The organism is Flavobacterium aquicola (assembly GCF_003385115.1).
GTDB lineage: Bacteria > Bacteroidota > Bacteroidia > Flavobacteriales > Flavobacteriaceae > Flavobacterium > Flavobacterium aquicola.
Map to the genome: position 1 here is coordinate 57,672 of NZ_QUNI01000014.1, position 47,838 is coordinate 105,509.

The window sequence follows — 47,838 nt, forward strand, 5'->3', positions numbered from 1 at the left end:
AGCCCTGATGGAAGCGAAAAGCCTTTTGAAATAAAATGCCATTTTTCTTGGACAAAAAGAGCGACCAGCGGAAGCTCCTTTTTGTCTTTAGAAAAATGGCAGTTTTATGAAAAAGCTTGCAGCGTACAGCAGGATTAAGCTCCTAACTATTACCTACAGCTTATTTTGGCAATGCTGTGAATCCCATGTTATAAAGGGTGAAGGCCTGAATGTCGCAGCTTTCCTGAATGGTTGCTGCCAGTGATTTTCCTGCTCCGTGGCCTGCGTTAATATCGATTCGGATTAAAACCGGGTTGGTTCCTGACTGTTTTTCCTGTAACTCAGCAGCGAATTTGAAACTGTGCGCCGGAACTACCCTGTCGTCGTGATCGCCCGTCGTAACCATAGTCGCGGGATACTGCACGCCCGATTTTACATTGGCAACCGGTGAATATCCTTTGATGTATTCGAACATTTCTTTGCTGTCTGCTGAGGTTCCGTAATCGAAAGCCCAGCCAGCGCCTGAGGTAAAGGTGTGGTAGCGCAGCATGTCCATCACGCCCACGGCCGGCAGGGCGACTTTCATCAAATCGGGACGCTGTGTCATGACAGCTCCTACCAATAATCCGCCGTTGGATCCGCCGCGAATGGCAAGGAAACTGGAAGAAGTATATTTTTTAGCAATCAGATATTCAGCTGCAGCGATAAAATCATCAAAGACATTTTGTTTCTGCATTTTGGTCCCTGCATCGTGCCATTTTTTGCCGTATTCCCCGCCACCGCGAAGATTGGCAACTGCATAAATTCCGCCGTTTTCCATCCAGACTGCATTGGAAACGCTAAAAGCAGGCGTCAAGCTAACGTTGAAACCGCCGTAACCATAAAGGATTGTTGGATTCTTTCCGTCAAGTTTCAGCCCTTTTTTGTGAGTGATGATCATTGGGATTTTTGTACCGTCCTTAGAAGTGTAAAAAACTTGGGATGAAACATAATTTTCGCTTTTGAAATCTACTTTTGGTTTATCATAAACTGCCGATTTTCCAGATTTTGGTTCGAATGAATAAATCGTTCCCGCTGTTACGTAATTGGTAAACGAATAATAAAGTGTTTTTTCTTCTTTTTTACTGCCAAATCCTGAAGCTGTTCCTAATCCTGGCAATTGAATTTCGCGTACTAATTTGCCCGTGTAATCGTATTGCTTGACAATCGAAACGGCATCTTTCATATAATTGGCAAAAATGTAGCCGGCACCCGTGGTTGGTGTCAAAACATTTTCGGTTTCGGGAATTACGTCTTTCCAGTTTTCGGGTTTTGGACTGCTGAAATCCACACTCACGATACGTTTGTTGGGCGCATTCCAATCGGTTTCTATGAACAATTTACTGCCTTCGGTTTCTATAATACTGCTGTCGCTATTGAAATTATCAACTATCGTTACAATAGGGCTGTCAGGCTTGGTCAAATCCTGAATGTAAAGTTCGTTTCCATAAGTCGCATTAGACGCCGTGATTACCAAATAATGATTGTCTTCGGTAACATAACCGCCTACATAACGGCGTTTTTGGTCTGCGCCAAAAATAACCTGATCGTCTTTTTGCGGCGTGCCTAATTTGTGGTAATATAATTTGTGCTGATCGGTTTTGGCCGACAGTTCGCTTCCTTTTGGCTTGTCATAACTGGAGTAATAAAATCCTTCATTTCCTTTCCAGGACACACCGCTAAATTTGATATCGACCAAAGTATCTTCCAGTTTTTTGAAACTGAAAACATCGATCAGAATTACTTTTCTCCAGTCGCTTCCGCCCTCAGAAATGGAGTAAGCTACTTTCGAACCGTCTTCGGAAAAATTTACGCCGCCCAATGAAGTGGTTCCTAATTTTGAAAAAGTATTTGGATCCAAGAAGATTTCTTCTTTGCCTTTGGCATCTTTGCGATATAAAACCGACTGGTTTTGTCTTCCGTTGTTTTTGTAATAATAGATGAAATTCCCTTCCTTGAATGGAGCGCTTATTTTTTCGTAGTTCCAAAGTTTCTCGAGCCTTGATTTCAAAGCTTCTCTAAAAGAGATTTTGGACAGATAATCATAAGTAACTTTGTTCTGTTCTTTTACCCAAGCAGCAGTTTCGGCTGATCTGTCGTCTTCGAGCCAGCGGTACGGATCACTTACTTTGGTATCAAAATACACATCGACTGTTTCGCCTTTTGCTGTTTTGGGATACGTTATTGGAGTTGATTTTTGGGTCTGCCCCAAAGAAGCCATTGAAGTTGATACAGCCATCAGAAATAGGATTTTTTTCATTTTAAAATTAGGTTAAGTACCTAACAAAATAAGGGAAGTTTTTTGAGAAATTAAAGCTAAAAATTCATTTTAACTTAATAAAAACTAAAATTTATAGACAACAGGAATGTTTTACTGAAGATATTACAGGCTTTTGTTTTTCAAGAAAGGGTATAAAAAAACCCAAACAATGTTTGGGTTAATGTGTGGAGAATACCGGATTCGAACCGGTCACCTTCCCGATTGTCATCGGGACACTCTAGCTCTTATTTGAAATCAAACTTTCAATATATTTTCTGCTCTTCATTTTTTTGATTTGTAATTCCCTTTGACAAGCCTCACTTCTGGTATCAAAAGTTTCAAAATATTTCAATTCCCAATCTTTAGCAACTTTTGTGTATTTACTTCTGCTATTCAAATGATCTTGAAGACGCTGAGTAACATCCTGACAAGAACCTATGTAATATTTATTAAGAATTGCGGAGTAAATAATATAAGTATAAAACATAGATGTTGGTTTAAATTTCTTTCAAAAAACAAACCAAAATACAAATAAAATTTAAGCAAAAAAAAGACCCAAATATTGTTTGAGTCTTTTGTGGAGAATACCGGATTCGAACCGGTCACCTCTTGCCTGCCAGGCAAGCGCTCTAGCCAAATGAGCTAATCCCCCAATATTTATTTTATTTCTGAACAGGTAACCTTCCCGATCCAATCGGGACACTCTAGCCAAATGAGCTAATCCCCCGATCGATGGCGCAAATATAACATATAAAAATAAGAATATGCAAATTTCAAAAAGACTATTATTCAAATCTAACTGTGCATTTGCAGTGAACGATTTAATTAGCCACAGATGACACGGATAAAACAGATTATCACAGATTTCGGTACAAATTTTTAATGCATCAAATAAATAAATCCGCCTTAATCTGTTTTATCTGTGTCATCCGTGTTCCATTTTACAATTTGGACATATTGCTGTGCAAATCCAAAAATAATACCATTTGCTTCGGTTACTTTTTTAACTTTACATCAAAATACACCTTATGCTGCCATCTGATAAAAACGGAACACTCTTAACAGTCATCGAAAACAAAATAGCTACAGTGCAGTTTGGACATCCCGCGAGTAACTCTTTTCCCAGAGTATTACTGGACCGATTGACAAATGAGCTTACTTATTTGAGCGATAACGAAGAAGTTTCGGTGATTATTTTGAAAAGCGAAGGAACAAGTACTTTTTGCGCGGGAGCCTCTTTTGACGAATTATTAGCAGTCAGCACGCTTGAAGAAGGAACCCGTTTTTTTTCTGGTTTTGCCAATTTGATTAATGCAATGCGTTCCTGCAAAAAAATAATTATAGGACGCATTCAAGGTAAGGCTGTTGGCGGAGGCGTTGGTATTATTGCTGCCTGCGATTATGCTTTGGCGAATCTGGAAAGCAGTATTAAATTATCCGAATTAGCAATTGGTATTGGGCCTTTTGTGATAGAACCTGCCGTAAGCAGAAAGATAGGAAAAACGGCAATGTCCGAAATGACTTTATCCGCACACGAATGGAAAACAGCTTCTTGGGCTTTACAAAAAGGATTATATTCTAAAGTTCTGGAAACAAAAGAAGAACTTGACTTGGAAGTTGACGTTTTCTCCAAAAAACTGGCGGGTTACAATCCAGAAGCTCTTTCTGAAATGAAAAAAATATTTTGGGAAGGAACAGCACATTGGGACAAATTATTAAAAGAAAGAGCCTCAATTTCCGGCAGATTAGTCCTCTCCGATTTTACAAAAAATGCTTTAATTAAATAAAAATGACAGCCGTAATTCTATTGCTTCAAAAGGTAAATGTTGAAGAAAAAATTAAAAATGCTCCAGATGCAGGCTATCAGATAGGCGTTCTTATTGGCTCGTACCTGCCATTTGTGATTTTGGTTTTATTGGCTTATTGGACGTATCATCGAGCCAAAAATAGAAAAGAGTAATTCATCCCAAACCGCTTCTCTTTTGAAAAAAACAATTCTTTTTGGCATCCTATTCTGTCTCTTTATTTCCTGTCAGCATCAGGAAGAGCCTGCAATTTCCTTTTATTATTGGAAAACCATTTTTAGGCTTTCGCCAAAAGAAAAAAATACACTGACCGACAATCAGGTCAAGCGGATTTACATTCGGTATTTTGATATTGATTTGATCGGGCAAAGCCAAAAACCATTTCCAAGAACTCCAATTCGTTTTGAGGATTCAGCTTCTAGCTTTGAAATTATTCCAGTGGTGTATATAAAAAACAAAGTGATGCTGGACAAAAATTTAAATGTGATTGATTTGGCTCAAAAAACAGACAGTTTCATAAAGCAGATTAATTCCAAAAACAATATTTCAGTTCAGGAAATCCAGATCGATTGTGACTGGACGCTGGAAAGCAAAGACAATTATTTACGATTTATTGACGCTTTCAAGAAAATTTCCAGCAAAAAACTCTCTGCTACTATACGATTACATCAGATAAAATATTTCGAAAAAACCAAAATCCCAAACGTAGAGCGAGGCGTTCTGATGTATTACAATATGGGTAAAATAGCTTCTGATTCCCTGAATTCAATCTACGACAGAAACATCGCAAAACGCTATTTATCGAGTCTGCAAAATTATCCATTGCCCATAAACATTGCCCTGCCTATTTATTCTTGGGGAGTTCACATTCGGGACGGAAAAATAATTGGTCTTAGAAACAAAATTGATGTCAATAAACTAAAAAATAACAATAGTTTTGTTTCTACAAAAGAGAATTGGTTTACCGTAAAAAAATCCATTTTTGCAGAAGGTGTTTTTTACAAGGAAAACGATCAATTGAAAATAGAATCCATATCCAAAGATGATTTGCTCGAAATGGCAGATGATCTGGAAGAAAATACAATTCAAAATCCGAAGGAAATAATCTTTTATGATTTAGACGAATTCAATTTAAAAAACTATGAAAAAGACCTTTTTAAAGAAGTTATTGATTGCTTTTAGTGCTCTGACACTTTTAGTTTACGGAACTATTTACGCCTGTTCGGATGGTGATTGGGGATGGTCATTCGACTCCAATTTTACTCCTGAAACTTTTGTAGACAAGTCTTATTCCCCTCTGTTTTTATCCTCCGATGTTTTTTACGGAATAGGTTTCGATACCGAACATCTTACCAGATTTAACAGCGAAAATATCAAAGACTGGTCAGTTTATCTGGAAGACCGAATCAGCGAAAAAGACTTAACATTTTTCCTGACCGATTCCAGCAGTGCGGATGTTTCCAATTTGTATATGTATTACAAAAAAGGAAAGCCAAATAAAACATCTGAAAAATGGAGCAAAAAAATAAAGTTAGATGATGCCAAAACCAAGGACTTTCTATTCTTTTTAAATGATGCCCAAACAGTTGAAACTTATTCTACACAGCGATTTGATTCTTGGAGTTATGACGAAACTATAAAAAACCAAGTCATCTCCGACCCAAAATGGATTAAAACATTGGAACAAAAATACAACGACACCAAAGATCCTTTCATAAAAAACAGATATTGGTTTTTGACTGTAAAAGCTGATTTTTACAGTGACAAACCTGCAAACGGAATTACTTTCTTTAATCAAACCGAGAAATCTGTTCCAAAAAACACTTTGTATTACAGAGCATTAGCCTATTTGGCTGGAATTGAATACAGGCAGAAAAATTATGCCAAATCTAATTATCTGTACAGCAAAGTATTCGATAAATGTCCTGCAATGCGTGTGGTTTCGGCCTATTGTTTTCATCCTAAGGAGGAAAAAGACTGGAAAGAATCTTTAAAAATGGCTAAAAACGATGAAGAAAAAGCTGCGCTTTGGGCATTACAAGGATATTATAATGACGAAGAAAAAGCCATTGCTGAAATCTATAAGGTAGAGCCAAAAAGCCCGCATATCGATTATTTATTAACCCGATTAATCAACAATCAGGAAAACAAAATTGATAAATCTTTCAAAGACAAAACTGTACTTCAAAACAAAAAAACAACCAAAGACAGCATTCGTAAATCAACTATTAATTTGGTTACCAAAATTGCACAGTCCAATAAAACTGCACAGCCGTATTTATGGAATATTGCAGCAGGTTATCTAGAAACTTTAAATGGAAATTTCAAACAAGCCGACAAAGATTTTGATGAAGCCGAAAACAAAATGCCAAAAACACCTTTAGCAGTTAGTCAGGTCCGCTTGCTAAAATTAGTCAACAACCTCAGCAAAATAGATCAGTTAACTCCCGAAAACGAAAAAACAATACTTAGCGATTTATCTTGGCTGTATCAGGAACTGCCTAAAAACCCGATTGATAATTTCCGTTACGAAAATGCTACGGCTTGGAGCCAAAACTATTTGGCAGCATTATACCGTTCACAAAAAAATACGGTAATGGCTGAGATTTTTAACCATGATTCTGGTTTTTATGACAATGAAAAACAGCTGCTCGACATGAAGGCTTTTTTATCAAAAACCAACAAAACCGAAATCGAAAAAATTGGTGCTTCTATCTATACTGTAAAACTGGCTGACATTAATTATTTTCAGGCGGTCAAAGCCACTTTCGAGAACAAAATTCCCGAGGCTATCGCTTTCATGAAACAATCGGATAAACTCCAAAACACTGTTTTTTATGGAAATCCATTCCTTGGAAATATCAAAGACTGCCACGACTGCGATCATCAAGCACCTCAGAAAAAGAAATACACCATGTTGGATTTTCTTACGATTATTCAGAAAATGCAGGATAATATTGCCAAACAAAGTGATGTCTACACAAACAGTGGAATACTCGGAAATGCTTTTTACAACATCACGCATTTTGGCAACGGCCGTGTATTTCATGAAGGAAATATTGCCGGATATGGCTCCAGTCCTGATTATTTTAGAGCCCCGATCAGCAATATGATTACCAACTGCTCTTTGGCGAAAACCTACTATCAAAAAGCATTTGCATCGGCCAAAAACAGCGAGCAAAAAGCCAAAACCCAATACATGATTGCCAAATGCGAGCGTAACGATTATTATAACAAAAAGTATTATTCGCTCAATTTATCAACTTGGGACATTCAGGACGACCAGACCAATTTTATTGCTTGGCAAGGCTTTAAAAACATAAAAGCAAATTACTCTAAGACCAAATATTATAAGGAAATCATCAACGAATGCGGGTATTTCAAGACCTATGTTCAAAAATAGATTTGAATTGAATAGTATTTGGGCGTGCCACCATCCCGATAAAAGGGCAAAACTTTCTTTACGGTTATACGCCCTTTCATCGGGATGCTGTCGGGCTATCCGCGCTACTTCGGTAGCTAGCTCCTATCCCTCACGAAATCTACAAGAACTTTATAATAAGTGAGAAATTCTGTTTTTCATAACATCTCCTAACAGGTTTCCAAAACCTGTTAGGTGTAATTGATAATTTAATAAGACTTTCTGAATTAATACCTAACAGGTCTTGGAGACCTTTTAGGATAAAAATCAAGAGTGCGCCATCGCCATACAGATTATGCTGATCTTCGTTCCTGGAATTTTCAGTAACGCTTTGGAGCAGGCTTCAAGAGTGGCTCCCGTGGTGAGTACATCATCAATTAACAGATAATGTTTATTGGCATCTTTTTCAGAAAAAGAAACATCAAAAACAGTTTCGATTCCTTCCATTCTTCCCAAAAGGTTTTTCTTCGATTGTGTTTTGGAATATACTTTTCGCTTTAAAATGGAATCATTCAGAGGAATTTTAAAATTCTCTGACAAAGCCACCCCGAAATTTGTAACCTGATTATAACCCCGTTCTTTCATTCTTTTTTTGTGCAATGGCACCGGAATAATTGCATCCACATTATTCATTATGGAATTGTCTTTCAAATCGGAGGCATACCATTCGCCCAAAAAACTGCCAATTTCTTCATGACCTTTGTATTTCAATCCATGAATCATTTCCTGTACCATTCCTTTTTTATGGAAATATAAAAATGCCGAAGCATGTTCAACCTCAACCCTGCCGTAAAACTTTTTGAAAGCTTCATTTTCGGGATTTAAATGATGTTTAGTCAAAGGCAGTTCATGTCGGCAGACCGTACAGATTATGTATTCGTTACCACTTATAAATGATTTACAGCCGGCACAGACCTTTGGAAAAAACAGGTTGATGAGAGAATTTAACATATCGAACAGAATTTGTATTAGTTTTTTACTACAAAAATGCAAAATAATATGTTTAAACACACTAGATTTACACATAAACATTTATTAAACAACACAATAAATTTAATTTCTCATCAGACAAAAATGGATTATAAAAAACTAATAACTTACTGCTTATTCTTTTTTTTGATTTTTTCAAAATCAATGATTGCACAGTCTAAAAATAACGGCCGTGTATTGAAAACATTTTTCAAGAATGGACTTATAGCTAAAGAAATTTATTCGGGCATTGATGAAAAGTATGACAGTATAAAAACCTATCATATTACTGGCGGATTAGATGAGCGATTTTATTTCACAATGAATAATAGGATAGATGGGCTCTGCGAAAAATTTTCCAGTGAAGGAAAATTACAAACTACTTGGATATTTAAAAACGGAGTTTTGATAAACAGAACCGATAATTTTAAAGAATTTAATGCTAAAAACAAAGAGACCGCAGAGTATAATTATGATAATATTGTTAAAACCAATTTGCAATTAAAAACCGATCCTAATAATTTAGGGCTGATTTGGAGCCGAGCGTCCAGCAGAATCTATCTAAAAGATAATATATTGGCCGAAATGGATTTTTTGATGCTTAAATCTCAACTGGAAATTATTAAATCCATTCCTAGTGAGGCAATAAAATACCCAAGAATAAATCAAGATTTAGCAGAAATATACAGTAGGCTCGCCTCACTTTATTCACGTTTTGAGAATGATAATTTAGCCGTTGATTATCAATTAAAAGCCGTACAAACTGACCCAGATGAAATCAGGCATGTCCTTAATTTAGGAGGTACGTTGGCTTCTGAAACTCATGAATACCGGTTAGCAATTTATTATTTGAACCAAGTAATCAGCAAAGTTCCCAATCATAATTTTGCCAACTGGGCTTTAGGAGCTGCGTACTTGGAAATGGAGCAGTATCAAAAAGCAGCAGACTGCATTAATCTGGCATTTGAGAATGAAGCTAATTTATACATTTATGGTTATGGAACAAGTGAAAATGACCTTCGGACTATTCGCGGATTAGCTTATCATAAATTAGGAAAAACCGCTTTGGGAATTAAAGATCTGAAAGAAGCTTTACGAATTAATGACAAAAATTCAGTGGCAAATAAATACTTTGGAATCGTTAATGATGATCTAGGCGATAGTCAAAAAGCCTGCGAATATTTCCAGAAATCAAGAGAATTGGGTTATGAAAAAAAATATTATAATAAAAGTTTAGAATCTTACATAAAAAAAGCCTGTAAAGAAAATGCTTCTAAAATTACAGATTCAAAATCAATTCTAAATATAAGCCCAAAAGACCTGCCTTATATTGGCCCTAATCCTGCGGAAAATTTTGTCGAAGTATTCAATTATCCATACAGTAATTTTAGCTATGACATTAATGACATGGGAGGCAAAAGCGTTGGACATGGAATAGCTAATAACAAAACTATACAAGTTTCAGGGATACCTTCGGGCTTGTATATTCTTACTATTGAGAAAGAAGGAAAGCAAGAGACATTTAAACTAATAAAAAAATAGTTCCTTGACTCTGTAAAAAAACTTAATTTGATTATGAAAATGATTGGGTGCAATTATGAAATTTTAAAAAATAACTTAATTTCATAAAAACCAACAAAATCATTGTGTCAAACTTCATTTTTTTTCTTTTTTTAATTTCACTTTTTATATTTTTGCACCACTATGGCAAAACAAGAAGATTTATTTAAGAATGTAGTTTCGCATGCAAAAGAATACGGATTTATTTTTCCGTCAAGCGAAGTGTACGATGGTTTAAGTGCGGTATATGATTACGCACAAAACGGAGTAGAATTAAAAAAGAACATACGCGAATATTGGTGGAAATCGATGGTTCAGATGAACGAGAACATCGTAGGATTGGACGCGGCTATACTGATGCACCCAACAACTTGGAAAGCATCTGGTCACGTTGACGCTTTCAACGATCCATTGATAGACAACAAAGATTCGAAAAAAAGATATAGAGCTGATACTTTAGTCGAAGATTATGCTGAAAAGTTAAATCAAAAGGCTCAAAAAGAAATTGAAAAAGCAAAAGCCCGTTTTGGAGATGCTTTTAATGAAGAAGAATTTATTACCACTAATGCCCGCGTTGTAGAATATCTTTCTAAGAAAAAAGAAATTTTGGAAAGACTTGCAAAAGGTATGAGTGAAGATCTTCAGGATGTAAAAGCTTTAATCGAAGAATTAGAAATCGCTGATCCTGAAACCGGTTCAAGAAACTGGACTGATGTAAAGCAATTCAACTTGATGTTCGGAACCAAATTAGGAGCTTCTGCAGATTCTGCAATGGATTTGTATTTACGTCCGGAAACAGCTCAGGGTATTTTTGTAAACTTCTTGAATGTTCAAAAATCTGGCCGTATGAAAGTTCCTTTTGGAATTGCACAGACTGGAAAAGCGTTCAGAAACGAAATTGTTGCTAGACAATTCATTTTTCGTATGCGTGAGTTTGAACAAATGGAAATGCAGTTTTTTGTACGTCCTGGTGAAGAAATGCAATGGTACGAGCATTGGAAAACAACTCGTTTGAACTGGCATTTATCTCTTGGTTTAGGAAAAGAAAACTATCGTTTTCACGATCACGAAAAATTAGCGCACTACGCAAACGCTGCTGCCGATATTGAATTTAATTTCCCTTTTGGTTTCAAAGAATTAGAAGGTATTCACTCTCGTACAGATTTTGATTTAAAAGCGCATGAACAATATTCAGGAAGAAAACTTCAGTATTTTGATCCTGAACTGAACGAAAACTATGTTCCTTATGTAGTAGAAACTTCAGTAGGACTAGACAGAATGTTCTTGGCGATTTTCTCTACTTCATTAAAAGAAGAAACTTTAGAAGACGGTTCAACCAGAACAGTCTTAAAATTACCAGCAGTTTTGGCACCAACAAAAGCAGCTGTTTTGCCATTGGTTAAAAAAGACGGACTACCTGATATTTCCAAAAAAATCATTGATGATTTAAAATGGGATTTCAATGTGTCTTATGATGAAAAAGACGCCGTAGGAAGACGTTACAGAAGACAAGATGCTTTAGGAACTCCTTTCTGTATCACTGTCGATCACCAAACTATCGAAGATCAAACGGTAACTATCCGACACAGAGATACGATGAAACAAGATCGTGTAGCGATCTCTGAATTAAAATCAATCATTGAAAATGAAGTTTCGATGAAAAACTGGTTAATGAAAATGTAATTTATCTCAATAATCATTTATAAATGCTTCTCAGATGAGAAGCATTTTTTATTAGCAACAATCTGAAAATATTATAATTATTTGTGTATGTATTTAATCTACAAACAAATACTGCTGTATTTTTATAAACCTTTTAATTTATTTGAAATAAAAAAATCATAACTTTGAGTGTTTTTTATTATGTTATTTGCTATTAAAATCATTTTTTAATCTGAATTATTCTTTTAAAATCTGCACTTTTTAAATAGAAACTATAAACATTTAAAACAAAAAAAGTAAAAATTTCAATAATTAAAATAAATTCGAAAAAATGAATTACACCTACATTATTATTGATGATAGTCCTGAAAGTGTTTTGAAAACAAAGGCAATTGCCAGCGAATTTTCAGAATTAAACTTTCTCGGCTCTGCTGATAATTATGCAGATGGTGTTAATCTAATTTTGGAACACATGCCAAGACTCATTTTTTTGGAAATAGATCCTGCAGACAAAAACAGTAATTTGTCCTTACAATTAATCAACGGACTATTAATGTATTTGAGAGAATTACCCAAAATTGTTATTACAACTAAGAAAAAAGATTTTGCTTTTGACTGTATTAAGTATGAAGTTGTAGACTATTTACTAAAACCATTATTAGTAATTGATTTTGTAAAATTGATTCATAAATTGAATAAAACAAATACAGAAGACGAAATAGTGCTTGTTCAGAATCCAAATACTTCAGAAAAACAAAATCTTGAAAAGATTGAATCCAGAAATAACAAAAAATCGTTCATATTATGTGTCAAATCCTATGGCGATCATAGATATATTGATTCTGATGAAATCTGCTATTTCCAAGCCGATAATAACTCGACTGATATACATCTGAAAAATGGAGAAATGATAACCGCATTCAAGACCCTGAAACATTTTGAAACAGTATTATCAAATCCATTTATAAGAATTCACAATAGTTATATAGTTAATCGAAATTATATCTCTAGAATTCATACAGGAAACTCTTTATGTTACATAAAGAAAACTACAATAAAACTGCCTTTTTCTAAATCTTACAAAACGAATATCGACTTTATAATTAATGAATTTGCAACTGAAAATTATATTGAAACTTAAGAAATAGTCAATTTCTCGAAATTGATATGCATCCACTATCAGACGGATACCATTGACCATAAACAGCTTTTTTTCAATTGTTTATTGTGGCTTACTGTTTAGTTTTACAAAAGAATTCCAACGCAAATGGAATCAAAAACGTAAAAAAAACAACAACATAAAGCCCAAGAAATCATGAAAAAAGCTATCTTATCAATCGGATTATTTACATTAGTATTAGCATCAACTTCATTTGCTGCACCAACAAGTTCAACTTCTTCAATTGCTGACAATACAGCAATCACAAATGTAGATGGCACTGGAGCACAACAAACCGGTGATCACAGAAAAGTGGACTTTAATCAAAATCTTCTAGTCAATCAAGTTACTGCTGTTGACGGAACCGGGGCACAACAAACTGGTGATCATCGAAAAGTAGACTAAAAAATATCGATTAAAATATAAAAAAAAGCCGTCAAAAAAATGACGGCTTTTTTTTATATAAAAAGTTTTAGTATTTTTGAGAGAATTCATATTCTTCTATTGAAAAATTATTGCTACATATTATTGTTATTTTTGATTTTTTTCATTAGTTGTACTAATAAAAATAAATCACAACAAAATAGTATTCCTTCTCAAGATAGTCTAACATCATATTTGCTGTTAGCTAATGACGTACACTTACCCCAAAAATTAAAACAAAAATACAATCATAAGGCTTTTGAAATTATAATTAGTCAAAAAGATGATTCTCTTAATAAAGTTAACCTATTTAAAGTAGCCAATCGCTATTATAATATGGCCGACTGGAAAGGATATTATAACACTTCTAAACTTATTTTAGAAAATTCTCAAAATAGTCATGACACAGTCAATTTGGCCAAAGCATATACCTATGTAGGAGATTACTATAAAAAAAAATCTATCTCAGACAGTGCCTTCTACTGTTATAATAAAGCTGAGAAATTATATCTCAGACTTGATGATAATTATAATTTAGCAAAAACCCAGATTAGTAAAGCGAATCTACAATTTTCTGAAAATGAGCACTTTAATAGCGAAATAGCAGTTTTCAAAGCTCTCAAGAATATAAAACAGGTAAAAGCTAATGATTTATTATATGAATCATATAATCTTTTAGGAATTCTATACAATGAACGTGAAGAATACAACAAATCCTTAGAATTTCATAATAAGGCTTTAACAACTTTGAAGGATTCATCAATACCCGCAGAATTCCAATTTAAAGCAACTTCTTTAAATAATATAGGTTATGTATATCTGAATTTAAAAAATTATAACGAAGCAAAAAACTATTTCCAAGAAGGGCTGAAGCAAAAAAAGTTATTTATAGAACATACTCCTTTATATGCTATGCTATTAGATAATCTGGCATATGCCAAATTTAAACTTAAAGACACAGATGGCATTTCTGATTTATTTTATAGATCGCTTAAAATTAGAGATAGTTTACATTTAACATCTGGACTCATTGTTAACAAGACTCATTTGTCGGAATATTATTATTCTAAAAATGACACATTAAAAGCAATTCAATATGCGAAGCAGGCACTTGCATTATCACGAAGTACCAAACAATTAAGAAGCATATTAGAATCCCTAAAACAAATGGGAGCTGTAGATCCTAAAAACGCATCAAAATATTCTAACGAATATATATTAATTAATGACCGCTTACAAAAAGCAGAGAGAAAAATGGGTGAAAAGTTCTCTCGAATAGAATATGAAACTGATGAAATAAAAGTAGAAAATACCAATTTAGAAGGTCAAAACAAAAAGCTGTTGTTAATATTTGCCGCTTTTATTATCTTAGTAATATTATTGTATACTATTAACAGTCAAAAAACTAAACAAAGAGAACTTTTATTTAAACAGCAGCAACAGCAAAGTAATGCCGAAATTTATAATCTCTTGATTAATCAGCAGAACACTATTGAAATCAATAATATTAAAGAAAAAAAGCGAGTAGCAAGGGAACTGCACGACGGTGTTTTGGGCAGAATGTTTGGAGTTCGAATTAATCTGGATGGCTTAAATAAAATTAAAGATGATTCAGGAATCGAAATGCGATTGAATTATTTGACTGAATTAAAAAATATTGAACAGGACATTCGCGAAATTTCTCATAATCTTAATAGAGAAAAATCAGAATTAATTAATAACTTCGTAGCAATAGTAACCAATCTATTTGAAGAACAGAAAAAAACGTTTCCAACAAAGTTTCTAGCACATCTGGATCCTACTATAAAATGGGATTCTATTGACAATATTATAAAAATTAATTTATATAGAATTCTCCAAGAATCACTTCAAAATTGTAACAAGTACGCTAACGCAACAAAAATAAAGGTAGAATTCAAAAAACAAAATGACAGCTTAGTTTTAAAAATTAGTGATGATGGAATTGGGTTTAATATAAACCGAGCCAAAAAAGGAATCGGACTCCAAAATATCAAAATTAGAACAACAGAATGTGAAGGAACCCTCGAAATAAAATCAAAAAAAGACGAAGGCACTTCCATAATGATAATTATTCCAATCAATAAAACACAAAAACCTATAGCATAATGACAGTTGATTCAAATGTGCAAAAAATAATTAAAAAGGAAATTTTAATTGTAGATGATCATCCTTTTATAATTGATGGATACAAAAACGCTATAACACGATACAAACCTGATGTTTATGAATATTCATTTACTCAGGGTAAGGACTGCGTAACTGGCTACAACATCATTACAAATCCAGAAACAACACCTTTTGATGTGGCATTTTTAGATATAAGTATGCCTGCTTATGAAGAAAAAGGAATTCATTCTGGTGAAGATTTGGCTAAATTAATTATAGAATACATGCCCAATTGCAAAATAATTTTGCTTACCATGTATACCGAATTACTCAAAATAAAGAATATAATTGATACTATAAATCCCGCCGGCTTGGTTATCAAAAATGATTTGACTTTTGATGAACTGCTTTTTGGTTTTGATATAGTATTGAAAAACGAAATTTATTACAGTCATTCAGTAATCAAAATGGCTAATCAAAATAACAACGACATTGCGGGAATTGATCAATTTGATAAATTAATTTTATTTCATATTTCCAAAGGAACAAAAACCAAAGACATACCTCAATATATTCCTATTTCGTTACACGCCATTGAACAGCGAAAAGTAAATCTTAAAGCATTGTTTAAAATTGAAGAAGGAAGTGATATTGATCTGATTAAGGAAGCAAAAATTCGAGGAATTATTTTATAACCTTTTTCAGTACTACTATATTAAACTACAATCAAACTTGTTAAAAGCTAAAAACCGTCTCAAAATATTGAGACGGTTTTTCTTCTTTTGGTATTATTAAATTTAATTATTTATTCGATTTAATTACTTTAAAAATTTTGCTGGCATCTTCTGTATTTACTTCTATTAAATAATATCCATCAGCAATTGAACTCATATCAACTGTTCCCGATGTGGCATTTAAATTTTTAGATATTAGTTCTTGACCAAGCATATTTAAAACTCTGACTTTTGTCAAAATGACTACATGAGAAAGATTCAAATTATCTTTCACATGATTAGGAAAATATGCAAAAGATTTTGAATCAAAACTATCATTTCCTAATGTTAAACCTATGGTAACACCTAAGGCACTAGTGCTAAAACAACTATCAATAGTTTGTGTTGCATAGTATGTTTTTCCTTCTTCCAGTGCAAGTCCCAAATCTAAAGGATTCGTACCTGCAGCAGCAGCAGCTTGTGAATCGTACCATTTTATATCTGTTCCTGTTACCACAATATCAGCAATGGTTTTATTTTCCTCTAATGTTTGATTTGTATCACCGCTTGGTGCTGGTGTAACGTTAATAGAAGCCATAACAGCCAGACGTGCTGCACTTTCACAAGAATTTAAAGTCTGGCTCGCATAATACAAAGTATTGTTTACCAATGCTTCATCGCTATTTAGAGATGTTCCATTTACAGAATCCGTGTACCATTTAATATCACTGCCGGTGGCTTGCAATTCTGAAATCTTAGCAGCATTACAAAATGTCTGAGTTGCTGTTCCAGTTGGCGTTGGAGTAACATTTATAGAAACCAATACAGCCAAACGTGCTGCACTTTCACAAGAATTTAAAGTTTGGCTCGCATAATACCAAGTATTGTTTGCCAATGCTGCATCACTATTTAAAGATGTACCATTTACAGGGTCTGCGTACCATTTAACATCACTGCCGGTAGCTTTCAATTCTGAAACCTTAGCAGCATTACAAAATGTCTGGGTTGCTGTTCCAGCTGGTACTGGAGTAACATTCATAGAAGCCAGAATAGGTAAACGCGAAATACTTTCACAAGAATTTAAAGTTTGGCTCGCATAATACCAAATACCATTGGACAATGCTGCTGTACCATCCAATGATGTTCCGTTCGCAGGCTGCGTATACCATTTAATATCGGTACCATCTGCTTTCAATTCGGAAACAGTGCCAGCATTGCAAAACGTTTGAGTTGCCACTACTGCTGTTGGAACAGGAGTTGTACTAATGCTCACTGTTATTTTTGAAGCTGGTCCAGTTCCACAAGGTCCAGTTCCGCTAACTGCTATAACAGTATACTCACCAGTTTGATATGAAGCTAGGTTATTAATGGTAATACTTTGCGTAGCAGCTGTAAATCCATTTGGTCCTGTCCATAAGTAAGAAGCAGCACCAACTACGGTTTCGGCAGTAAGGCTAAGACCTTGTCCAGCACAAACTACAGGATTTCCAGAGATAACCGGAGCTGTTAACAGAACTGAACAAATAGTAAATGTTCTTTTCTCTGTCAAACTCCATACTTTACCTTCGTTTTTTACTCTCACAAAAACATTATGGTCTCCAGCACCTAGAGTACTTGTAGCCACGTCTGAAAGGGTAACTGTAATAGATTCAGCTGGAGTCCCAATGTCAATTGCTGTTCCGCTTCCTAATCCTGGATCTGTGTCAAAATAATATTCTGCAGTAACGATAGGTTCAATCACTGTTGAAACAACTGTAGGCTGAATATAAACAACTCGACCTTCGTACATACTCCATTGCCCTTTAGAATCTTTGGTTCTAAAAAACAAATTATGAAATCCTTCTGATAATCCTGTAGTAGAAACTTGAGCAGTTACACTAAGAGGAGTGGCGGCGCTAAATGGAGCTAAAGCCGTGCCGTTACCAATGCCTGGCTCCGTATCAAAAAAGTATTCTCCTGCAACAATAGGTGAACTTGTTAATACCAAAGGTTCTGGCTGAACATAGAAAACTCTTCCTTCGTACATTCCCCATTTGCCATCAATATCTTTAGTTCGTATAAACAGATTATGAAATCCGGAAGTTAATGTTGGAAGCGTAATTTGAAGATTCTCACTAACGTTAAGTCCGCCAGCTGTCGGTAATGGAGTACCTTTTCCAAGCCCTGGATCAGTGTCAATAAAATATTCAATAGCTGCTATTGGTTTCACATCAAGCTTAACAATATTACTTTTGCAGTCAGTTTGATTAATTTTAATATCAATACCATTATCACTTCCAATCAAAGGAGTATTACTGCTTACAACACGAATACGGTATCCAGTTCCAGCAGGAGCTGCCAAAGGAATTATAGCATAAATACTTGTATTTAAAGGAGATTCTAAGGTCCCAATATTTACAGGACTGCTAAACGATCCCGAAGCATCAGACAATTGTGCGGTAAAAATATTGGCAGCATCATATTTTCCAGTTATCGCAAAATCAACAGTAACTACCGCCCCTCCACAAAAGTTTTCACCTTTCACAACAGCGGTTCCTAAAGTAGTATCGGCGGTTAAACCTATTTTTGCTAAAAATGGATTTCGAGTTAGACCATTTAGGGTCGCAGTACCAAAAGTTGCACTTGCTGTGTAATAACCATTGATATAGCAATTCCCAGCAGCATCAACACCTATTTTACTTCCTGCATCTTGTCCGCTTTCTCCTACTTGCTGTAACCAGACAATATTTCCCTGATTATCATATTTAGCAACAAAAACATCACTAATACCACTGCTAGTATTACTAACATTTAAAGTTGAAAAATCAGTGTTGTGCTGGAATCTTCCCGTTACAAAATAATTCCCGTTAGCGTCTAATGCTATTCCATCTCCGTAATCAGCATCTAGCCCAATACCTTTTTGTTCAACTGTTTCCGGTAATTGCCCAGCTGCATCATATTTTCTAATGAAAATATCCCATGAAGAACCTGTATAATAGGCACCAGTTACGTAACTATTCCCAACTTTATCAGTTACAATGTCATTCCCGATAGAATATTCAGTCCTTCTTTTTGTCCACACTTCACCTCCAGAAGGGTCGCATTTTCTAATAAAAAAATAATTTCCAGTTGCACTGCTTGTACGAGTGTATCCTGTTATGTAAGAATTACCAAAATTATCAACAGATATACCATTCACAGTATTTTCTAATAAAGTAGTATTAGTTGCATATCCATCATATTTTGACCATTGTACCACCCCATTTGAATCATACTTTGCATAGAAATAATAAGAATAGGTAGTGGCATTTCCATACATATATCCTCCTACATAGCAATTTCCATTCGAATCAACAGCAATACTATTTCCTTGATTTTTTCTTCCAAGATTATAATTACTAGCCCATAAAACTGTTCCAGAGGCATCATATTTAATTATAAATAGATCGGATTGCCCCGTGTTAGCAAGAGTTATTGCTCCAAAAGTAGCCGAACCTGTATATGATCCGGTAATGTAATAATTACCTGAAGCATCTACAGTAATATCAGTAGGGTTTTCAACTCCTGAACCACTGCTTCCCGTTCTGTCCCAAACCAAGGTTCCTGCTGCATCATATTTCTTGATGTTTACATGCGAACTTATTTGATTTACAACATAACTGTTCCCCCCTGCATCAGTAAAAATAGAACCGTCATCTGTAGTCGCTACAGAACTTACTCCGTCTATATTTTTCGCCCATGCCCAGTCAGGGGTTGTCAACTGACTGTTCCCATTTATAGTAATAGCGCTTCCATTATCAGTTCCAAAAACTTCAGGTGTTGTAGATATTACCCGAATGCGGTATTCTGCCGCCGGGATTGTGAGTGAAGGAATTACGCAGTTAATAGGGCTTGCAGTACCTACTCCAATATATTTGGGATAAAAGAAAGAACCCGAAGGATCAGAAAGCTCTACGGTATATTTGGTACCAGCAGGGAAATTTCCTTTGGTTGAAAAAGGCACACTTATAGAACTGCCAGCATTGTAATTGTGGGAAGCCAAAGGAAGCGTGGTAATGCTTTCTGTTCCTTCCACAAAATCGCCAATTTTAGCTATATAAGGCTGTCTAACTATACCATTTAATGCAGCTGTTCCAAAAGTTGTGCTTGTGGTGAAATAACCGTTAATATAAACATTATTGGCAGCATCAACTCCAATTTTGCTGGCCGCATCTTCACCGCTTTCACCCGCCTGCTGTACCCAAACGACATCTCCCAGCTTATCATATTTGGCTACAAAAACATCACTTACCCCACTATTAAGGTTGCTGATGGCTATGGGACCAAAAGCAGCATTTTGTTGAAACCTTCCAGAAACATAACAGTTTCCATCAGCATCAATGGCAATTCCATCACCATAATCTGCATCTACACCGCCATTATTTTGAGCCCAAAGAATTTGGCCAGCTGCATCATATTTTCTAGTAAAAATATCCCAAGACGTGCCAGTATAATATGCTCCTGTCACATAACTGTTTCCTACTTTATCAGTAACAATATCAAATCCAGCTGAATTTTCAGTTCTTGTTTTGTGCCAAACTGTATTTCCAAAAGGATCACACTTACGTATGAAAAATAATTGCTGCGTGCTGCCATTTGGTCTGTAATATCCAGTTAAATAAGAATTCCCAAAATTATCTACAGAAACTCCATTAACAACATTAAATATTGCAGGAGAAGTGGTATTTGGGTATCCATCATATTTTGACCATTGAATTACTCCATTTGAATCATATTTTGCATAGAAAAAATAGGCTGCCGTAGTCGCATTACCACACATATATCCTCCTACGAAGCAATTTCCATTGCTGTCAACAGCAATACTATTTCCTTGGTTATTTCTCGATACACCATAATTACTTGCCCACACTACTGTTCCAGAAGAGTTGTATTTAACAACGAAAAGATCAATTTGTGCTGTATTAGGAAGTATTGTCGTTCCAAAAGTAGAAGATCCAGTATGGGAACCTGTAACATAATAATTACCAGTAGCATCTACTGTAATATCAGTAGGTGTTTCAACTCCTGCACCACTGCTTCCGGTGCGATCCCAAATCAAGGTTCCTGCTGCATCATATTTTTTAATGTTTACGTGTGAGCTTATTTGGTTTACAACATAACTGTTTCCTGCTGCATCTGTAAAAATAGAGCCATCATCTGTGGCTGCCACAGCACTTGCCCCGGTTATGTTTGCTGCCCAAGCCCAGTTCGGAGCAGGTACTGTTTGGGCATTAATTTGTGATCCATACAATGTAGAGAGTATCACAAATAATATAAATATTATTTTTTTCATCGTGAATCGGGTTTTAGATTAGAATTTTAAATTCAGAAATGATTTTAGAATCTTTCTTATTGCTGGCCTTTAGCCTTAAATTCTATACTTAAAGTCCCGTTTTGAGGCAGTACAGAGTTTTGAATATCCATACTTGTTATTTGAGGTATATTTGTAGCTCCTGTATTGTTCGGCGAAGGGTAACTTCCTCCGTGAATACCTATATCAGTTCCATCAGTTCCATATTTAAAACCTATTGAAGAGGCAAGCAGCGTCCAATCATGTTTTGTGGCATCTTCAAGAGTTATATTTAAAGGTATTGTTGTTGTAAATTGAGCATTGACAGTGTTTAAATTACCTACACCTGTGTTTCCTGAAGGAGGAAAATTTTTGTAATTAGCTGGATCCGCATAAATAAAAATGTTTTTATTCCAAGTATTTTGTTTACCTGTGAAATAACTAAATGCTAAAGGTTCAATAAAAATATTATTTGTTATTGTAGAATAATCCATTTGGGATATCCATGCCCCATTTAGAAAAATATTATTTGTAATAATAACGCTCGGTTTAGTTGAATTATATATGTAATTTCCAACTATATTATTACTAATAATAATATTTTTAAAGTCTAGAATCCTAAGTCCAGCTATAAAATTATTACGAAGAATCCAGCCATTCCCTACAACATCTGAGCTAGCATTAGTGATGTAATTGCGTTCTAAAGTTATATTATTAACATCAAGAGATCCCCCAGAACCATATATGTAAGAAAATTCAATCCCTTTTATAGTACTTCCTGTTGGCAAAGTAGTAGAATTACCTCTGCTTAAATAAATAACACCTAACTCGGTAGCAAAATCAAACTGTGTTCCCTTCACATGATGTCCTGCTCCTATAAGCACAAGACGCTTGTTTAAAGTAACATCACCGTAAGCAGTTTGAGATCCATGAATGTAAATGGTATCACCAACTGCTGAAGCATCAACAGCTGTCTGTACTGAAGTATACTGTCCAGCTCCAACAGATCCGTTGTTTACTGTTCTAGTGGTCGCGTTAGCAGTAAATGTCGTAACTGCAAGTACAAATAATAAGTAGATTTTTTTCATCTTTGGGAAATTTTAATTTCGCTTACTCTTTATTAGGATTTTCAGCTTTCTCCTTTTAAATTGGAAATCTCTTTCCGTTTATTGAGGTATTAATTAAGCGTACTCTTATTTTAGATAAAATAGTTTTATATCTTTTATTTTTTCAGATTTGTAATTTATTGGTTTACTGAAAACTAATATCCATCGGTCTTACAAAAACAAAACCTCCAAATTTAATTTATAAGATAAAATCAAACAATACCGCTTTTGGAGTATTTTTTAATTTAAAACATTAGTTTAAAAGTGTTATTTCTCACAAATAGTCAATTTATTAACAAAAAAAATGTTCAGCCTAAATAAGCTGAACATTTATCTTTTACGTTATTAAATTTATTCTAGTTAGTGAAAGCGAATTGTAATTTACTCACTTATAGCATCCCAGCCTCTAGCTTTCAAAGGTATTCTTGTATTGGCACGGGTAACAAGATGAATACCTTCGCTTTCTTGGGTCATATGCCCAATAATAGAGAAGTTTGGATTCCCTTTTATTTTATCAAAATCTTCCATGGCAATGGTAAAGAGCAGTTCGTAATCCTCTCCTCCATTGATGGCTACGGTTGTACTATCAATATTAAACTCTTCGCAAGTTGAAATAAACTGCGGGTCAATTGGCAGTTTATCTTCATATAAATTACACCCAACACCAGACTGCTTGCATAAATGCATGATCTCTGATGACAATCCATCCGAAATATCGATCATCGAAGTTGGTTTAATTTCTAAAGCATGCAATAATGTACGCACGTCCTTGCGGGCTTCCGGCTTTAATTGGCGTTCGATTAAATAGGTGTATGCATCTAAATCAGGCTGTGAATTTGGGTTTACCTGAAAAACCTGTTTCTCTCTTTCCAAAACCTGCAATCCCATATAAGCAGCTCCTATATCGCCTGTTACGACTAATAGATCCGTTTGTTTGGCTCCGTCTCTATAAACGATTTCGTTTTCATCGGCTTCGCCAAGAGCGGTAATACTGATGATCAGTCCTTTTTGGGAAGAAGTAGTATCACCCCCTATGACATCAACTTTATATTCCTGCGCAGCATGCTTAATTCCTTCATAGAATTCTTCCAGAGCTTCCAGCGGAAAACGATTAGATACTGCTATCGAAACTGTAATCTGTGTTGGCTTGGCATTCATCGCACAAATATCAGAAACATTGACTACTACCGATTTATATCCTAAATGCTTCAGAGGCACGTAAGCCAAATCAAAATGCACGCCTTCAATCAATAAATCGGTGGAAACAACGACTTTCTTTTCCTTGAAATCCAACACGGCTGCGTCATCACCAATTCCTTTTAGTGTCGATGGCTGCATGATTTCGAAGTTTTTTGTCAAATGGTCTATTAAGCCAAATTCTCCCAGTTGGGCTATGCTTGTACGCTGCGGGTTTTTATCTTCAATCATTTTGTCTGTTTATTGCTTTTTTGGTTTTACCAAGGCAGCAAAGGTACGAAGTTGATGATTTAATAACTATAAACCTGTGTTGTATTATTTATTGAAGCCGAAAGATTTGCTTCGCCTGTTCCCTCTGTCAGTTTTTTTATTAGAAGTACTGACTACGCTACTGCCTTTGAGATAAATTATTTTTTTTAAAAGTTTAAAATCGCTTCGAGGCTGGAATTAATAGGGGCCGAAGTATGCTGATGAATCACTTTCCATTGCTCGTTTTCTTTGGCAAATCCTACTGTGATTCTATTTCTCATGCTCCTTATAATAGTGTTAGTAGCCGAAATTGCCTGAAATGTAATCACAGCACTCCCAAAACCTGCATTATCACCTTCATGGATTTCTATCATTTCAAATATCACATTGACCCTTTCTTCTCCCAAAGAACCTAACCAATCTTTTATAGCAGCAGACCATGCTGTTATGCCTGTTTGATAACCGTGTTCCCACATATCAAAAATCACAACATTGTCATGATACAGCTCAATCAGGCTTTGAGTATTCTTCTCCCAGACCGATTGCTTATAAATTGTAAAATAGTCTTGAATATTTTTCATTTTTATAAAATGTTTAATTTTCTGCTATGAGAAATTTTATAACGGATTAAGAAATATAAATCGCAAATACAAAACCATCTTTCCATTAAGCCAATTGCCCAAATCCGTTGTAGTAGCTGTTGTGCGTTCGGTTTTTTATTTATTTCTACGTTTAAGGGTTAAAATAATTAGAACAATTATTGAAATTATTCCGAGTATTAACATTATCGTTTTTGTCAGATCTATTTTATCAACTTTACTTTTTATGACTTTTGTTTGAGTTGCTACTTTTTTGATTTTTAATTTTTCATTTACAAAGTTCATTCTTTTGTTTAGTAAATCACTATCTAATCCATATTCTTTAGATTTCTCAAAAATGTCTTTAGCATTTCTAAATTCTTTTTTAATGATTGATAAATTACCAAGTTCAAATAAAAGCATTGCTACAATTTTTTCTTGTGGTTTGATAAATGATATTCTTTCATTTAATTGAAAAAAAATTGATTTATAAAGTTTGTCTATTTCTGTTTTGTTAAGTTTAGTGATTGGTATTTCTTCGTTTCCAAAATTTACACCTAAAATAAATTCAGATGTATAAAATTTTTCACCTTTAATTTTCGCTTCTAATATTTTTGAATGTAACCATTCTGATTCATTATGAGATTTTGAATTTATTTTTATGGATTTATTAATCCATTCTAATGCTTTTTTATTTTCTCCAATTAACTCGTAAATAGTTCCAATATTTGATGCTGTTGAATATCTATTTGGGTTTGTTTTTTCAATATTCAAATATAATTTTAATGCTTGATTGTATTTTTTTTGCAAAATTAATATTAATCCTTTATCAGATAAACATGCAATATCTTTTGTTTTTTTGTAAATACTGTCTAGTCGGAATTTTATATCTTCAAATTGTCCGTCGAAAAAATTATGACCAAAAGGAAGTCTATTATCATGATCCATATATAAATAATCACCATTTTTTAATTCTTTTGATTCGCCATTTAGACAAGCAAATGAATTAAGAGTTGATAATAAAAATAATAGTATAATAAGTTTTAACTTTTTCATATTTCTAACATTTTTCGTTTCGTTGGTGTAAACTGACGCACGACTAGTATATATGCCGGACAATTTCCTACTTACCACTCCTACATCGAGTGGCTATGTCTGACCAGCGTCAGTATTTATTTTCAAATATATCGATTTATTCTTCACTAAGGACTTGTGGAAGTTACTCTATTTTGTGAATCTTTTTGAATACTTCAAGCTGTAGCTCCAGTGCTTCTATTTGTTTTGTGCTATCGGCGAGCTGGGATTTTAGTTCCTTTTCGGCTTTGGTTTCATAGGGTATTGAAAGTCTTTCGCCCAGCTCCATCAAAAAATTGTGCTGCACCGCTTGCGAGATGCGCCATAATTTCAAATAGTTACAATCAAATACAGTCTTTTTATAAAAAAACATAGTATAAAACTTAATTAAGTATTATTATAAAGTTAGTTAAGCTAAAAACCAAATTAAGTTATGTTTTATCATAAACTTAGTTAAGTAAAAAGATAAACTTATTTAAGCTTTTTACCTAACTTAATTTAGATTTATTTAAATGCAGTTATTTAAAATTTAGATTGTAATAAATAGCCTCGCTGCATACAAAAAAGATGGTATATTTCAAGTACTCAAACATCTGAAATAAGAAATCGTTAATCAAAAATCTTCAATCAGATCATCTTTAATCCTTACCTTCGTCTGACACATAACCATTTCTAAAAAAATAAAAATGAATTCATTTGATATAGTTACCCTGACCGTAAATCCGGCTTTGGACAAAAGCACTCATTTTAAAGGTTTAATTGCCGAGCAAAAAATACGCTGCTCAGAGCCTCGTTTTGATGCGGGGGGCGGCGGTATCAATGTTTCCAAAGCTATTTCCCGCCTGGGAGGCAGCTCCTTTGCAGTTTTTACCTCGGGAGGGCCGCTGGGCAAAATACTGGAAGAATTGGTTGCCAAAGAATCGATCGATTTTCAAGCCATTCCCATTCAAACCTGGACTCGGGAAAGTTTTGTGGCTGTAGATGACCACACCAATTCGCAGTACCGTTTTGGCTTTACCGGAGGAGAAATAACAGCTGAAGAAGAGCAGGCTTTTCTTGACACGGTTAGTGGTTTAAAATCTAAATTTATAGTCGCCAGTGGCAGCTTAAACGAAGGCTTAACAGCTGATTTTTATCAAAAAATAGCCGAAATAGCCAAGCAGTCTGGTGCAAAATTAATTGTTGACACATCGGGAGAAGCATTAGAAAAAGTACTCGAAACAGGTGCTTACCTCATCAAACCAAATGTTGGTGAACTAGCCAAATTAATTGGCGCAGAGCGATTGGAAATGGAAGAAGTAAACGAAGCTGCCAAACAGATAATTGCCAAAGGAGGAGCCGAAATTGTGGTAGTATCACTGGGACCACAAGGTGCAGTTTTGGTAACCAAAGACAATTATGAATTTGTTCCCGCTCCTAATGTTGCCAAGAAAAGTACCGTGGGTGCCGGTGACAGTATGGTGGGCGGCATGGTTTGGGCGCTTTCGCAGAATAAAAGTCTTAAAGAAGTCATTCGCTGGGGAGTTGCCTGCGGATCGGCAGCGACAATGAACGAAGGAACCCAATTATTTAAAGGTTCCGATGCACAGCGATTATTCGACTGGCTGAAGGATAAATAAAATTTCCTCCATAAAGATAAACTCATTTGAGGGACAATAACCTGATTTTTCTCTGGAATCATCAGGTTTTTGTCTTTCTTCTTTACTCTTTTTTCTATATTCTAAAAAAAATAAAAAGCTGCTGACAAACTGTTGTCACCAGCCCTCTCTAATTTTGAAGAAGTAAAATAAAAACTTTAAAATTATGAAAACATTAGCAACACAAGTGATTACTCCTGAAGATTTATTGAAACACTGGCAAGGGCACCGCGCCTTGACAAGACGTGCAATAGAATTGTTTCCTGAAAAAGATTTTTTTGAATTTTCAATTGGCGGTATGAGACCTTTTGCAAAATTGGCCGACGAACTTTTGGCGATTGGAGCACCTGCTTTAAAAGGAATTGTAAACAGAGAAATTAAGCCTTATAATCCAGAAGAAGGAAAATTAATTTTCAAAGCACAATATCTTGAAAAATGGGATGAAGCAACGGCAGAAATTAATGAAAATTGGCAGAAACTAACCATCGAAGATTTTAACGAAACCTTCAATTTATTCGGTCAGTACGAGTTTCCGATAATACATAATATTTTATATTTCATTGATAATGAAGTGCATCATCGCGGTCAGGGTTATGTATACTTGCGTGCATTAGGGATCGAACCTCCTTTTTTCTGGGAAAGATAAAATTAGTTTTACCATTAAGGGATTAAGGCAAGTTAAGCCTAAATTTTCTTAATCTCTTAATGGTTTAATAAAAGCCGTTGACGATTTCTTTCCAGTAATTCCAGAATTTTGGTTTTTAAACTTTCGGGTTCCAATATCATGGCATAATCGCCAAACATCAGATACCAGCGCGAAAGCCCTTCCATCGAATCACAAGACATAAAAGTCATTTCGATTTTTCCATCCATTTCCTTCTCCGAAACAAAACCGTAATATTTCCGATCGCTTGCCAGATAACTGGCTATTCTTTTCTCCACAAGAATCCGAACTTTTGTAGTCGAAACATTTTTGTCTTTATCCAAATAGGTTTCTAATGCATTATGTTCTAATGAAAAAGGGATTTCCGTTTTCTGGATTCCATGAACACGGTCAGCACGAAATTGCCTGTAATCCTTACGCAGATGGCAATAGCCAAACATATACCAATTGTTATTATCATGAAAAACACCGACAGGTTCAATATGCCGAACAGTAATTCCCTCCGACTGAATCGCTTCATACGAAAGAATGACCTGTGTTTTCTCAGCAATACTTTCAAAAAGTGTGGCTAAAGTATTTGGCGATTTGTCATTAAAAAGCTTCTCCGAAGACTGCATCAAAATACTGGATTCTATACTCGAAACCCAGTCTTTATCATCACTTCGAAGCACTGCTTTCAACTTATACATCGCCGAAGCGTAATGATTCCCAAGAGTCGTGTCAGTGAATTTCTGCATTAATTTTTCGGCAGCAATAAAACTGCTGGCTTCTTCTCGTGTAAACATCACAGGTGGTAATCGATAACCCTCCATCAAGGCATAACCAATACCGGCCTCACTGTAAATAGGAACTCCCGAAGCTTCCAACGTTCGGATATCACGATAAATGGTTCGCAGACTGACTTCAAAACGATCGGCTAATTCCTGTGCTTTTACAATTTTTTTGGATTGCAATTGAATCAAAATAGCAACAATGCGGTCAAATCGTTTTGGGGTTTCGTCGAGCATTTTTTTTGGGTTTCTGAGTTTTTAGTTGCTAAGACTCAAAGATACATTTCAAAAACAGAAAACCCAACAACTTCTGTCATTGGGTTAAGATTATTTAATTATAGTATCTTCGGTATTTTAATCTTTTAAATCATTTGTATTATCTTCCAAAACTATCATAATTATCTTCAGCGTATTTTTCAAAACGTTCCAGCAGATTTATATTGTTTTTTTCCAAAGAGGTTAATTCATTATCTACATTTTCTGAAACAGGAATATACCAATCTACCGCATCAAAAAACTGACGGTAATTTTTTTTCTTAAAAGAATATCCGTGTCGGGCATAAATAGTATTCCGAAGAATTTCCAGTTCTAACTTTTTTAAATTTTTCAAGTCTTTTTCAGTCAATTTTGCTGTAGAAGAATTTATTTTTGTAACAACATCAGAAGCTGAACGATAGGTTTCTTCAAAATAAGTTTCTTCAACCTCAGTGCTGTCTGTTGGCTGCGTTTTCACAGTGTCTATTTTTACACTATAATAATCTACATAAGGTTCATCTTCATAATTGGGCAGCATGGCATTTGGGTTGTATTTGAATTCTTGTTTTTTTAATTCAAAAGTGCGCTGTGTTACATGCTGTTTTTTATCATTTGAAAACCAAGTTCCTTTTAAAATTTTATTTTCAATAGAAAATTCGAATCTTCCATCATATTTGCTATTTCCAAGCTCCTTTAGTGTAAACTCGTAACCGTTAGCAGTTTTTTTTAATTCACCAGATAATGGTCTGCTGTTTCCTGCAACAATACTTTGTCCAAATACTCTATTTTTTTCTATTCTTTTTATAACAATATTTATTTTATTAGAATAAACAAAATCGTTTGTAGTATCATGAACACTAGCAACAATATCACCAACCCAATTACCATATAAATCGTTATACGAATTATTTACAATCTCGATTTTTTCTGAATTTTCTAATTTTTCCTTTTTGCAGGAAACCAATGTCGTAACGAATAATACAATTAATATTTTTCTCATTTATTTTTTTGTTTAAATATACAATATTCTATAACCAATAAATTAGGTATCCAGCCTAACCAAGCAATAATTTGATAAACATCCATTGGAGCAGGATGAAATAGGTATACAATAATTACTTTCCATAGCCGTAAAGTTATCGCTGAAAATGCTAAGGCAAAACTCCGCATCATAAATGCTTTGTGACTTTTAATATTACTTTTTTTTATTAATAAAAATCCTTTTAGAGTAAAATAAAACCATAAAATGGATAATATGACAAAGGAAATTTTAGAAAAAAAGCCACCGTTTGCAAAGAGTCCAATAAAAAACCCAGACGGAGAAGCTAAGAATAAAACAACAAAAACATACAATTTCCCAATCCATCTGTGTATAGATGAATACTGTTTTAAAATGTTCTGATTAAATTGAGTAAAGCCAGCAAGTAATGTAAATATAGAAGTACAGACATGAATATAGAAAACAAACAGATAAGGCTTAATCCCCATGACTTCAGTCTGTTTTATTTGTAAAAAAGCAACATTTGAACTAATTGGAAAATATTTCAATGTTATAAACAGCATTAAAATAAAAAACCAGACAAAGACTATTAGCCAAAGTGTTTGTTTGTAGTTTTTTAGAATCACTTTTTAAAAAAATATAGTTTTTTTGAATGCCAAAGTAAATGAATTTGTTTGATAAAATCGTTTTGTTTTTTAAAAATTAAACGAAAAAACCTGACAATTTTCATCATCAGGTTTTCTCTATATTCTTTACTCTTTATTCTGTTTTCTAAAAAAAGATTAATCATTTAATTTCAATACCGCCATAAATGCTTCTTGCGGAATTTCAACATTTCCTACTTGGCGCATACGTTTTTTACCTTTTTTCTGTTTTTCCAACAATTTACGTTTACGGGAAATATCCCCACCATAACATTTTGCGGTAACGTCTTTACGAAGTGCTTTGATTGTTTCACGGGCAATGATTTTAGCTCCAATCGCCGCTTGAATCGGAATATCAAACTGTTGTCTCGGAATCAGTTCACGCAGTTTCTCGGTCATTTTTTTACCAATGTTGTAAGCGTTACTTTCGTGAATCAAAGCAGAAAGTGCATCAACCTGATTAGCGTTCAACAATACGTCAAGTTTAACCAATTTGGAAGCACGCATTCCAATAGGAGAATAATCAAACGAAGCATAACCTTTGGAAACCGTTTTCAATCGGTCGTAAAAATCGAATACAATTTCAGCCAATGGCATGTCAAAATTCAATTCCACACGTTCAGTAGTCAAATACGTTTGATTAGTGATAATACCACGTTTTTCGATACATAAGCTCATTACGTTACCCACAAAATCAGCTTTAGTAATGATAGTTGCTTTGATGAAAGGCTCTTCTACACGATCAAGTTTTGAAGGTTCCGGCAAATCTGATGGATTGTTGACTATAACAGCTGTTTCTGGTTCTTTTTTGGTGTAAGCCAAATACGAAACGTTAGGAACTGTAGTAATTACCGTCATGTCGAACTCGCGCTCCAAGCGCTCCTGAATAATCTCCATATGCAGCATTCCCAAGAATCCGCAACGGAAACCAAATCCTAAAGCCGCCGAACTTTCAGGAGCAAATACCAGCGAAGCATCGTTCAGCTGCAGTTTTTCCATCGAAGCTCGCAGCTCTTCAAAATCTTCAGTATCTACAGGGTAAATTCCGGCGAAAACCATTGGTTTTACATCCTCAAAACCTGTAATCATATTAGTTGTAGGCGTTTTGGCATCAGTAATCGTATCCCCTACTTTTACCTCTTTGGCTTCCTTAATTCCAGAAATCAAATACCCAACATCTCCTGTCGAAATTACACTTTTTGGAACTTGATTTAATTTCAAAGTTCCTACTTCATCGGCAAAATATTCATTGCCCGTAGCCATAAATTTAATTTTCTGACCTTTCTTTATTTCACCGTTTACAACTCTAAAAATAACTTCGATTCCACGAAACGGATTGTAATGTGAGTCGAAAATCAAAGCCTGCAAAGGCTCTTCTTTATTTCCTTTCGGAGCCGGAACTTTTTCAATAATCGCAGCCAAAATATTCTCCACACCAAAACCGGTTTTACCCGAAGCATGGATAATATCTTCTAATTTACATCCAAGCAGATCAATAATATCGTCACTTACTTCCTCAGGATTGGCACTTGGTAAATCTACTTTATTCAAAACCGGAATAATTTCCAAGTCATTTTCTAATGCCAAATATAAATTCGAAATTGTCTGCGCCTGAATACTCTGCGCAGCATCCACAATTAGTAGCGCACCTTCGCAGGCAGCAATCGAACGCGAAACTTCATAGGAGAAATCCACGTGACCCGGAGTATCAATCAGGTTCAGGATATATTCTTCGCCTTTATATTTATATTCCATTTGTATTGCGTGACTCTTAATCGTGATTCCACGCTCACGTTCCAAGTCCATATTGTCAAGCAACTGCGCCTTTTCTTCACGAGCCGTTACCGTTTGGGTTGCACCCAATAATCGGTCAGCCAATGTACTTTTTCCGTGGTCAATGTGTGCAATAATGCAAAAATTCCTAATATGTTTCATTTTCTCTAAATATCAATTTTATATGTCCTAATGAACCAAATTATTTGGGCGTGTTTGTAACAGGAATGAGGAGTTCAATACTTTATCTATAAAAAAATACCTGACAGCCGCTGGCTGTCCTCCTCTTAATCTCAAATCTCACGCAACTCACCATAACGACAATTAATCTGCAAATATACTTTAAATTCAACAGTTTCAAAGTTTCAAAACAGGAAACTATTTATTTACCATATAAGTCATATAAGGTTTTGGTTTTCAGCTAGCAAATCTCAAATGCTCTTAAATCCATAATATGGTTTAAAAATAGTTTTCAGTCATAGTTTTTAAAAAACTTATATGACTTATATGTTTCAAAAAAACTCCTTGATTTATTTCAAACAGCATTCAAAATCACGGTTTTAACTCTCTATTAGTGGCTGACCTATTTTCTATTCACTTAAAAGTTGTAATTTTGCAAAAAATTTCAAGGAAGATGATTAAGATTGGCAACATAATATTACCCGAATTCCCACTATTGTTAGCACCTATGGAAGATGTGAGCGACCCTCCATTCCGCCGTTTGTGTAAAGAACATGGTGCCGACTTAATGTATTCCGAATTTATTTCTTCTGAAGGATTAATCCGTGACGCCATCAAAAGCCGAATGAAACTTGACATTTTCGATTACGAAAGACCCGTAGGAATTCAAATCTTTGGAGGTGACGAAGAAGCGATGGCACTTTCGTCAAAAATCGTTTCTACCGTAAATCCCGATTTAATAGACATCAACTTTGGCTGTCCTGTAAAAAAAGTAGTCTGCAAAGGTGCCGGTGCCGGAGTTCTGAAAGATGTCGATTTAATGATCCGTTTGACCAAAGCCGTTATCGACAGTACGCATTTGCCGGTTACTGTAAAAACCCGTTTAGGCTGGGACGACAGTTCCATAAACATTGACGAAGTTGCTGAACGTCTGCAGGATATTGGTGTAGCTGCCTTGAGCATACATGCCAGAACCCGTGCACAGATGTACAAAGGTCATTCTGATTGGTCTCACATCGCACGTGTCAAAAACAACCCAAGAATAACAATGCCTATTTTTGGAAACGGCGACATCGATTCTCCCGAAAAAGCATTGCATTATAAAAACGAATATGGCATCGACGGAATAATGATCGGACGCGCCGCTATAGGCTACCCTTGGATTTTCAATGAAATCAAACATTACTTCAAAACAGGAGAACATTTAGCAAAACCAACTGTTGCCGACAGAGTCGAAGCAGTGCGCAACCATTTAACATGGGCAATGGACTGGAAAGGAGAAAGACTCGGAATTGTAGAAACCCGTCCTCATTACACCAATTACTTCAAAGGAATTCATTCTTTCAAAACCTTTAGACAAAAACTAGTAACCCTAGACCGTCCCGAAGAAATATTTGCGCATTTGGATGATATTAAAGAAGCATATACTAATTATGAGGTGGTTTAATAATTGATTCTTCTCTTTGATTTTGTAAAATAAAAATTACTTTTGCAAAAAAAATGAGTTAATGAAAAAAATTATAGTTCTAGGTTTCGTTTTAATCAGTTTCATCGCAAAAGCACAAGAAGCAGAAAAAGTATCAGTTGAAAAGAATTTATACGGTGCGCAATTGGGTTTGTTAAGTACAAGTTTTTATTATGAAACTCAATTGCAAAGAAAAATTTCACTTCGAACAGAAATAGGGTTGACATTAGTAACTTCTACGAGAGATTATATAGATCCTGAGATTAAAGATGAAACTGCGACACTTATTACTCCTTATCTAACACTTGAACCAAGATGGTATTATAGCTTAGATAGACGTAAAAGACTTGGAAAAAAGACCTATAACAATTCTTCAAATTATATTTCATTGGCAACATCCTATATTTCTAATAAGACTCCATTAATTAATAACGGTGATTTTGATGTTGTTTCAGCAATTACTATTATTCCTAAATATGGAATGCGTAGAGCTTTTGCAAAGCATTTCAATTATGAATTTTCAGGAGGAGTGGGTTACCAATATAATATATTTAGTAAAAACGATGGCTGTAATTGTGATCATAATACTACTACAGTCGATCTTCAAATAAGGATTGGATACGATTTTTAATCCAGCAACTTCTTACTTACCCTGCTACTCGCAATCAGCGAAGCAATAAAACCAAGGGTAATAATAGTTACCATAACTATCAAAACATTTTCGAGATTAAAAACCACTGGATAAGCCAGTGTTGGAGTTATCATTATAAGCTCGTACTGCTGTTGCAGCAGTACAATAACAACACCAAATAATAATCCAATAATTCCGCCAAAAACACTCAGCAAAGTTCCTTGAAGCAGGAAGATATTCCGCAAATCTTTGATGTCAGTTCCTAGGTTAAAAAGAGTTTTTAGATTTCCTTTTTTATCCAAAATCATCATGATAAGCGCACCTATCAAATTAAAAAGCGCCACCACAATTACAAGCGTAAATATCAAATACACCGCTATATTTTCGGTATTCAGCATTTTATACAAAGACTCATTGAGTTGTTCTTTGTTTTTTACGGTAATTTTATTTTTAAAAATAGTTTGAAGCTTTTGGACAACCGCACTTTCATCAGCATCTTTCTTTAATTTAATCTCGATACTCGAAATCTGATTGGTTTTATATTCTAATAATTCTTGTGCTAAACCCAAATCGGAAAACACATATTTCGAATCCAAATCTTCGCTGATAGCATAAATTCCAACAGGAAAAACATCAGTTTTATTAAAAGCCTGAGAAGGGTTTTCTATATTACCCTTGCCTGGCTTTGGAACAAAAACCTCAAAAGCATTGTTATAATCCAGCAGACCCATAGAGAACTTTTGGGCAATTCCATAACCAACAACAACCTGATAGGTATCCGGCTTTAGCCATTGTCCATTATATATTTTTTTATTAAAACTGCTGACTGTATTGAAAGTAGAATCAATACCTTTTAAGTAAGTAACTTCTTGTTTTCCGTTAAAAGTAAACAGCACGCGTTCTTCAATAACTTTAGAATAGGAAGCCACTCCAGCAATTCTCGAAATTTCAGCTTCTTGTTGCGGTACAATAAAAAAAGATTTACCAAGCGTACTGCTCGCTTTAAGGTCGGGATCAACATCACTGGTAAACGAAAGACTAAAATTCTTCAAACCTGTAAAAACGGAGAGCACTACAAACAACGCCATTGCTCCCACAATAACTCCCATACTCGCAATACGATTAATAATATTGATAGCATTATTAGAACTTTTGCTAAAAATATATCGCTTGGCTATGTAAAGAGGAAAATTCAAACTTTATTGAAATCTGCGTTTGTCCAACAAATCTCTATTCTCAATCGGATTTTCTTGATTTTTCAAGGCATTGTCAATCTTCTCAATGTAATCCAAAGAATCATCAATAAAGAAAACCAAATTTGGCACTTTGCGCAATTGCAGACGTACCCTTTGCGACAAATCATGTTTAATCAAAGCTGAATTAGCCTTAATCCCCACCAATGTTTCCTGTGCTTTTTCCTGAGGAAAAATACTTAAATGTACCGTCGCCACAGATAAATCTGTAGTCACCACAACTTTGGATACTGAAATTATCAAATTCGTAATTCCATTTTTTCTCACTTCACCCTGCAGAATATCAACCAAATCTTTTTGGATAACGCCTCCTATTTTTTTCTGTCTATTTGTTTCCATTGTGCAAAAATACTATTTTTTTGAGAGACAACCCTACAAAGTCATAAAGTCCTAAAGTTTTTTATATTTGTTAGGAGCATTTAGGAGCAGAACATTCGGTATTTCAGTAAGCCAAAGTTCCTGCTGTCCGTTATATCTTTTTATAAGGTGAAGAAAAATCACCTTATAAAAAGAATCCCACTACCATCAGGGCTAGCGAGAAACATAGTGCATTTTTATAAAGATTTAAAAAAGAGTAACACAAAAAAAATGAAAAAAATAGAACATATTGGCATCGCCGTAAAAAACTTGGAAGAATCCAATTTACTATTTGAAAAACTCTTTGGTGCACCAGCTTACAAACAGGAAGAAGTCGCCAGCGAAGGCGTAAAAACATCTTTCTTTATGAATGGTCCCAACAAAATAGAACTTCTCGAAGCCACAAATCCCGAAAGCCCTATCGCTAAGTTTTTAGAAAAAAAAGGAGAAGGTATTCACCACATCGCTTTTGATGTTGAAGATATAATTTCCGAAATAGAACGCCTCAAATCAGAAGGATTTACAGTCCTAAATGAAACTCCAAAAAGAGGAGCTGATAATAAACTAGTCACTTTTTTACATCCAAAAGGCACTAATGGCGTACTAATTGAATTGTGTCAGGAAATAAAATAAATTTTAGTGTATTCATAATCAGTTATTTTAAAAACAGATTTATAATATTATCCAACTATTAGAAAATCTACCCAAAAAATACTTGTGACAATAAAAAAATTGTATTAATATTGCAAACTCTTAACCGGTCCTATAGCTCAGCTGGTTAGAGCACCTGACTCATAATCAGGTGGTCCCTGGTTCGAGCCCAGGTGGGACCACAAACCGCACTAAAATAGTGCGGTTTTTTTGTTTAAAGCCCTTATTTTACTGGGGTTTACGTTTTTTAGACAAAAAAGTTTACCGTTAAATATCAAACCTTTTTCTACCAGTTTTCTACCCAGTTTCTACCCGATTTATTGAATTTGTTTATATACATTTGCGTAAACTAATACGCTAATATTATGAATAAAACACGCTACACGCCAGTGTTTAACCGTAAAAAACAGTTAAATACACTAGGCAAAGCACTAATACAAATTGAGTGCTATTTGAACGGTAAGAACAAATATTTTTCTACCCAAATTTACGTTGAGCCGAACTACTGGAACAACAAAACCCGAACAATCAAAACAGACTACCCCAACGCAATTAAACTAAATAAGCAAATTGCCGAAACGATCAGGAATTTTGAAAACTTCGAACTGGACAAAATCAACGCTGGCAAAATTTTTAACCTCGGAATGTTAACGGATTTTTTTAAAGGGAATTCTGTAAACTCATTCACTGAATTTATGGAGCAAGAAATTGAAAAAATGAATTTGACCGAAGCGACAAAAAAGAACCACCGTACTACGCTGGCAAGATTAAAGGAATTTAAAAAAGTGATCTATTTTGAAGACATTACCTTTGAGCTACTGAATGATTTTGATGTTTTCTTGCGAAAAATAAAAATCACTTACAAAGATGCACCGCCCAAAAAACTAATGCAAAATACAATTTGGAAGTATTTTAAAAATATGAAAACCTACGTAAACCTTGCTATAAATAAAGACTTAATGAACGTACAGCAGTACCCATTTAGAAAATTTAAGGTAAAACAAGGGGACAGCAACAAAGTTTTTTTAACTCCCGAAGAAATTGACCAAATGCAGGATTTGGTATTAACAGGCGAAAACATAAAACACCAATACATTAAAGATTTGTTTATGTACAGTGTTTATACTGGATTGCGTTTTAGTGATGTTTTGAGCATGCAAAAACGAGAACTCGTAACCATTGGAGGCAACACTTGGCTCATTAAAAAAATGGAAAAGACAGACGAAAACGTGAGAATACCAATTTATACTATTTTTAACGGCAAACCGATGGAGATCATAAGCAAGTATAACCGTTTTAATACTGTATTTTGTTTTGAACAAATAACGAACCAGTATGCAAATAGGACTTTAAAAACATTGGCGGGACTTGCAGGGATTAATAAAACAATAACCTTTCACACAGCCCGCCACACCACCGCCACATATTTACTTTATAAAGGCGTAAGCGTAACGACAGTGCAAAAAATATTAGGCCACAAAAAATTAGCCACCACACAGATTTACGGTCATATAATGGATAATACCATAGAAAAGGAATTGATAGCTGTAAACTTTTAACGTTGACTTTATAGCTAAATAAATTTAGTTGTGAAATCCTTGCGTAGTAATTATGTGAAATTTGCCTTTTTGTGAAACCTTTGCACTATGGCGTACAACAAAACAAACTACAACAAACGAGCAAGGTTTATAATTGGGGTTTACAATGAGGTTAAAAACCCCGATATACCTGATACAAAAATAGTGTCTAAAATATTCCCAAAGCATGGAATAAACTTAAGTTATCGCCAGTGGATGAATATAAAAGGTACACCAATACCCAAAGAAACAAACACTTAAATTTTACCCAGATTTATTGTCTAATAGGTTTTAGATTTTTTAAGGTAAAGAACCGTTCCCAGCTGGATCGGTTTTTTTTATGCTGTATTACAATATGTTAATAACTGAATTATCAAGTCAAATATTAAATAGCAATTAGTATTACTTTTATATTTCACCTTTAAAAATAAAAAATATGGAAATCAATTTAAACAATATTAGTGTTATATATCCAAATGAAACCAACCCACAGCCAAGAAAAGTAAATTTCACAGCTGATGGAGAATTTTTAAGCATTAACATTCTAGATGATACCAAAGACTCGATAGGTATTTCACTAGAAAAACAAGAAGTTGAATTACTAATTGATACACTCCAGCTTATATTAAAACATAACCTAATCGAAGAATTAGCCTAACTTTATTATATAAGAACTTATTTTATTTTGAACCGCTCCAATTCGAGCGGTTTTTTGTTAATTTGCCATACAATTAAACCCAATACGCTAAAGAATGAACAAACCTAGTAAAATCACCGTAAAACATTATTTAGAAAAAAAGGTAAAACCGATTTTAATTTATGGTGATATTGAAGCGTATCCAATATATTGCAGAATAACTTATAAAAGAAAAACAACCAATTTTAAAAGTTTTACTGGTGTTTTAATGAGTCTAAAAGCGTATGACTACTATTGTAAAAATAATAGCTTATACCATAGCGAAACACATCCCTCTCTTACATTTACACTAGATGAAGAAATAAAATTTATTGAGCAATCAATAAAAAGAATGACTGAAAACAAACCTGACTTAGATGTTTTTAATGAGTATTTTTTGTTTGAACTAAAAAAATATCTTGAACCAATAGAACAAAGATTATTAGAGCTAGGTTGGTTTGCCTATCATAAGGTAGATTTATCAAAAGAACCTATTGAGAAAAAGTATTATAAAGATGGAATTGTAAAGCCTATGACAGTTTCGCAACTTCTTAAAATAAAACCATCGAAAGAAAAAAAAAGATTAAAGGAATTATATCCTAATGATCAGTTTTACAGTAATCCTAAAAGATTTTATGAATTATTCAATAAGGAAAACTCACTCTTATACAATATCGAAACTTTTAATAAAATTGTTGGGTTAGATATTTCAAATTATTTTTTTGACGGTACATTATTGTATTGGAATGTCATAGATTTAATAATTAAACAGAATCGAGGAAAAACAACAATTGAATTTTTAGACAATTATACAATAAATGAAGCCCATAATCTAATAGGTATTTTTAAAAAAGAGGAAATAGAATCTGCTATCAACTCATTGAAAAATAACATATTAATGTTAGATTAAAAAAAAATTATTCAAAATGTTTGCAAGTCGCTAACATTTTTATATATATTTGCTAAAATAATATTCAAACTTATTTATAAAATGTTAGCGACTTGCAAACATTTAAACCTTTAAAAAATAAATCATGGACATTCAAGAAATTAAAAGACAATTACCAATCGGAGCATTAAGCGAAATATCCAAAAAAAGCAGTATTAATTTCGCAACGATTCAAAGGTTTTTCAAAGGCGAAAAAACAAAATTAGATATTGAAGTTATGGAAGCCACAACAAAATATTTAAAAGAATACAAAGAAGCAAAAGCAAACGCATTACAGGAACTCCAAGCGGTAGCCAGTGCATAATTATTCGAGTTATGGAAAAACTAGAGTTTTCGACAAACTGGAATAATAAACTTGACTGCAAATGTTTTACAACGATCAGGCTTTTCAATACAGCAAAACATTTTAGAGGAAATCAATTTGAGGTTTTTTTACAAAAAAAGTTTAAAACCAAAGTCGTTGTTTTAGGTACGGTACTAACAACGCTGGATAAATTAAGTGACTATGTATGTTATTTAGATACTGGATATAGTAGAGTAGAAACACTAGAAATATTGAGAAAAATGTACCCACAAATTGATTTTAAAAAGAAAAAAATCTGCATTCTGTTATTGCAGAAAATTGAACCAGCAAAGCCAAAACAACAAACACTTTTTAATTAAAAAAGATTATGAAATACTATTACATTACCGATAAAAAAAACAGGAAATCTATTTTAGAAAATGGATTAATAGCCAATTCAGAAAACGAGATTTTTCTGTTTGAGAATAAAAAAGTAGTGAATAAACGAAATTCTATAAGTAATCTAATGGCTGATTGCATCGCAAAAAATCAACTGTTTTTAGAAGAATATGCAATGTTTGAAATAAACCCGAATGGGTTTAAAACTCCTTTAGAAAATGATAATGTGGAGGGGGTTGCTTCAAGTATTTGCTGGGTTTTAAACCAATCCAAAATCGATATTGATTTTATTAGTGATTTAGGGGATTTTAAAACAGATTTTACACCTTTCATAATCTATAATACTTAAAAATATTATGAGTACTAACACATTAATTGATTTGAATAAGTTGTATAAAACTTATTTTAATTCATCGCCATATTATGTAACAAAAGAGGAAACCCAGCCTACTATACAAGACGTTGGGTACTTTATAAGCAAACAAAATCCATACCCAAAAGGAACTATACAAAGAAGCAAACAGAACCAGCCATTTAATAAAATTGGGGCTTACGGTCAGGAAATTTGGGGCGCAATTACCCTAAGAACAATAGGAGGTCTGAGCATTGAAATTGAAGCCTGTACCGTAGCAGTTCAATTAAGTAAGACCATTGTAAAAACTGCAGTAAGTGAACGACAGGGAACGGTAAAAGAATGTTTTCATACTGACGACTACCGATTTACAATAAAAGGTTTTTTGATTGATAAAAACAGATCATTCCCCGAAGATCAAATAAACACGCTAAAAGAAATTTTTGAAACCCAAGAGGCAGTGGATTTATTGGGTGGCTATCCCGAAATGTTTTTAACAGACAGCGCAAAAATTGTAATCGAAACTTTAGACTTTCCAGAGGTTCAAGGAAAAGCACGTTGGATAAGACCATTTCAAATGACTTGTGAGAGTGATTTAATTAAAGATTTAATTATAAAATAAAGGATATGAAACACTGGATCACATTTTTACACAAACGATCCCACGCCACACAACGGCTGGGAAAACTGGCTAATACATTAACTTTTGAAGTCGAAGCCAAAGCATTAGAGCTACAAAATGCAAAGTTAAATTTAGAACGTTTTGAAACTCAAATCTGTAATAAAATTGCTGGCAATTATTCCGATCAATCGGAATTTGAAAATGCAGTATCGAGCGCAAAACATAAAGCCGATTTATGGAATAACGAACCCATAGCCAGCCACAAACCACACACAGTAAAACAATAATTAAAAACCCAATACGCTAGAAAATGAAAAATAAAATACAAAAAAACACTTCGAAAAATTTTAATGTGGTAACTGATATTGATATTGATTTAAGATTAAAATATTTATATGCCTTTACTGATTTTATGCAATATAAACTAGATAATTCAAAGGGTAGCATTGACTACACTTATTTAAATTAATGAAGCAGATACTTCAATATATTATTACTAACTGTTAATTTATAAGACAATAATTAAAAACCCAATACGCTAGAAAATGAAAACAAAACCGATTACAGAATACAGCAAAGAAGCTTTAGAGAATATTGGAACTTACATACAATTAAATGACTGGGAAAAAGAACCAATAATTAAAAAAATCACTTTTTACAACTTCACGGATTTAATGTGTAGCATATCTGCAATTTTAGAAGCAATTGAAATTATAGGATATGACGGACAGCAAGATAACCGAACTACTTGCGCAAATTTGGCTAGTGTCGCAAGGAAGATGTTACCTAATGAAGAGCTGGCGTTTATGGATAGGCTACTAATAAAAAGGGAAAGTACAAAAGACGATTTTATAACTATTAAAAATATGTAATGATGAAACCAATATTTGCGATAGAAAAAGTATATGATTTGAGCGGTTCATTAGTTCAAATTAGAGTAAAAATATTTAATAAAATCCTGTTTAAATTTTCGTTTAAACAGACTTTAAACCCTATTTAAAATGATAAAGAATAAAAATGGTTATAACGGGTTAGCCGATTTACGGGATGGTGTGACAGGAAAACAAATTGATCTTAAAGACTTTTCTAGTGGTGCATATATGAACACACTAAAAGAAAGGAAAAACGAGCTTTCGGACTCCAAAGAAAAACCACTAATTAACAATAACCCCGCACCAAAAACAGACACTTTGCCAGGTGAATATGTTGGCAAAAGCTGGGATGATTTATACCAATCGGACAAACTAGAAACTATCCGTACTAACTACCCGATCCACTACGAAAATTTGAGAAAAGAAAAATTTAAAACCAACTATTAATTTAAAAAATAGAAATATGAATGAATTTAAAAAAGTGCCTATCTACATTGACGAAGAGAAAATAAACAGTTTTACACAACCACAGGCCAGCCGTATTGAATACTTCCGAGAATTGGTCACAATGTACCAAGCTTTAAACACTGGCGAACCATTACAAAAAGACGATTTAACGGCTTTAATCAGAAACCCAAAAGAATTTATTGCAAAACGATTAATCAAAGAAGAAACATTGAGTCTTGGTGGTTTAGAATTGAACTTTGAAAAAATGTTTGATATTATACAAAAGCCATTAGGAACAGAGGAATTAATAAATAAAATTATTAATGACAGCAAAGTTCATCAGCTGGCTATTAATCAAAGAAATGCCCCCTATTTTGAAATTAAAGACGAAACTACAGTAGTATTAAATTCTAACTTTTTGGAGCAGACAACGGAACAATGTACGGTCTATCTTAAAACTGAAAACGAGGTTAAAGCTTATGAGGTCTTAAGCATCCTTGCCGAAAACGTTAATAAGTTGAATGATCTAAAAACAAATGGTCACTGGCATGATAACATACTTTTTGAAAAGTTTTTTGAAACTAATAACGCAACTGGAAGCGTTGCCGTAAACCCTTATTTTGGTAATCTAATACGCTAAACAAATGGAAAATAGTATAGCCGTTATCACAGTGCCATTAACAGAATGGCAGGAACTTAAAGCCGAAATGGGGATTATCGCCAAAAGTTTATTAGACCTTAAAAACAAAGGACAAAAAGAGTTTTTAAGCCCAAAAGAAGCAATGGAAATGCTAAAATGTGGCAGGACTACATTACAAAGCTACATCGACAAAGGATTTTTTAATATTACTAAAATGAGTTCTAAAAAATACAGCAAAGTACTTATAAGGCGTGCGGATATAGATTATTTCATTGAAACAAGAGCATAAAAAAACCCCTCGAAAGGGGTTTTATATTGTTACTAAAAACCCAATACGCTAATATTAATCTCTAGTAGTACGCAAATATATAAAAATGATTGATAATATCACAATGACAAAAAGGACTTTGTCAGAAGTTGAAAAAAAGAATATAATTAAATCCAGCCGTTTAGTGTGTAATACGCTAAACGGCTTAATCTATTATGACAATCGAACTACTAAAAATTTTACTGGCGGTTTATTTATAAAAATTGATCCCAGCAATAAATTAAAGATTACTGGAAGTTTACATAAATACTATTCCTATTTAGAAAATGGAAGCTTAACCAATTTTGATAGTTTTACTATGAAAGACGCAAAAGAAACATTTGAAAAACTGATCTTAAATACTGGTATCAATCCCGACAAAGTAGAAATAACTTTTTTTGAGATAGGTTTAAATGTAAAGTTACCAATTGATACAAAAAAGGTCTTAGAGAAAGTGCATAGCATTGGTAAAATGGAAAAAGTATTTTTTATTGAACCAACTTACAAAGATGCTAGGTGCATAACTACGGAAAAGCACCGAGATTACAGGATATTTTTTAAGATGTATGATAAGGTTTTTGAAATGCTGGATAAAAACCATAAGCGAACCCCTAAAGGATCAAATATTATTAGAATCGAAACGGTACATAGGAGGTGTGAAAAACTATATCTGAATGATTTTTTTGATATGGAGTTTTTGTACAGATTGCAAAATTCATTTTTTAATGAATGGGATAAACTTATTTTCTACAATGACATACACGCCCCAAAAGGTACACAGCGAAGCAAAATAGATTTGATACGTGATATTATATATAAAGGAAAAAACGAGGTTTTAAAGCAGTATAAAACACAATATGAAAACAAAGCACTTTCAAAACGACAATTTTACTCGGTTAGGGATTTTTTAGAGAATTGGGAAGCAATCCGGCACGAATTCAATATTAAAAACAGTAAAATAGTCCCCTTTTGGAATATCGCATATAGTACTGAAAAACAAATAGTTATGATGATATTATAAATGAATTGATGTTTAACGGTAGGAAAAAGTGTTTGAATGGCACTTTTACAAAAAAGTTACACTTATGTAACTCGTGTAAGTAATTAAAAAACAGTTGTTTAACACATAAAGTAAAATGTAATGGTATTTATTGGCAATAAAATTGGTTCTAATGCCACACGTATAGTCCCTATATTTTTTTGCGGAAGCTTGTTATTCACTCCCGATAGGGAGCGCACCCCTACCCAGTATTGAGTTTACATAGTATATACAGCAGTAACATAAGTGTAACCATTCAAAAACCACAAAAGACAATACCAAAAAAAAGGTCGAAAAAAGGCGATTTGATAGACCAACGCACTTTTGAGAAAATTTTTTCGAATGGGGCTATCTGATTTAAAACTATTTCAAAACGTTTCAAAAAATACCCGATAGAAAAACCCATAGAAAAAAGGCAGTTTTATTACTTTTTATTACCATTTAACTACTCAAAATATCAAAACCTCCCGATAATGAAAAAATCAAAAAAAAAATCTGTGATACCCAAAAAGCGAAACACCTATTCACTGGATCAAAAAGCCAGTGCAAAGCGTTTTTATTTGATGGGTTTGACACTTCAAGAAATTAGCAAATTAATTGATGCACCAGTACGAACAATTGAAAAATGGCAAATTGCCGAAAGCTGGAAACAATTAAAAGAAACAACCTCGATCCAACACAAAGCCTTGGATTTAAAAGAGAGTGGCAAAACGGATAAAGAAATATCAACATTGCTAAATAGAAGCACTGTTACAATATGGCGTTATATAAACACTGCAAAAAAAGATAGAACAAATGGAACTAAATAAAACGAGCATTAAAGGTTTGTATTTGACAACCGAGGGCAAAGCGTGGCATAAAAGCGCAAAGCGTGAAATACCAGCCTCCACAAACGGCAAAGTTAGGTTTAACGGCAAATTGTATGATTTGCAAAAAATAATGATTGAAACCAAGCCAAAAGCACCAAAGCGACCAGTTAAAAAAAGTGTTTTCGTTCGGGAACTTCATAAACTCGGATATAGAAAAACTAAAATAACAGGTCTATTTATTACAAATGCTGGACTTTGTTATAATTCCGTATCAAAAAGAAGTTTAGCCATTAGAAAAGGCAAAACTGCCATTAACGGCAAAAATTATAATGTAGCAAAGATTGTTTTAGATACATTTTGTAAAATTCCAATTCGTAACGGTCAAATAAGCTTTAAAAACGGTAATGATAAAGATTTTTACTTTGAAAATTTAGATTACAAAAGCACTATAAAGCAATTGCCACCCAATGAAACCGATTTGCTCCAGTGCATTAGGTTTTATTTTGAAATTGATAAAAAGCTAACTACTTCAAACATACTTTTCAAATGTTATTTGAATGAAATTGCAGTAAAACGAAATTTCATTTTTTTGTATAAAGACAATGATTTTATTTTATTTTTAGAATGGTTAAAACCGTTTGGAACAAACCAAAGCAAAGCCGAAATTAGCAAAACCCATAATTACAGTACAATTAACGGAACTAATGCTATAAATAAATATTTGACAATGTTAGTAAATGAATGTATGCAGGATTTTGAAAATGGCAAATTGAAAGTAAAAGAATTTAAGCCAAAGCCACCAACAAAAAACCAAAAATTAAAGGACTTGCAAAAGTCTGTTAATGAAATGGGGTTAAGCGTTAAAATTCCTTTGCGAAAATCGAGTACAAAAGAATTATTAGACAAATTTAAAACTCATTTAAAATAAAGATAAAATCAGTGCTGTTTTAGTCAATTTTGTAGTGGTTTGGTCTGTACAGGACTTGAATTAAACATTACAAACACCACTAAATCAAAATGTTAACAAAAATATATTGACTATTGGTAGAAAAATGGTAGAAATAGGCTGTGTTTTTCAAACCTAAAAGCTAGAAAAAAAGCTAAATGATAATAGTTTTATTATCCCAAATAATTAACCAAATTTAATGTCACAGCTTAAAATTTAATGTTTACAGACCTTTGAAAAAAAGTCTAAAAAAGGTGTCCTATTTTATTTTTCATGCCTTTTAGACCTTGCTCAAAAATTATAAACATGGAAACATTAAACTTGATCAACGATCTATTAAGTACTTTGGTTATTTGTCTAAAACTTATAGGAGAAACAAAGAGAATTTTAGCAAAGAAACATACAAAAAAGAAAAAATAAACTGCTGGAGCTATTCCCTGGAACTGATCTGCCGATCCAATATGAGCCGATCTGCTGGAGCTATTCCCTGGAACTGATCTGCCGATCCAATGTGAGCCGATCTGCTGGAGCTATTCCCTGGAACTGATCTGCCGATCCAATATGAGCCGATCTGCTGGAGCTATTCCCTGGAACTGATCTGCCGATCCAATGTGAGCCGATCTGCTGGAGCTATTCCCTGGAACTGATCTGCCGATCCAATATGAGCCGATCTGCTGGAGCTATTCCCTGGAACTGATCTGCCGATCCAATATGAGCCGATCTGCTGGAGCTATTCCCTGGAACTGATCTGCCGATCCAATGTGAGCCGATCTGCTGGAGCTATTCCCTGGAACTGATCTGCCGATCCAATGTGAGCCGATCTGCTGGAGCTATTCCCTGGAACTGATCTGCCGATCCAATGTGAGCCGATCTGCTGGAGCTATTCCCTGGAACTGATCTGCCGATCCAATATGAGCCGATCTGCTGGAGCTATTCCCTGGAACTGATCTGCCGATCCAATATGAGCCGATCTGCTGGAGCTATTCCCTGGAACTGATCTGCCGATCCAAT

General features: G+C 34.1%; 47 protein-coding genes and 2 tRNA genes (1 of these 49 cut by a window edge). 33 read left to right on the forward strand and 16 right to left on the reverse strand.

Features of this window, described 5'->3' with window-relative positions; translation table 11 throughout:
- A protein-coding gene (locus C8P67_RS18675; RefSeq protein ID WP_147298259.1) for a hypothetical protein crosses the window boundary here: on the forward strand, positions 1-138 show its 3' portion. Its footprint begins 45 nt before the window's first position; 138 of the gene's 183 nt are visible here — the last part of the coding sequence; its start codon lies off the left edge, out of view; it ends in the stop codon at positions 136-138.
- A 22-nt stretch (positions 139-160) separates the two neighbouring features.
- Here the strand turns inward: C8P67_RS18675 and C8P67_RS18680 are convergent, their stop codons facing one another.
- From C8P67_RS18680 to C8P67_RS18690, 3 genes are all read right to left on the reverse strand, one after another.
- On the reverse strand, positions 161-2,257 hold the full coding sequence (locus tag C8P67_RS18680; RefSeq protein WP_394338667.1) for a prolyl oligopeptidase family serine peptidase: 2,097 nt from the start codon (positions 2,255-2,257) through the stop codon (positions 161-163).
- A 259-nt stretch (positions 2,258-2,516) separates the two neighbouring features.
- Positions 2,517-2,765, reverse strand: coding sequence for a GIY-YIG nuclease family protein (locus tag C8P67_RS18685; protein WP_115814707.1), 249 nt, complete (start codon positions 2,763-2,765; stop codon positions 2,517-2,519).
- A 91-nt stretch (positions 2,766-2,856) separates the two neighbouring features.
- Positions 2,857-2,930 (reverse strand) — tRNA-Ala (locus C8P67_RS18690).
- A gap of 376 nt (positions 2,931-3,306) precedes the next feature.
- Here C8P67_RS18690 and C8P67_RS18695 point away from each other — a divergent pair.
- From C8P67_RS18695 to C8P67_RS18705, 4 genes are read left to right on the forward strand one after another with little or no spacing between them, the layout of a single operon-like run.
- Positions 3,307-4,065 carry an enoyl-CoA hydratase/isomerase family protein gene (locus C8P67_RS18695; protein WP_115814708.1) on the forward strand — a complete coding sequence of 253 codons (759 nt, stop codon included), beginning with the start codon at positions 3,307-3,309 and terminating at the stop codon, positions 4,063-4,065.
- 2 nt (positions 4,066-4,067) lie between these two features.
- Positions 4,068-4,238, forward strand: a complete 171-nt coding sequence (locus C8P67_RS22190; protein ID WP_170141491.1) for a hypothetical protein — start codon at positions 4,068-4,070, stop codon at positions 4,236-4,238.
- Positions 4,239-4,260: 22 nt separating this feature from the next.
- Positions 4,261-5,265, forward strand: coding sequence for a hypothetical protein (locus tag C8P67_RS18700; RefSeq protein ID WP_115814709.1), 1,005 nt, complete (start codon positions 4,261-4,263; stop codon positions 5,263-5,265).
- Positions 5,225-7,486, forward strand: a complete 2,262-nt coding sequence (locus tag C8P67_RS18705; protein WP_115814710.1) for a hypothetical protein — start codon at positions 5,225-5,227, stop codon at positions 7,484-7,486. Before C8P67_RS18700 ends, C8P67_RS18705 begins: the two co-directional genes overlap by 41 nt.
- A gap of 285 nt (positions 7,487-7,771) precedes the next feature.
- Here the strand turns inward: C8P67_RS18705 and C8P67_RS18710 are convergent, their stop codons facing one another.
- Positions 7,772-8,455 (reverse strand): ComF family protein, encoded by a 684-nt coding sequence (locus C8P67_RS18710; RefSeq protein WP_170141492.1) that lies wholly within the window; start codon positions 8,453-8,455, stop codon positions 7,772-7,774.
- A gap of 183 nt (positions 8,456-8,638) precedes the next feature.
- On the opposite strand from C8P67_RS18710, the gene C8P67_RS18715 reads away from it, so the two are divergent.
- The 6 genes from C8P67_RS18715 to C8P67_RS18740 all read left to right on the forward strand — a co-directional run bounded on the left by C8P67_RS18715 (position 8,639) and on the right by C8P67_RS18740 (position 16,099).
- Complete coding sequence (locus C8P67_RS18715; RefSeq protein WP_170141493.1) at positions 8,639-10,015, forward strand: T9SS type A sorting domain-containing protein; 1,377 nt, start codon at positions 8,639-8,641, stop codon at positions 10,013-10,015.
- Between the two features lie 162 nt (positions 10,016-10,177).
- Entirely contained in the window at positions 10,178-11,716 is a 1,539-nt protein-coding gene (locus tag C8P67_RS18720; RefSeq protein WP_115814712.1) for a glycine--tRNA ligase, read from the forward strand.
- A 310-nt stretch (positions 11,717-12,026) separates the two neighbouring features.
- Entirely contained in the window at positions 12,027-12,836 is an 810-nt protein-coding gene (locus C8P67_RS18725; protein ID WP_115814713.1) for a LytR/AlgR family response regulator transcription factor, read from the forward strand.
- Between the two features lie 174 nt (positions 12,837-13,010).
- Positions 13,011-13,259: a hypothetical protein gene (locus C8P67_RS18730; protein WP_115814714.1), complete on the forward strand. Its 249-nt coding sequence runs from the start codon at positions 13,011-13,013 to the stop codon at positions 13,257-13,259.
- Positions 13,260-13,472: 213 nt separating this feature from the next.
- Complete coding sequence (locus C8P67_RS18735; RefSeq protein WP_245980510.1) at positions 13,473-15,404, forward strand: tetratricopeptide repeat-containing sensor histidine kinase; 1,932 nt, start codon at positions 13,473-13,475, stop codon at positions 15,402-15,404.
- Complete coding sequence (locus C8P67_RS18740) at positions 15,404-16,099, forward strand: response regulator (RefSeq protein ID WP_115814716.1); 696 nt, start codon at positions 15,404-15,406, stop codon at positions 16,097-16,099. The genes C8P67_RS18735 and C8P67_RS18740 overlap by 1 nt, the downstream gene beginning before the upstream one ends.
- A 106-nt stretch (positions 16,100-16,205) precedes the next feature.
- On the opposite strand, the gene C8P67_RS18745 is transcribed toward C8P67_RS18740, so the two are convergent.
- The 6 genes from C8P67_RS18745 to C8P67_RS18770 all read right to left on the reverse strand — a co-directional run bounded on the left by C8P67_RS18745 (position 16,206) and on the right by C8P67_RS18770 (position 25,963).
- Entirely contained in the window at positions 16,206-21,428 is a 5,223-nt protein-coding gene (locus tag C8P67_RS18745) for a T9SS type A sorting domain-containing protein (protein WP_115814717.1), read from the reverse strand.
- Positions 21,429-21,484: 56 nt separating this feature from the next.
- On the reverse strand, positions 21,485-22,513 hold the full coding sequence (locus C8P67_RS18750) for a right-handed parallel beta-helix repeat-containing protein (protein WP_115814718.1): 1,029 nt from the start codon (positions 22,511-22,513) through the stop codon (positions 21,485-21,487).
- 399 nt (positions 22,514-22,912) lie between these two features.
- Positions 22,913-23,959, reverse strand: coding sequence for a thiamine-phosphate kinase (gene thiL / locus C8P67_RS18755; protein WP_115814719.1), 1,047 nt, complete (start codon positions 23,957-23,959; stop codon positions 22,913-22,915).
- 185 nt (positions 23,960-24,144) lie between these two features.
- Positions 24,145-24,558: a nuclear transport factor 2 family protein gene (locus tag C8P67_RS18760; protein WP_115814720.1), complete on the reverse strand. Its 414-nt coding sequence runs from the start codon at positions 24,556-24,558 to the stop codon at positions 24,145-24,147.
- Positions 24,559-24,693: 135 nt separating this feature from the next.
- Positions 24,694-25,611: a tetratricopeptide repeat protein gene (locus tag C8P67_RS18765; RefSeq protein WP_115814721.1), complete on the reverse strand. Its 918-nt coding sequence runs from the start codon at positions 25,609-25,611 to the stop codon at positions 24,694-24,696.
- A gap of 163 nt (positions 25,612-25,774) precedes the next feature.
- Positions 25,775-25,963 carry a hypothetical protein gene (locus tag C8P67_RS18770; protein ID WP_147298260.1) on the reverse strand — a complete coding sequence of 63 codons (189 nt, stop codon included), beginning with the start codon at positions 25,961-25,963 and terminating at the stop codon, positions 25,775-25,777.
- Positions 25,964-26,315: 352 nt separating this feature from the next.
- On the opposite strand from C8P67_RS18770, the gene C8P67_RS18775 reads away from it, so the two are divergent.
- On the forward strand, positions 26,316-27,248 hold the full coding sequence (locus tag C8P67_RS18775; protein WP_115814723.1) for a 1-phosphofructokinase family hexose kinase: 933 nt from the start codon (positions 26,316-26,318) through the stop codon (positions 27,246-27,248).
- Positions 27,249-27,432: 184 nt separating this feature from the next.
- Complete coding sequence (locus C8P67_RS18780; RefSeq protein ID WP_115814724.1) at positions 27,433-27,912, forward strand: DinB family protein; 480 nt, start codon at positions 27,433-27,435, stop codon at positions 27,910-27,912.
- A gap of 56 nt (positions 27,913-27,968) precedes the next feature.
- Here the strand turns inward: C8P67_RS18780 and C8P67_RS18785 are convergent, their stop codons facing one another.
- The 4 genes from C8P67_RS18785 to lepA form a co-directional block, all read right to left on the reverse strand.
- On the reverse strand, positions 27,969-28,937 hold the full coding sequence (locus C8P67_RS18785) for a helix-turn-helix transcriptional regulator (RefSeq protein WP_115814725.1): 969 nt from the start codon (positions 28,935-28,937) through the stop codon (positions 27,969-27,971).
- Positions 28,938-29,076: 139 nt separating this feature from the next.
- Positions 29,077-29,955 carry a YARHG domain-containing protein gene (locus tag C8P67_RS18790; protein WP_115814726.1) on the reverse strand — a complete coding sequence of 293 codons (879 nt, stop codon included), beginning with the start codon at positions 29,953-29,955 and terminating at the stop codon, positions 29,077-29,079.
- Complete coding sequence (locus C8P67_RS18795; RefSeq protein WP_245980511.1) at positions 29,952-30,503, reverse strand: DUF2306 domain-containing protein; 552 nt, start codon at positions 30,501-30,503, stop codon at positions 29,952-29,954. Before C8P67_RS18795 ends, C8P67_RS18790 begins: the two co-directional genes overlap by 4 nt.
- Before the next feature lie 234 nt (positions 30,504-30,737).
- Positions 30,738-32,534: a translation elongation factor 4 gene (gene lepA / locus C8P67_RS18800; protein WP_115814728.1), complete on the reverse strand. Its 1,797-nt coding sequence runs from the start codon at positions 32,532-32,534 to the stop codon at positions 30,738-30,740.
- A gap of 472 nt (positions 32,535-33,006) precedes the next feature.
- Between lepA and dusB the strand changes: the two genes are divergently transcribed.
- Positions 33,007-33,999 carry a tRNA dihydrouridine synthase DusB gene (gene dusB / locus C8P67_RS18805; protein ID WP_115814729.1) on the forward strand — a complete coding sequence of 331 codons (993 nt, stop codon included), beginning with the start codon at positions 33,007-33,009 and terminating at the stop codon, positions 33,997-33,999.
- A 61-nt stretch (positions 34,000-34,060) separates the two neighbouring features.
- On the forward strand, positions 34,061-34,648 hold the full coding sequence (locus tag C8P67_RS18810; RefSeq protein ID WP_115814730.1) for a DUF3575 domain-containing protein: 588 nt from the start codon (positions 34,061-34,063) through the stop codon (positions 34,646-34,648).
- On the opposite strand, the gene C8P67_RS18815 is transcribed toward C8P67_RS18810, so the two are convergent.
- Together C8P67_RS18815 and rbfA are read right to left on the reverse strand one after the other, a co-directional pair.
- The gene (locus C8P67_RS18815; protein ID WP_115814731.1) at positions 34,645-35,844 is read right to left on the reverse strand and encodes an ABC transporter permease; all 1,200 of its coding nucleotides are present in this window, start codon (positions 35,842-35,844) and stop codon (positions 34,645-34,647) included. The genes C8P67_RS18810 and C8P67_RS18815 overlap by 4 nt on opposite strands.
- 3 nt (positions 35,845-35,847) lie before the next feature.
- Positions 35,848-36,240, reverse strand: coding sequence for a 30S ribosome-binding factor RbfA (gene rbfA, locus C8P67_RS18820; RefSeq protein ID WP_115814732.1), 393 nt, complete (start codon positions 36,238-36,240; stop codon positions 35,848-35,850).
- Between the two features lie 249 nt (positions 36,241-36,489).
- Here rbfA and mce point away from each other — a divergent pair, with 249 nt between their 5' ends.
- From mce to C8P67_RS18910, 18 genes are all read left to right on the forward strand, one after another.
- Entirely contained in the window at positions 36,490-36,891 is a 402-nt protein-coding gene (gene mce, locus C8P67_RS18825; RefSeq protein WP_115814733.1) for a methylmalonyl-CoA epimerase, read from the forward strand.
- A 126-nt stretch (positions 36,892-37,017) separates the two neighbouring features.
- A tRNA-Ile gene (locus C8P67_RS18830) sits at positions 37,018-37,091 on the forward strand.
- 183 nt (positions 37,092-37,274) lie between these two features.
- Positions 37,275-38,468 carry a site-specific integrase gene (locus C8P67_RS18835; protein ID WP_115814734.1) on the forward strand — a complete coding sequence of 398 codons (1,194 nt, stop codon included), beginning with the start codon at positions 37,275-37,277 and terminating at the stop codon, positions 38,466-38,468.
- Positions 38,469-38,922: 454 nt separating this feature from the next.
- A complete protein-coding gene (locus tag C8P67_RS18845; protein WP_115814736.1) occupies positions 38,923-39,144 on the forward strand; it encodes a hypothetical protein in 222 nt (73 codons plus the stop codon).
- A gap of 94 nt (positions 39,145-39,238) precedes the next feature.
- A complete protein-coding gene (locus C8P67_RS18850) occupies positions 39,239-40,072 on the forward strand; it encodes a hypothetical protein (RefSeq protein ID WP_115814737.1) in 834 nt (277 codons plus the stop codon).
- A gap of 124 nt (positions 40,073-40,196) precedes the next feature.
- Entirely contained in the window at positions 40,197-40,415 is a 219-nt protein-coding gene (locus C8P67_RS18855) for a hypothetical protein (protein ID WP_115814738.1), read from the forward strand.
- 11 nt (positions 40,416-40,426) lie between these two features.
- On the forward strand, positions 40,427-40,774 hold the full coding sequence (locus tag C8P67_RS18860) for a hypothetical protein (RefSeq protein WP_115814739.1): 348 nt from the start codon (positions 40,427-40,429) through the stop codon (positions 40,772-40,774).
- An 8-nt stretch (positions 40,775-40,782) separates the two neighbouring features.
- Complete coding sequence (locus tag C8P67_RS18865) at positions 40,783-41,142, forward strand: hypothetical protein (protein ID WP_115814740.1); 360 nt, start codon at positions 40,783-40,785, stop codon at positions 41,140-41,142.
- A gap of 7 nt (positions 41,143-41,149) precedes the next feature.
- A complete protein-coding gene (locus C8P67_RS18870; protein ID WP_115814741.1) occupies positions 41,150-41,767 on the forward strand; it encodes a DUF6046 domain-containing protein in 618 nt (205 codons plus the stop codon).
- Between the two features lie 5 nt (positions 41,768-41,772).
- On the forward strand, positions 41,773-42,054 hold the full coding sequence (locus C8P67_RS18875; protein ID WP_115814742.1) for a hypothetical protein: 282 nt from the start codon (positions 41,773-41,775) through the stop codon (positions 42,052-42,054).
- A 23-nt stretch (positions 42,055-42,077) separates the two neighbouring features.
- Positions 42,078-42,236, forward strand: coding sequence for a hypothetical protein (locus C8P67_RS22195; RefSeq protein ID WP_170141494.1), 159 nt, complete (start codon positions 42,078-42,080; stop codon positions 42,234-42,236).
- Between the two features lie 76 nt (positions 42,237-42,312).
- Positions 42,313-42,639 (forward strand): hypothetical protein, encoded by a 327-nt coding sequence (locus tag C8P67_RS18880; RefSeq protein WP_115814743.1) that lies wholly within the window; start codon positions 42,313-42,315, stop codon positions 42,637-42,639.
- Positions 42,640-42,768: 129 nt separating this feature from the next.
- On the forward strand, positions 42,769-43,086 hold the full coding sequence (locus C8P67_RS18885) for a hypothetical protein (RefSeq protein WP_115814744.1): 318 nt from the start codon (positions 42,769-42,771) through the stop codon (positions 43,084-43,086).
- 16 nt (positions 43,087-43,102) lie between these two features.
- Positions 43,103-43,726: a hypothetical protein gene (locus tag C8P67_RS18890; protein WP_115814745.1), complete on the forward strand. Its 624-nt coding sequence runs from the start codon at positions 43,103-43,105 to the stop codon at positions 43,724-43,726.
- A gap of 4 nt (positions 43,727-43,730) precedes the next feature.
- Complete coding sequence (locus C8P67_RS18895; protein WP_115814746.1) at positions 43,731-44,015, forward strand: helix-turn-helix domain-containing protein; 285 nt, start codon at positions 43,731-43,733, stop codon at positions 44,013-44,015.
- Between the two features lie 85 nt (positions 44,016-44,100).
- Complete coding sequence (locus C8P67_RS18900; RefSeq protein ID WP_115814747.1) at positions 44,101-45,054, forward strand: hypothetical protein; 954 nt, start codon at positions 44,101-44,103, stop codon at positions 45,052-45,054.
- 491 nt (positions 45,055-45,545) lie between these two features.
- The gene (locus C8P67_RS18905) at positions 45,546-45,881 is read left to right on the forward strand and encodes a terminase gpP N-terminus-related DNA-binding protein (RefSeq protein WP_115814748.1); all 336 of its coding nucleotides are present in this window, start codon (positions 45,546-45,548) and stop codon (positions 45,879-45,881) included.
- Positions 45,868-46,809: a hypothetical protein gene (locus C8P67_RS18910; RefSeq protein WP_115814749.1), complete on the forward strand. Its 942-nt coding sequence runs from the start codon at positions 45,868-45,870 to the stop codon at positions 46,807-46,809. Before C8P67_RS18905 ends, C8P67_RS18910 begins: the two co-directional genes overlap by 14 nt.
- The last annotated feature ends 1,029 nt before the right edge of the window (positions 46,810-47,838 follow it).

Coding starts and splice junctions, on each gene's coding strand:
- C8P67_RS18680 (WP_394338667.1), bottom strand. CDS start 2,257: ATGGCTGTATCAACTTCAATGGCTTCTTTGGGGCAGACCCAAAAATCA.
- C8P67_RS18685 (WP_115814707.1), bottom strand. CDS start 2,765: ATGTTTTATACTTATATTATTTACTCCGCAATTCTTAATAAATATTAC.
- C8P67_RS18695 (WP_115814708.1), top strand. CDS start 3,307: ATGCTGCCATCTGATAAAAACGGAACACTCTTAACAGTCATCGAAAAC.
- C8P67_RS22190 (WP_170141491.1), top strand. CDS start 4,068: ATGACAGCCGTAATTCTATTGCTTCAAAAGGTAAATGTTGAAGAAAAA.
- C8P67_RS18705 (WP_115814710.1), top strand. CDS start 5,225: ATGAAAAAGACCTTTTTAAAGAAGTTATTGATTGCTTTTAGTGCTCTG.
- C8P67_RS18710 (WP_170141492.1), bottom strand. CDS start 8,455: ATGTTAAATTCTCTCATCAACCTGTTTTTTCCAAAGGTCTGTGCCGGC.
- C8P67_RS18715 (WP_170141493.1), top strand. CDS start 8,639: ATGATTGCACAGTCTAAAAATAACGGCCGTGTATTGAAAACATTTTTC.
- C8P67_RS18720 (WP_115814712.1), top strand. CDS start 10,178: ATGGCAAAACAAGAAGATTTATTTAAGAATGTAGTTTCGCATGCAAAA.
- C8P67_RS18725 (WP_115814713.1), top strand. CDS start 12,027: ATGAATTACACCTACATTATTATTGATGATAGTCCTGAAAGTGTTTTG.
- C8P67_RS18730 (WP_115814714.1), top strand. CDS start 13,011: ATGAAAAAAGCTATCTTATCAATCGGATTATTTACATTAGTATTAGCA.
- C8P67_RS18740 (WP_115814716.1), top strand. CDS start 15,404: ATGACAGTTGATTCAAATGTGCAAAAAATAATTAAAAAGGAAATTTTA.
- C8P67_RS18745 (WP_115814717.1), bottom strand. CDS start 21,428: ATGAAAAAAATAATATTTATATTATTTGTGATACTCTCTACATTGTAT.
- C8P67_RS18750 (WP_115814718.1), bottom strand. CDS start 22,513: ATGAAAAAAATCTACTTATTATTTGTACTTGCAGTTACGACATTTACT.
- thiL (WP_115814719.1), bottom strand. CDS start 23,959: ATGATTGAAGATAAAAACCCGCAGCGTACAAGCATAGCCCAACTGGGA.
- C8P67_RS18760 (WP_115814720.1), bottom strand. CDS start 24,558: ATGAAAAATATTCAAGACTATTTTACAATTTATAAGCAATCGGTCTGG.
- C8P67_RS18765 (WP_115814721.1), bottom strand. CDS start 25,611: ATGAAAAAGTTAAAACTTATTATACTATTATTTTTATTATCAACTCTT.
- C8P67_RS18775 (WP_115814723.1), top strand. CDS start 26,316: ATGAATTCATTTGATATAGTTACCCTGACCGTAAATCCGGCTTTGGAC.
- C8P67_RS18780 (WP_115814724.1), top strand. CDS start 27,433: ATGAAAACATTAGCAACACAAGTGATTACTCCTGAAGATTTATTGAAA.
- C8P67_RS18785 (WP_115814725.1), bottom strand. CDS start 28,937: ATGCTCGACGAAACCCCAAAACGATTTGACCGCATTGTTGCTATTTTG.
- C8P67_RS18790 (WP_115814726.1), bottom strand. CDS start 29,955: ATGAGAAAAATATTAATTGTATTATTCGTTACGACATTGGTTTCCTGC.
- lepA (WP_115814728.1), bottom strand. CDS start 32,534: ATGAAACATATTAGGAATTTTTGCATTATTGCACACATTGACCACGGA.
- dusB (WP_115814729.1), top strand. CDS start 33,007: ATGATTAAGATTGGCAACATAATATTACCCGAATTCCCACTATTGTTA.
- C8P67_RS18810 (WP_115814730.1), top strand. CDS start 34,061: ATGAAAAAAATTATAGTTCTAGGTTTCGTTTTAATCAGTTTCATCGCA.
- rbfA (WP_115814732.1), bottom strand. CDS start 36,240: ATGGAAACAAATAGACAGAAAAAAATAGGAGGCGTTATCCAAAAAGAT.
- mce (WP_115814733.1), top strand. CDS start 36,490: ATGAAAAAAATAGAACATATTGGCATCGCCGTAAAAAACTTGGAAGAA.
- C8P67_RS18835 (WP_115814734.1), top strand. CDS start 37,275: ATGAATAAAACACGCTACACGCCAGTGTTTAACCGTAAAAAACAGTTA.
- C8P67_RS18845 (WP_115814736.1), top strand. CDS start 38,923: ATGGAAATCAATTTAAACAATATTAGTGTTATATATCCAAATGAAACC.
- C8P67_RS18850 (WP_115814737.1), top strand. CDS start 39,239: ATGAACAAACCTAGTAAAATCACCGTAAAACATTATTTAGAAAAAAAG.
- C8P67_RS18855 (WP_115814738.1), top strand. CDS start 40,197: ATGGACATTCAAGAAATTAAAAGACAATTACCAATCGGAGCATTAAGC.
- C8P67_RS18860 (WP_115814739.1), top strand. CDS start 40,427: ATGGAAAAACTAGAGTTTTCGACAAACTGGAATAATAAACTTGACTGC.
- C8P67_RS18865 (WP_115814740.1), top strand. CDS start 40,783: ATGAAATACTATTACATTACCGATAAAAAAAACAGGAAATCTATTTTA.
- C8P67_RS18870 (WP_115814741.1), top strand. CDS start 41,150: ATGAGTACTAACACATTAATTGATTTGAATAAGTTGTATAAAACTTAT.
- C8P67_RS18875 (WP_115814742.1), top strand. CDS start 41,773: ATGAAACACTGGATCACATTTTTACACAAACGATCCCACGCCACACAA.
- C8P67_RS22195 (WP_170141494.1), top strand. CDS start 42,078: ATGAAAAATAAAATACAAAAAAACACTTCGAAAAATTTTAATGTGGTA.
- C8P67_RS18880 (WP_115814743.1), top strand. CDS start 42,313: ATGAAAACAAAACCGATTACAGAATACAGCAAAGAAGCTTTAGAGAAT.
- C8P67_RS18885 (WP_115814744.1), top strand. CDS start 42,769: ATGATAAAGAATAAAAATGGTTATAACGGGTTAGCCGATTTACGGGAT.
- C8P67_RS18890 (WP_115814745.1), top strand. CDS start 43,103: ATGAATGAATTTAAAAAAGTGCCTATCTACATTGACGAAGAGAAAATA.
- C8P67_RS18895 (WP_115814746.1), top strand. CDS start 43,731: ATGGAAAATAGTATAGCCGTTATCACAGTGCCATTAACAGAATGGCAG.
- C8P67_RS18900 (WP_115814747.1), top strand. CDS start 44,101: ATGATTGATAATATCACAATGACAAAAAGGACTTTGTCAGAAGTTGAA.
- C8P67_RS18905 (WP_115814748.1), top strand. CDS start 45,546: ATGAAAAAATCAAAAAAAAAATCTGTGATACCCAAAAAGCGAAACACC.
- C8P67_RS18910 (WP_115814749.1), top strand. CDS start 45,868: ATGGAACTAAATAAAACGAGCATTAAAGGTTTGTATTTGACAACCGAG.